Annotated in this window: 58 protein-coding genes and 1 pseudogene (2 of these 59 cut by a window edge); 5 read left to right on the top strand and 54 right to left on the bottom strand. The window is 53.3% G+C overall.

The window, feature by feature from the left end; translation table 11 throughout:
* Nucleotides 1-366, top strand: a pseudogene (locus tag JJQ72_RS02060) (recombinase family protein); its annotated part reaches 756 nt to the left of the window's first position; the annotation flags it as partial.
* A gap of 689 nt (nucleotides 367-1055) precedes the next feature.
* On the top strand, nucleotides 1056-1367 hold the full coding sequence (locus JJQ72_RS20700; protein ID WP_347880710.1) for a magnesium chelatase subunit ChlI family protein: 312 nt from the start codon (nucleotides 1056-1058) through the stop codon (nucleotides 1365-1367).
* Between the two features lie 72 nt (nucleotides 1368-1439).
* Here the strand turns inward: JJQ72_RS20700 and JJQ72_RS02050 are convergent, their stop codons facing one another.
* From JJQ72_RS02050 to JJQ72_RS01900, 31 genes are all read right to left on the bottom strand, one after another.
* Nucleotides 1440-2198: a phytanoyl-CoA dioxygenase family protein gene (locus JJQ72_RS02050; RefSeq protein ID WP_208202560.1), complete on the bottom strand. Its 759-nt coding sequence runs from the start codon at nucleotides 2196-2198 to the stop codon at nucleotides 1440-1442.
* Nucleotides 2199-2270: 72 nt separating this feature from the next.
* Nucleotides 2271-3614 carry an ANL family adenylate-forming protein gene (locus JJQ72_RS02045; RefSeq protein WP_208202559.1) on the bottom strand — a complete coding sequence of 448 codons (1344 nt, stop codon included), beginning with the start codon at nucleotides 3612-3614 and terminating at the stop codon, nucleotides 2271-2273.
* A complete protein-coding gene (locus JJQ72_RS02040; protein ID WP_208202558.1) occupies nucleotides 3604-5028 on the bottom strand; it encodes an acyl carrier protein in 1425 nt (474 codons plus the stop codon). The genes JJQ72_RS02045 and JJQ72_RS02040 overlap by 11 nt, the downstream gene beginning before the upstream one ends.
* Nucleotides 5003-6406, bottom strand: coding sequence for an alpha/beta hydrolase-fold protein (locus tag JJQ72_RS02035; protein WP_208202557.1), 1404 nt, complete (start codon nucleotides 6404-6406; stop codon nucleotides 5003-5005). The genes JJQ72_RS02040 and JJQ72_RS02035 overlap by 26 nt, the downstream gene beginning before the upstream one ends.
* A gap of 379 nt (nucleotides 6407-6785) precedes the next feature.
* Nucleotides 6786-7178 carry a YraN family protein gene (locus JJQ72_RS02030; protein ID WP_208202556.1) on the bottom strand — a complete coding sequence of 131 codons (393 nt, stop codon included), beginning with the start codon at nucleotides 7176-7178 and terminating at the stop codon, nucleotides 6786-6788.
* A complete protein-coding gene (locus tag JJQ72_RS02025; RefSeq protein ID WP_138226145.1) occupies nucleotides 7168-7476 on the bottom strand; it encodes an EscU/YscU/HrcU family type III secretion system export apparatus switch protein in 309 nt (102 codons plus the stop codon). Before JJQ72_RS02025 ends, JJQ72_RS02030 begins: the two co-directional genes overlap by 11 nt.
* A complete protein-coding gene (locus JJQ72_RS02020) occupies nucleotides 7473-9170 on the bottom strand; it encodes a M14 family metallopeptidase (protein WP_208202555.1) in 1698 nt (565 codons plus the stop codon). The genes JJQ72_RS02025 and JJQ72_RS02020 overlap by 4 nt, the downstream gene beginning before the upstream one ends.
* Nucleotides 9171-9245: 75 nt before the next feature.
* Nucleotides 9246-9896 carry a ribonuclease HII gene (locus JJQ72_RS02015; RefSeq protein WP_138226147.1) on the bottom strand — a complete coding sequence of 217 codons (651 nt, stop codon included), beginning with the start codon at nucleotides 9894-9896 and terminating at the stop codon, nucleotides 9246-9248.
* Nucleotides 9897-10091: 195 nt separating this feature from the next.
* Nucleotides 10092-10958 (bottom strand): ribosome biogenesis GTPase YlqF, encoded by an 867-nt coding sequence (gene ylqF, locus JJQ72_RS02010; RefSeq protein WP_208202554.1) that lies wholly within the window; start codon nucleotides 10956-10958, stop codon nucleotides 10092-10094.
* 47 nt (nucleotides 10959-11005) lie between these two features.
* Entirely contained in the window at nucleotides 11006-11620 is a 615-nt protein-coding gene (gene lepB, locus JJQ72_RS02005) for a signal peptidase I (RefSeq protein WP_407669163.1), read from the bottom strand.
* 96 nt (nucleotides 11621-11716) lie between these two features.
* Nucleotides 11717-12061, bottom strand: coding sequence for a 50S ribosomal protein L19 (rplS, locus tag JJQ72_RS02000; RefSeq protein WP_138226150.1), 345 nt, complete (start codon nucleotides 12059-12061; stop codon nucleotides 11717-11719).
* A gap of 252 nt (nucleotides 12062-12313) precedes the next feature.
* Nucleotides 12314-12460: a hypothetical protein gene (locus tag JJQ72_RS01995; RefSeq protein WP_175415286.1), complete on the bottom strand. Its 147-nt coding sequence runs from the start codon at nucleotides 12458-12460 to the stop codon at nucleotides 12314-12316.
* A gap of 139 nt (nucleotides 12461-12599) precedes the next feature.
* Entirely contained in the window at nucleotides 12600-13349 is a 750-nt protein-coding gene (gene trmD, locus JJQ72_RS01990) for a tRNA (guanosine(37)-N1)-methyltransferase TrmD (RefSeq protein ID WP_208202553.1), read from the bottom strand.
* Nucleotide 13350: 1 nt separating this feature from the next.
* Nucleotides 13351-13875, bottom strand: coding sequence for a ribosome maturation factor RimM (rimM, locus tag JJQ72_RS01985; RefSeq protein WP_138227788.1), 525 nt, complete (start codon nucleotides 13873-13875; stop codon nucleotides 13351-13353).
* 209 nt (nucleotides 13876-14084) lie between these two features.
* Nucleotides 14085-14315, bottom strand: a complete 231-nt coding sequence (locus JJQ72_RS01980) for a KH domain-containing protein (RefSeq protein WP_138226152.1) — start codon at nucleotides 14313-14315, stop codon at nucleotides 14085-14087.
* A 21-nt stretch (nucleotides 14316-14336) separates the two neighbouring features.
* Complete coding sequence (rpsP, locus tag JJQ72_RS01975) at nucleotides 14337-14609, bottom strand: 30S ribosomal protein S16 (RefSeq protein WP_138226153.1); 273 nt, start codon at nucleotides 14607-14609, stop codon at nucleotides 14337-14339.
* Between the two features lie 47 nt (nucleotides 14610-14656).
* Complete coding sequence (ffh, locus tag JJQ72_RS01970; RefSeq protein ID WP_208202552.1) at nucleotides 14657-16039, bottom strand: signal recognition particle protein; 1383 nt, start codon at nucleotides 16037-16039, stop codon at nucleotides 14657-14659.
* Between the two features lie 39 nt (nucleotides 16040-16078).
* Nucleotides 16079-16429 carry a YlxM family DNA-binding protein gene (ylxM, locus tag JJQ72_RS01965; RefSeq protein WP_138226155.1) on the bottom strand — a complete coding sequence of 117 codons (351 nt, stop codon included), beginning with the start codon at nucleotides 16427-16429 and terminating at the stop codon, nucleotides 16079-16081.
* Nucleotides 16430-16558: 129 nt separating this feature from the next.
* Nucleotides 16559-17206, bottom strand: a complete 648-nt coding sequence (trhA, locus tag JJQ72_RS01960) for a PAQR family membrane homeostasis protein TrhA (RefSeq protein ID WP_138227789.1) — start codon at nucleotides 17204-17206, stop codon at nucleotides 16559-16561.
* A 117-nt stretch (nucleotides 17207-17323) separates the two neighbouring features.
* A complete protein-coding gene (gene ftsY / locus JJQ72_RS01955; protein ID WP_138226156.1) occupies nucleotides 17324-18319 on the bottom strand; it encodes a signal recognition particle-docking protein FtsY in 996 nt (331 codons plus the stop codon).
* 112 nt (nucleotides 18320-18431) lie between these two features.
* Complete coding sequence (gene smc / locus JJQ72_RS01950; protein ID WP_208202551.1) at nucleotides 18432-22001, bottom strand: chromosome segregation protein SMC; 3570 nt, start codon at nucleotides 21999-22001, stop codon at nucleotides 18432-18434.
* Between the two features lie 176 nt (nucleotides 22002-22177).
* Nucleotides 22178-22876, bottom strand: a complete 699-nt coding sequence (gene rnc, locus JJQ72_RS01945) for a ribonuclease III (RefSeq protein ID WP_138226158.1) — start codon at nucleotides 22874-22876, stop codon at nucleotides 22178-22180.
* Nucleotides 22877-22888: 12 nt separating this feature from the next.
* Complete coding sequence (gene fabF / locus JJQ72_RS01940) at nucleotides 22889-24127, bottom strand: beta-ketoacyl-ACP synthase II (RefSeq protein ID WP_208202550.1); 1239 nt, start codon at nucleotides 24125-24127, stop codon at nucleotides 22889-22891.
* Nucleotides 24128-24287: 160 nt separating this feature from the next.
* Complete coding sequence (gene acpP / locus JJQ72_RS01935; RefSeq protein WP_046677908.1) at nucleotides 24288-24521, bottom strand: acyl carrier protein; 234 nt, start codon at nucleotides 24519-24521, stop codon at nucleotides 24288-24290.
* Between the two features lie 114 nt (nucleotides 24522-24635).
* Nucleotides 24636-25385, bottom strand: coding sequence for a 3-oxoacyl-[acyl-carrier-protein] reductase (fabG, locus tag JJQ72_RS01930; RefSeq protein WP_138226160.1), 750 nt, complete (start codon nucleotides 25383-25385; stop codon nucleotides 24636-24638).
* A gap of 69 nt (nucleotides 25386-25454) precedes the next feature.
* A complete protein-coding gene (fabD, locus tag JJQ72_RS01925) occupies nucleotides 25455-26387 on the bottom strand; it encodes an ACP S-malonyltransferase (protein ID WP_208202549.1) in 933 nt (310 codons plus the stop codon).
* 50 nt (nucleotides 26388-26437) lie between these two features.
* Nucleotides 26438-27430, bottom strand: a complete 993-nt coding sequence (locus JJQ72_RS01920) for a beta-ketoacyl-ACP synthase III (RefSeq protein WP_138226162.1) — start codon at nucleotides 27428-27430, stop codon at nucleotides 26438-26440.
* A gap of 8 nt (nucleotides 27431-27438) precedes the next feature.
* Nucleotides 27439-28425 (bottom strand): phosphate acyltransferase PlsX, encoded by a 987-nt coding sequence (gene plsX / locus JJQ72_RS01915; protein WP_138226163.1) that lies wholly within the window; start codon nucleotides 28423-28425, stop codon nucleotides 27439-27441.
* A 25-nt stretch (nucleotides 28426-28450) separates the two neighbouring features.
* A complete protein-coding gene (gene fapR / locus JJQ72_RS01910) occupies nucleotides 28451-29011 on the bottom strand; it encodes a transcription factor FapR (protein WP_208202548.1) in 561 nt (186 codons plus the stop codon).
* 190 nt (nucleotides 29012-29201) lie between these two features.
* Nucleotides 29202-29375, bottom strand: coding sequence for a 50S ribosomal protein L32 (gene rpmF / locus JJQ72_RS01905; RefSeq protein ID WP_006211382.1), 174 nt, complete (start codon nucleotides 29373-29375; stop codon nucleotides 29202-29204).
* A gap of 53 nt (nucleotides 29376-29428) precedes the next feature.
* Nucleotides 29429-29938, bottom strand: coding sequence for a YceD family protein (locus tag JJQ72_RS01900; protein WP_138226165.1), 510 nt, complete (start codon nucleotides 29936-29938; stop codon nucleotides 29429-29431).
* A 187-nt stretch (nucleotides 29939-30125) separates the two neighbouring features.
* Between JJQ72_RS01900 and JJQ72_RS01895 the strand changes: the two genes are divergently transcribed.
* Nucleotides 30126-31361, top strand: coding sequence for a nucleotidyltransferase (locus JJQ72_RS01895; RefSeq protein ID WP_208202547.1), 1236 nt, complete (start codon nucleotides 30126-30128; stop codon nucleotides 31359-31361).
* Here the strand turns inward: JJQ72_RS01895 and JJQ72_RS01890 are convergent.
* Nucleotides 31339-32391: a SepM family pheromone-processing serine protease gene (locus JJQ72_RS01890; RefSeq protein WP_208202546.1), complete on the bottom strand. Its 1053-nt coding sequence runs from the start codon at nucleotides 32389-32391 to the stop codon at nucleotides 31339-31341. The genes JJQ72_RS01895 and JJQ72_RS01890 overlap by 23 nt on opposite strands.
* 124 nt (nucleotides 32392-32515) lie before the next feature.
* Here JJQ72_RS01890 and JJQ72_RS01885 point away from each other — a divergent pair, with 124 nt between their 5' ends.
* Nucleotides 32516-33715, top strand: coding sequence for a nucleoside recognition domain-containing protein (locus JJQ72_RS01885; RefSeq protein ID WP_208202545.1), 1200 nt, complete (start codon nucleotides 32516-32518; stop codon nucleotides 33713-33715).
* Here the strand turns inward: JJQ72_RS01885 and coaD are convergent.
* From coaD to JJQ72_RS01790, 20 genes are all read right to left on the bottom strand, one after another.
* Nucleotides 33696-34208 (bottom strand): pantetheine-phosphate adenylyltransferase, encoded by a 513-nt coding sequence (gene coaD / locus JJQ72_RS01880; RefSeq protein WP_138226169.1) that lies wholly within the window; start codon nucleotides 34206-34208, stop codon nucleotides 33696-33698. The two genes, JJQ72_RS01885 and coaD, sit on opposite strands and share 20 nt — an antisense overlap.
* A 2-nt stretch (nucleotides 34209-34210) precedes the next feature.
* Nucleotides 34211-34804 carry a 16S rRNA (guanine(966)-N(2))-methyltransferase RsmD gene (rsmD, locus tag JJQ72_RS01875; RefSeq protein WP_208202544.1) on the bottom strand — a complete coding sequence of 198 codons (594 nt, stop codon included), beginning with the start codon at nucleotides 34802-34804 and terminating at the stop codon, nucleotides 34211-34213.
* A gap of 470 nt (nucleotides 34805-35274) precedes the next feature.
* Complete coding sequence (locus JJQ72_RS20395) at nucleotides 35275-35382, bottom strand: sporulation protein YjcZ (RefSeq protein ID WP_138226218.1); 108 nt, start codon at nucleotides 35380-35382, stop codon at nucleotides 35275-35277.
* Between the two features lie 148 nt (nucleotides 35383-35530).
* On the bottom strand, nucleotides 35531-35761 hold the full coding sequence (locus JJQ72_RS01870) for a helix-turn-helix domain-containing protein (protein ID WP_208202543.1): 231 nt from the start codon (nucleotides 35759-35761) through the stop codon (nucleotides 35531-35533).
* Between the two features lie 43 nt (nucleotides 35762-35804).
* Entirely contained in the window at nucleotides 35805-36425 is a 621-nt protein-coding gene (locus JJQ72_RS01865) for a GDSL-type esterase/lipase family protein (protein ID WP_208202542.1), read from the bottom strand.
* An 86-nt stretch (nucleotides 36426-36511) separates the two neighbouring features.
* On the bottom strand, nucleotides 36512-39673 hold the full coding sequence (locus tag JJQ72_RS01860) for an MMPL family transporter (protein ID WP_208202541.1): 3162 nt from the start codon (nucleotides 39671-39673) through the stop codon (nucleotides 36512-36514).
* 16 nt (nucleotides 39674-39689) lie between these two features.
* Nucleotides 39690-40208, bottom strand: coding sequence for a MarR family winged helix-turn-helix transcriptional regulator (locus JJQ72_RS01855; RefSeq protein ID WP_208202540.1), 519 nt, complete (start codon nucleotides 40206-40208; stop codon nucleotides 39690-39692).
* A 93-nt stretch (nucleotides 40209-40301) separates the two neighbouring features.
* Nucleotides 40302-40730: a GNAT family N-acetyltransferase gene (locus tag JJQ72_RS01850; protein ID WP_208202539.1), complete on the bottom strand. Its 429-nt coding sequence runs from the start codon at nucleotides 40728-40730 to the stop codon at nucleotides 40302-40304.
* A 79-nt stretch (nucleotides 40731-40809) separates the two neighbouring features.
* Nucleotides 40810-41265 (bottom strand): MarR family winged helix-turn-helix transcriptional regulator, encoded by a 456-nt coding sequence (locus JJQ72_RS01845; protein ID WP_208202538.1) that lies wholly within the window; start codon nucleotides 41263-41265, stop codon nucleotides 40810-40812.
* A gap of 32 nt (nucleotides 41266-41297) precedes the next feature.
* Complete coding sequence (locus JJQ72_RS01840; protein WP_208202537.1) at nucleotides 41298-41852, bottom strand: macro domain-containing protein; 555 nt, start codon at nucleotides 41850-41852, stop codon at nucleotides 41298-41300.
* An 80-nt stretch (nucleotides 41853-41932) separates the two neighbouring features.
* The gene (locus JJQ72_RS01835) at nucleotides 41933-42352 is read right to left on the bottom strand and encodes a hypothetical protein (protein WP_138226226.1); all 420 of its coding nucleotides are present in this window, start codon (nucleotides 42350-42352) and stop codon (nucleotides 41933-41935) included.
* A gap of 72 nt (nucleotides 42353-42424) precedes the next feature.
* On the bottom strand, nucleotides 42425-43048 hold the full coding sequence (locus JJQ72_RS01830; protein WP_347880709.1) for a TraX family protein: 624 nt from the start codon (nucleotides 43046-43048) through the stop codon (nucleotides 42425-42427).
* Nucleotides 43049-43289: 241 nt separating this feature from the next.
* Nucleotides 43290-44267: a diaminopimelate dehydrogenase gene (locus tag JJQ72_RS01825; RefSeq protein WP_138226227.1), complete on the bottom strand. Its 978-nt coding sequence runs from the start codon at nucleotides 44265-44267 to the stop codon at nucleotides 43290-43292.
* Between the two features lie 125 nt (nucleotides 44268-44392).
* Nucleotides 44393-45604 carry an SLC45 family MFS transporter gene (locus JJQ72_RS01820; protein WP_208202536.1) on the bottom strand — a complete coding sequence of 404 codons (1212 nt, stop codon included), beginning with the start codon at nucleotides 45602-45604 and terminating at the stop codon, nucleotides 44393-44395.
* Nucleotides 45605-45608: 4 nt separating this feature from the next.
* Nucleotides 45609-46346 (bottom strand): glycerophosphodiester phosphodiesterase, encoded by a 738-nt coding sequence (locus JJQ72_RS01815; RefSeq protein ID WP_208202535.1) that lies wholly within the window; start codon nucleotides 46344-46346, stop codon nucleotides 45609-45611.
* Between the two features lie 100 nt (nucleotides 46347-46446).
* Nucleotides 46447-47724: a bacillibactin exporter BcbE gene (bcbE, locus tag JJQ72_RS01810; protein ID WP_208202534.1), complete on the bottom strand. Its 1278-nt coding sequence runs from the start codon at nucleotides 47722-47724 to the stop codon at nucleotides 46447-46449.
* 94 nt (nucleotides 47725-47818) lie between these two features.
* A complete protein-coding gene (locus JJQ72_RS01805; RefSeq protein WP_208202533.1) occupies nucleotides 47819-49522 on the bottom strand; it encodes a methyl-accepting chemotaxis protein in 1704 nt (567 codons plus the stop codon).
* Nucleotides 49523-49684: 162 nt separating this feature from the next.
* A complete protein-coding gene (gene helD / locus JJQ72_RS01800; RefSeq protein WP_208202532.1) occupies nucleotides 49685-52009 on the bottom strand; it encodes an RNA polymerase recycling motor HelD in 2325 nt (774 codons plus the stop codon).
* 27 nt (nucleotides 52010-52036) lie between these two features.
* Entirely contained in the window at nucleotides 52037-53095 is a 1059-nt protein-coding gene (locus tag JJQ72_RS01795) for an FUSC family protein (RefSeq protein WP_138227795.1), read from the bottom strand.
* Nucleotides 53096-53209: 114 nt separating this feature from the next.
* Nucleotides 53210-53863, bottom strand: coding sequence for a phosphatase PAP2 family protein (locus JJQ72_RS01790; RefSeq protein WP_208202531.1), 654 nt, complete (start codon nucleotides 53861-53863; stop codon nucleotides 53210-53212).
* Nucleotides 53864-53966: 103 nt separating this feature from the next.
* Here JJQ72_RS01790 and JJQ72_RS01785 point away from each other — a divergent pair, with 103 nt between their 5' ends.
* Nucleotides 53967-56255: a glycosyl hydrolase gene (locus JJQ72_RS01785; RefSeq protein WP_208202530.1), complete on the top strand. Its 2289-nt coding sequence runs from the start codon at nucleotides 53967-53969 to the stop codon at nucleotides 56253-56255.
* Nucleotides 56256-56319: 64 nt separating this feature from the next.
* Here the strand turns inward: JJQ72_RS01785 and mnmH are convergent, their stop codons facing one another.
* Both mnmH and selD read right to left on the bottom strand, forming a co-directional pair.
* Nucleotides 56320-57369, bottom strand: coding sequence for a tRNA 2-selenouridine(34) synthase MnmH (gene mnmH, locus JJQ72_RS01780; RefSeq protein WP_208202529.1), 1050 nt, complete (start codon nucleotides 57367-57369; stop codon nucleotides 56320-56322).
* A gap of 39 nt (nucleotides 57370-57408) precedes the next feature.
* On the bottom strand, nucleotides 57409-57671 hold the 3' end of the coding sequence (selD, locus tag JJQ72_RS01775) for a selenide, water dikinase SelD (protein ID WP_208202528.1). The gene runs 787 nt beyond the window's last position; only the last 263 of its 1050 coding nucleotides appear in the window; its start codon lies off the right edge, out of view — the gene reads right to left on this strand; it ends in the stop codon at nucleotides 57409-57411.

Raw genomic sequence — 57671 nt, 5'->3', positions numbered from 1 at the left:
AGAAATATGATCGTGAACACGACATATAAAGGGCTTCACGTATACGGTAAACGATCTAAGAAGGATCGGGAGCTCATAGAAAGAGAAGTCCCATCGATTGTCTCAACTGAACTATGGGAAAAGACACAACAATCCCTGAGCGATAATCAAATAGAAGCTTTCAAAAATCAAAACCGAAACAATCTATTACGAAGCATTATCAAATGTGGATCCTGTGGATTGACATATCATGGTGCTGCATTTGCTGGACGGGGGCGTAAACCTCAGGCTTATTATATTTGTGGGGGTAAGACTGCTTACCGAGGGCCTGCTCAAGGTAAGTGTCGATCCAAGAACATTCCCGCTGATTGGATAGAAAAACAGGTATGGGATGAGTGTATTCAATTTATTAAGAATCCAGAAGAAGCCCTTGATCTTTTAGGTGCCGGCATGCAGGTAAGAAAGTCAAAAATCGGAGAATACCTTACGGAAAAAGAAATTGTACAGAAAGGCATCGCTGATAAGCAAAACGATCGTCAAGGTATCCTAACCCTATATCGCCAGAAAATGATAACAGCTTTGGACGTTGAAAAACAGCTACAAGAAATAATGACCGAGACCGCTTTACTTGAACAACGACTACGAGAGATCGATCTATTAATTAATTCCGAGAATGATGCGAGTGTTGAATTCAGCTCTGCCGAAAATTTGCTCAGGACCCTCAGAATGAAAATTGAAAACGATCCATCATTCGAAACCCGGCGTCAGGTTGTTAAAGCACTCGTTGATGAAATTATTATTGAAACCATTCCATCTCCAATTGGTGGAAGACCAAAGGCAGAAATAATTGTTCGGTATTTATTTAAAAATTCCAAAGCACCAATCCACACGGGTGTCCGTGCGGCTACTTCGGAGCTGAGCCGACAGGCCTTCATCGGTGTACCTGCAGTCTGCCTAAAGTTTCAGCCTACCGTGCCAAAATATCCGGACCGCTGCTGGACCGCATCGATCTTCAAGTGGACGTACCAAGACCTAAAGAGCGCCCAAGTGAAAGCCAAGCCTTATCCTCTGCGGATATGAAGCAGCTTGTCCTGTCCGCCCGGGATATTCAGCTGAGCAGATACCGCCACACCCGCTTTTCATGGAACAGTGAGCTGCAGGGCAGCGCACTGCGTACCTTCGCCAAGCTGGAGCGAGAGGCTTCCGATCTGCTGGATACCACACTGGAAGCGCTGGGCCTGAGTATGAGAGCCTATGATCGTATCCTAAAAATATCAAGAACGATTGCCGATTTAGAGCATTCTGACATCATTCGCTTTACACATGTGGCAGAGGCTGTACAGTATCGCCAGCTGGATCTGTCACCCGTCAACCAGGAGGAGGTCTAAAGCATGTAAAAGCGCCGGCGGCGTCACAATGACGGCTGGCCGGCGCTAATTATATAGGGCTCGATATCAGGTTTAGAAAATTTGTGAATTATGGCCAAGTAATCGTCTGCGGCGGGGATTGGCGCGCGCAATGACATCTTCCGGCGCTTTATAAAACACATTGTTGTCGTGACTCAAATGGGGGACGATAAATTTTTTGCGATATATCACCTGCTGAACATACCTGGGCGAATGGCTCATGTGAGGAGCACCGCGATGCCATATCTGGCTGTTAAACACCAGGCAGTCTCCTGCTTTAGCCAGAATGGATACCGGTCCCTGACCGTTATAGCTCTCAATATGCTCGGTAAATCCCAGATCCTTGCCGGCCCGGTGAGAACCCGGCACAACCTGGGTCGGTCCAAGCTCCTCAGTCACATCCTCCAAATAATAGAGGGCATTCATGAGATATACCGGTAATTGAATCCGTGCATCCAGCTCCACACCTTCAGGGAGCGGGAAAAATAACGCTTCGTCCACATGCCACTTGCTCACCGCATTATGATGCTGGGTTCTCATCCCGTTCATGCTGCTAAGCTGGCAGTCTTGACCCAACACCTCTTCAATAAATTCACTGATGACGGGATGATCCACAAGCTCCTCAAACACTTCCCCGTGCTCAAACATCGGACCCTGCAGCATAACACGTTCATCCTTGCCCTCAAAAGCAGCCATAATCCCTTGCTTGATCTGAGCGGTTTCTTCAGCGTTTAATACCCCTTCAAACAAAACATATCCGTCTCTGTGAAGCTGCTCCAGCTCTCTTGTAAATCGATCCGCTGTAATTTTCATCTTTTCATGATCCACCTTTCTAAATTGGCATTGATTTGTTGTATTTGTTGTATTTGTTACATGGATTAAGGATTATAGGTTACGGAGCTTCTTCATCCGGCTTCCGGTCAGTGAATGCTCGGCGATCACAATTTTTTGCGGTATTTTGTAAGCAGGAAGCCGATCTCTGCAATGCTCCCATACCCGCTGGCGCAGCTCGGCAAGCTTCATCTCTTCCCGGAGCGAGAGCGTGGCCTTGATCAGCTGTCCCGTAATTCCACTGGCCTCTCCGCTGACTACGGCAGCTTCTACAAAGGGAAGCTGCTGAAGCACATCCTCCACCTCCGCCGGGTACACCTTTTCGCCCCCGACATTGATCATTTCTGAACGCCGGCCCAGAATTCGGATAAACCCCTCTTCCTCTAAAGCTTCATCCCCCGTCTTCAACCAGCCGTCAGTCGTAAAGGGATCCGGTGCATTTAAATATCCCATCATGGTCCAGGGGGATTTGACTTCCAATAATCCATCCACAATCCGGTACTTCACCTGCTCGCTTTGTATGGAAAAAGCTAATCCTTTTGAGCCGGCAGAGCGAGTCGGCAGTACTCCCAGCTCAGACATGCCATAGGCCTGATTCGTCTTGACCCCGGGAAAGGCCTGATGCCAGGCTTTTAGTGTTGAGGGCGGCATCACCTCGGATCCGTAGGATACCACCTCTAGACTCGACAGATCATACGCCTCGTACGTTTTACTCATGAGAAGGAGATTCATGAAGGTGGGAGAGACCGGCAGCGCCTGAATGCGGTGCTGTTCAATGGTTCGGCACACTTCTGATGGAGAGCGGTCCTTCAAAATATACAAGGTGCCACCGCTGCTTAGCGTTCGGAGCATCGTATTCATCCCGCCGATATGATCCAAAAGCATGAAGGGAATCGTTTTGAGTGCTCTTCCCTCCCGCTCATACTTGGATAACAGGGCCGATGTCCGGTGCACTGCAGCTTTGCTCGCGCCGGAAGAGCCGGATGAAAAAATAATCAAGCCCCCGCTTTCTTCTCTTTGCAGCTGAAGGAGCAGCGGATGGGTCACCGTGAATCCCGGAGCCTCCAGGGCAAGAAGCCCTTCCCGCCCGGCGCTGCAGCGAAATGCAGCCTGTGTTAGAACCGCATATTCGATCCGCTTGGCTTCCGGGAGCTGTGCATCCATTACCGCAGTAATGCAGTTCATCTTCCAGAGTGCAAGGAGAGCGGCGACAGCCTCGGGGGAATATGGCTCTTCCAGCGTTACTATGGAGCCTGCCATCCCCTTCATTTGAACCTGCTGGCCGATGAAATGTATGTTCTGAAGCAGCCAGCCGTACGTGTATATTTCATCATTGCAAACTAAAGCCGGTCGTTCCTTCCAGCGGGCGAACCGCTGCAGCAGCTCCTCACACTCCATGATGGCTTTCCTCCCTCTGCAAAGACAGCTGCCGGCTGACATAGCCTGCCAAGGAGGCCACGGATTGAAATGGATTCTCATTCTGCGAAGCAGCGGCCAGCTCCGATAACGACAGACTGACCTCAAATTCTTCTTCAATACTTTGCTCCACAGCCACTAGCAAGGTAACCAGGCCTAAGGAATCCAGCTTGCCATCCCGGCCATAGAGCGGTGTTTGAAGCCCGCACTCTACGGGGATGCCTGTATTCTGATAGCGGTTCATTTCTGCACAGCTGTCCAGAATAATTCGGGTTAACGCCGGCTTGTCCAAATCTTTCGCCTCTGCATCCGTACTCCATTGCTGAAAATGACCTCGGTGCTTCAAAACACTTCCCATTTCCTCAAACCAGCGCAGCTCATCCTCCGCCAGCTGCTGGATGGTCTGCCGCGCGGGCTGCAGCCATCCGGGACGGCGCAGACTGTGCTTGAGCTGCAGCAGCTTGTGTGCCTGCTCCCAGCTGGAAAGCAGATGTTCATACCGTGAGGTCAGTTCTGTAAAAGGCGACCCTGCAACAGAAGCAGTCTCCAGCATTAAATCGCGAAAAAAATACCGGCTCCATCTCATATCAAAGGTAAATGCCGCTGCAAGCCTCAACCCATTCTCATCATTCTCGCTTAAGCTGTGCAGCTGATTCAGCAGCTCGCGGGTGACACGCTGGCCAAAGAAATACGTGCGCCCCCCCTGATGGACCTCGCGGCCGGCCATAAATTCCTGCACAGTGGTTGCAGCGGTTTGCAGTAAAATGTCCAGATATCCTTGGGCATGCAGCCCTTCATCCGCTTCAATATCCAGGGTGGAATAGGTGTAGAGCTCTTCTTTCTTTTTGGCAGCTGCAAGCTCAGGGATGCATTTGTTGCCTCTCCAGAACGCCTGAAAGTTCTCCATAGAAATACTGCCCTGATATTTTGCCGGGACAGGATCATATACGAGCAGCTCGTCTTCTTTGATTCCGTAAACAGCCAGCCAATGATCGACCAGATACAGCCGGGACTGCGGCTGGACCAGCTTTTCAATGTAATTGGGATTCATATAATCGTCGCAGTAAGGCAGATAATAGCTGCTGCCAGTCGCCAGAAACAGCTCCCCGCGGTCGATACAGCGCTTAATCTCGCCAAGGCCCTCTTGAAAACCGGGCAGCTCTCTGCGCGATTTCATCCTCCATACCGGCTCACCATAATTCAGCTTGTGATGATAGGTTTTGACCAGACCCTCACTAGAGCAGGAGGGCAGGCCGTACAGCCGCGAATTTGCCAGCAGACTGAGGCTGCTGTGACATCCCTGTCGCTGCAGTACCTCATGAATCAGTGGAAAATGGCAAGGATAGTAATAAGGGATCTCCATGACCGGATTAAAAGATGGTATTTGACGGTTCATGCTCTGCCCCCTTTTCGTTGGATGCTCTATTCATGGAGCTGTCCCATCCCGAAATTGTATAATGCAGCTTCAGATCCTGATCCGCGCGAAGTCTTCGATTGGTCATGACTTGTCCCTGCTTCCCCGTTTCAAAGCGACGGAAGCCTCGTGTAAACCGAAAATGGAAGCCTGCATTCCGTGGAACCTTGAAGCTCCCCTCATATCGGCCTTCACCGGTATAATCCAGCTTCATTCCCATCCCGCCGTAAATGCTCGCCGCAGGCTGCGCTTCAACAGGCGCCTGGGCGCTGATATGGATGGTGACAAAGTTTGGAAGCTGAGGGATGACGGTGATCATTTTTGTGGCGGTCAGTCCCCGAGTACTCAGCGTGATCTCAGATGTCCCCGGTTTCTGTGGCTTCAGCTCACCATAAGATCCGACCTGCAGCACTTGGGGATCTGATGAGGTATATTGCCCGTCCAGGACGCTGACGGCAAAGCCGCTGTCGTAACGAAGCACGCCGTTCATCACCGAGCCTGTCCCGTCCAAACCGATCTGGTCCCGACCATGCAGCAGTAGACTTGACGGATTACCTATTCTGCCGAACATGTAAAGGAGCGGAATATGTACCCGATCTCCCCAATCTTTCTCCTGATGGGCGGCTTCCGGCTCTTCCAGATAAGCAATATCCTCCATGTACCGGCTGCCACGCTCCATACAACGGGTCACAATGCTGCGCACCTGAGAGGGAAGAAACAGACCCTCTGCATCCCCGATATCCATCCACATGGAGACGTCCGGCTTGCTGTCTTTTTCGAGAACCAGTACCTCCTCCTCAAGAAATGGTTCCGGATCTGTATGCAGGGTCGGTTTGACAAAATACGGGGACATCATGATCAGCTTGCCGAACACGTCCGGCCGCCGCATGCCGATATGATAAGTCGATAGCCCTCCCGCCGAAGCTCCAATTAACCCTGTGTTAGATGAATCCCTTAACGTTCGATAATGGCTGTCAATATAAGGCTTGAGATCGTTAATAATAAAATCCTCATATTGAAGTCCGGAGCACCCTATATGCCCTGCTTCGCTCTCCGGCGCTTTATAGTGATAGAACTCGTTATGCGTGAGCGGGCGCAGGTGAGCAATACCAACAATAATCAAGCCGTCTATATACCCTTGCTCCATGAGCCGGTCCGCCGCCGCATGAATATACCATGCCTCGGTGCCAGGTGAAGCGGGCTCGAACGCTCGCTGACCAGCATGCATATACAGCACCGGATAGCGTCTGCTTCGATCATAATGATAGCCTGGCGGCAAATACACAAAAATACGCCTTTCATTGTTCAAAAGCTTCGCCTTAAAGCCGTCCAGCCTCTCAATGACTGATGATGTCGTCAATGGTCACTCTCCTTTTCTCGTTGAGGAATCTCCATTAGTTCAAACGTTTGCGCAAAATGGAAGCCGTGTCTGTGATGATTGTGGTCCGGCGCCTCCTTTCATGTCAGGCTACTTACTGACTGCTTACTCTAAGCAAGCGAATTCGGCTCACGTTCTTGGATTCACTCCTCCTTGGGGCTTCAGGAAGAGAAATTAAAACAACCCCGCCTCTGTGAAAGAGACGGGGTTGTACCAGGCACCTGATGTGCTATGGTAAACATGGCCCTCAGATTGTTGCTTGCTTAAGGTCTATTCTAAATCCTGGAAAAGGTTTTTGTAAACCATTTTTATACGAAGGATGAAAAAAAAAATCTATCCTACATCTGACGACAGACTGGAATTAAAAAGCATCCTGGATATGCTCCAGCGACTCTGTGCTCAAATCAGGCAGAAGCGATACAGCAATAACATCAAAGCGTGTCTGTGACGGATTGACGCCTTTATAGTGCAGGTAATAGCCGGCAATGGCGCGAACCTGCTGCATTTTTCGAATATTGACAGATTCTGCTGGGGTGCCGAAGATCCCTTTGCTGCTGCGGCTTCGAACCTCCACAAACACCAGGGTATCTCCTTTCGGGGAGGATACGATAAGATCCAGTTCCCCATAACGGCAGCGCCAGTTTCGCTCGCGGATTGTATAGCCGAGTGTGTGTAAATACCATGCTGCGGCCTGCTCTGCGGCTGCTCCTTTTTGCTGCCTGGTGGCTTTGACAGGCTCTCCATTAGGATTCATGGATTCGCCCCTCCCTGGCTTTAGTCTCCGCCCGGTACACATAGGTCAGCACCTCGGCAACCAGCTGGTACAGCTCTGGAGGAATTTGCTGATCCAGATCCAGCTTGGAGAGTACCTCTACCAAGGCTGCGTCCTCCTGCACCGGGACGCCATGCTCTCTGGCCCGTTCAAGAATTGTATCGGCCAGCTTTCCCTGTCCTTTGGCAGTGACGACTGGCGCTTCACTGTCACCTGGACTGTATTTTAAAGCTACGGCTTTTTTGAGCGATGCGGGAGCTTCTGAGGAGAGGTCCTTCATATTTTCAGATCCACTCCTTTGTAAATATCCGGTGTATATTCATCTGCAACACGGCTCTGAGATTTGTCTGAAGCCGGAGTAATTTCCGGAAATGGAGTCGTTTTCATGCTCAGCAGCTGATATCCGATGTCTTCAACCGACTGTGCCAGCTCCTGACGCCCGGATTGGAACAGCTCCTCCGCCCAAGGCTCATTATTTTTCATCTGGATGCTCACGATATTGTCTACGACCTGCACGTCAATCACAGTGTGTCCCAGTGTGTTCATGTTCAGATCAAACCATAGCCGGCAGTTATGATGATCCAGCTCACCCTTGCGGCCCCGCCTCGACTGCACATGGACGGCTGCAGTCTGCTCACCGTCCGGACCATGAAGAGGAATGAACATTGTGATCTGGGCAAAAGGCGCCGTGCGATCTGTATTCAGCAATAGCTGCTGGCCGGTCAAATGCTGCAATAACTGCTGTGCTGCCTCCTTGAATGCCGGCGGCAAATCCGCTGCCGAGAGCTGCAGCAGCAGCCCCTTTACCGTCTCCTGGATTTCGCTTCCAGGCTGTGTACCGGCTCCGGTGAGGACGGGAGGCATGAGCGGCGGACTGAGCGCAGCGCCTGTTGCGGCGCTTGGCGCGGCACTCGCGGCGGCGCTTGGCGCGGCGCCCGCTGCGGCGCTTGGCGCCGCTTGCGCGGGCGCGCTGCCGCCGCGCAGCACTTGCTGCTCGTGCTCTGCACCGAGCAGCTTTAAGAGCCGCCCCACCCACGGCTCTGCCGTGAGGGTGGAGGGCGCTGGGCCCGGCGCGGCAGTGCCGCCGGCCGTAGGTCCCTGCTGCGCATGCTCGCTGCGCAGCTCCTGAAGCAGGCCCTGCAGCTTTGCCAGCAGGGCCGCTGCCGCATTCCCACCAGCCACCGCTCCCGCTGGCGCACTGCCGCCAGTCACCGCTCCCGCTGGCGCATTCCCGCCAGCCACCGCTCCCGTCAGCGCATTCCCCCCAGCCATCGCTCCCGCCGTCGCACTACCGCCAGCCACCTGTCCCGTCAGCGCACTACCGCCAGCCACCGCTCCTGTCTTCGCACTGCCACCAGCCGCCCCTGCCTGCTGCTGAAGCTGATTTACAGCCGTCCTCAGCTGCTGCTCCACGTCCTGAAGCAGCTGGTGCAGCGGAGGGCCGAACACAGCCTGATGCAGGCTTGTTACACTTTCACGGGTTACGGGTAAGCCGCGCTGTAGAGCGATCGCAGCCGACTCAGCCCATTCTGCGGCCGGAAGCTGTATCGGCTTGAGCGCCAAGGCTTCCTTCAGTACCGTAACATTCTCCTTATTCAAGGTTACTCCCGCATGCTGAATGCTGCGCAGAATTTCACGCACCTCTGGCGTATCCGGCAGACCCGCCTGCCGCAGTAAATCTGCTATGGAGGCTGTGGTCAGGGCTGCTCCTTGACCTGTAAACGGCTTCAGCACAATGGCACCGTCTGCGCCTGGCTGCTGTACCTGCAGCATCGCTGATTCTCCCGGACGCAAATTAGCCTCCAGACGGGCTTTGACATGCACCCCTTGAATTTGCACGACCGCTTCCTGGCTATCCTCTGAAACATGAACAATCAAGCCTCTGACAACCTGGCCGGGCTTCATCTCCAAGGCTTTGGCATCTCCCGGCTTTTGCTCTCCGAGCAGTCCGCGAATTAAAGATCCGATGTTCACGCCCCAAACCTCCAAACATTTCGTTTACCTATATATCGGCAGCAGCCTCCCTTTTGGAAAGGGCTGCTGCCGTCTTCAGAATAAGGCCAGCTGCTCCGCTTCTATGTTTTTCAAAAAGCTTCGCCGATGCATTGCCGTCGGTCCGTGCAGCAAGATTTGCTCCCGGTGCTGCTTCGTGGCATAGCCTTTGTGAACAGCAATGCCATATTCCGGATAAGCCTGCTCCCATTCCTGCTCACAGAGCCGGTCCCGGATTACCTTCGCTACAATGGAAGCTGCCGCTATAGACTGGCTGCGGGCGTCGCCTTTGACGATCGCCAGCTGCGGGATACGGCTGTCAACATGCTCTGCATCTACGAGCAGAAATTGAGGCTGCACCTGCAGTGCATCCAGAGCCAGCTTCATCGCTTCTCTTGCCGCCTGCTTGATATTGATCTCATCAATCCTCGCCGCATCCACGCGTCCCACACCGACTGCCAGAGCCTCCTCCATAATTTGCTCGTAAAGCACCTCTCTTTTTTTGGCAGTCAGCTTCTTCGAATCGTTGATCCCTTCCATGAGCAGTCCTTGTGGAAGAATCACCGCCGCCGCAACGACGTCTCCGAATAAGCAGCCGCGCCCTACCTCATCAATGCCTGCTATATGTACATAACGATCTCCGTATTCTTTTTCATAGGCCAGCAGATCAACTGCTTCACCTTTGCTGTTTTCCGCTCTTTTTTTCATTCTTGAACGCCTACTCTCTCAAGCTTTTCTAATCTAGCGCCTTCATGCGGGCTACTTACTAGCTTAACACAGGTTTGCATCTATTTTAACGGAAAGGTTCTACTACCTTCTGACAATGAGACGAGAGCATAAGGGTGCACAACAAAACAGCCGCCACCTCGCGAAGCAAGGCAGCGGCCATATTTCAGCATTCTATTAATAAGGGGCTTCCATCGAGAAGCGTCCCATCTTGCCTGCCCGCAGCTCTCTCAAAAAGAGGCTGGAGGCTTTCTCCAGATCCACTCGGCCGCCGCTGACAATGCAGCCCCGTTTGCGTCCGATATCTTCCATTACGGTCACGATTTGATCGCCATCCTCGAAATCCTCCGGACGGCGCTTCAGATCAAAACGTTCACTCATCGGTTCCCAGTAATATCTGGAGAAGTATTTCACCGCAAAAAACGCGATATCTTCCACATTTAATATTTCTTCCTTAATCGCTCCGGTCACGGCCAGCCGATATCCAACGTTCTGATCCTCAAACTTGGGCCACAGAATACCCGGGGTATCCAGCAGCTCCATTTCTCCGCCGGTCACCTTGATCCATTGCTGTCCTTTTGTCACACCTGGACGGTCACCCGTCAAGGCGATACTGCGCCCTGCAAGACGATTAATCAGTGTAGACTTGCCTACGTTCGGAATGCCTACAATAAGCACCCGCATGGCCCGGGGATTCATACCCTTGGCAATCTGCCGGTCAATCTTCTCTTTCAAGAGAAGCTTCACCTGACCCGGGATGTCCTTGACCCCGGTTCCGGTAGCTGCATCAATCGGGAATGCCGGAGTTCCGGCTTCCTTGAAATACTGAATCCACTGCCGGGTCACTTCCGGATCCGCCAGATCGGCTTTATTCATTAGAATCAGCCGCGGCTTTCCTTGTAAAATATCATCGATCATCGGGTTTCGACTGGACAAGGGCAATCTAGCGTCGATCAATTCAACAACACAATCAATCAGCTTGAGCTTCTCCTCGATTTGGCGCCGTGCCTTGGTCATATGTCCCGGAAACCATTGAATCGCCATGCTGTGACCACCTCACAATCCTGCTGCTTTAGGAGTACTATACCCCTCTATTGGCTAATAAATCCGATGTCCTTCAGCGGCCAGAAAATAACATCAGCTCGTCCGACGATATCCCCCAGCGGTACAAAGCCGATCATACGGCTGTCCGTGCTGTTCGAGCGGTTATCGCCAAGAACAAAAACGTGCCCTTCCGGCACTGTATCTTCAGAAACATATTCATTCGGGAAATTCGTCACTGGATTGTACAGCCGTCCTTCAGCATTTGCTGCATCGACCGCTTCCTGGATGTAGCTTTCCTCCACAGGCTTTCCGTTTACAAGCACTTGGTCGCCTTCCACCTTCACCGTATCTCCCGCCACCGCAATCACTCGCTTGATAAAGTCTCTGCCCTCGGATGGAACATGAAAGACAATGACCTCACCACGCTCCGGCTTGCGTATATCGTACAAAATCTCGTTGACTATCAGCTTTTGATTGGAGACAAAGGTGGGCTCCATGGACGGCCCCTGCACCACAAAGGGTTTAAAAAGCAGCCAGCGAATGAGAACCACCAGAATCAACGCAATGAGAAGGGCCTTGATCCATTCCAGCAGCTCATTCTTGGCCTTCGGCTTGCCAGCTTGATGGGAGCTGACAGCATCCTGATTGGATTCCTGCATAATTCACCGTCCTCCTGCCATGATGTTTCACGGACACCTATGTATCTGAAATATACAAAAAGGGCTTGTATAACAAGCCCTTTTCTGATCGTCTGATGATTAACGACGAATTTCTTTAATTCTCGCTGCTTTACCGCGCAGTTCACGAAGATAATAAAGCTTCGCACGACGCACTTTACCACGGCGAGCCACTTCGATTTTCTCGATTTTAGGCGAGTTGATGGGGAAAGTTCTTTCCACACCTACACCGTAAGACACTTTACGTACTGTAAAAGTCTCACTGATTCCGCCACCGCGACGCTTAATCACAACACCTTCGAACAGCTGGATACGCTCCCGAGATCCCTCGATAACCTTAACGTGCACTTTTAAAGTGTCGCCAGGACGAAAGCTCGGAATATCACTGCGAAGTTGCTCTTGAGTAATCGCTTGAACGATATTCATCTAGGACTCCCTCCTCTCACACAGGCGTTCTTGCCTCTTCCGGAAAACCGTTTGTCTTCCATCATCATTTGCAGCGGACCACCGTATTCACAACAAAAGAATTTTACCACATCTATATTGCGAAATCAACTATTAATGTATTAAAACATATAAAAAGTGCCAAAGAGACGAGAGCATCTCTTACGGCACTGTTCATTTGTAATATCCGTCCATCTTCAATACGGACTCTGACGCGTTGATCGTGAATGATCCCTAGCGGGAGCTTTTATCAGGCACGCTATAGTCTCTTCCGTGAAGATCGCCATAATAGGCTAAAATATCATCTACCGACTGAAAAGACGTGTCTTCCTTCGGCTTCGCGGATGTATAGGCTTCGTTCATGGATTGATTCTCGTTCATCTTATTTTCCTCCTAGTGTGGTGAAGCATCTGCAAAAGTATATTACCCACCTGCTGATTACTTGCACCATACGAGGAAGCTGAATCATATTTTGCTAAAACAATGATACTTCTCCAGCAGCCCGGAACCCGGCCCTTTTCTATTCATTCCGCTGATTCTGCTCTTCCGCCTTCAAGGCATCCAGAAACTTCAAATCCTTTGGGGACAGCTCCAGCTTCTCCAAAAGCTCCGGACGACGCTCCCAGGTGCGTCTCAATGCCTGCTCCCTGCGCCAGGTCTCAATATGAGCGTGATGGCCGCTAAGCAGCACATCCGGCACCTTCCAGCCCCGGAACTCTGCGGGACGCGTATAATGCGGATACTCCAGCAGCCCTGTACTGAAGGAGTCTGTGATCGCCGAGGATTCATTGCCCAGCACGCCGGGAAGCAGACGGACGACTGAATCAATCATCACCATCGCCGGCAGCTCTCCCCCGGTAAGCACGTAATCCCCAATGGACAGCTCGTCAGTCACCAGATGCTTACGAATGCGCTCATCATAGCCTTCATAGTGTCCGCATATAAACACCAAATGATCCTCCTTGGACAGCTCCTCTGCCTTAGACTGCGTAAAGGGCTGCCCTTGAGGACAGAGCAGAATAATCCGCGCCGGGGAAGAAGACTGCTGCAAAGCCTCTACCGCTGCGAAAATTGCGTCTGGCTTCAGCACCATCCCCCCGCCGCCGCCGTAAGGCGTGTCATCCACCTGGCCGTGCTTATTGCCGGCATAGTCGCGGAAATTAATAGCCTGGAGAGATACGATTCCCTTTTCGACCGCTTTTCCCAGGATGCTTGTCCCGAATACTCCGGTAAACATCTCCGGGAACAATGTCAGTACATCTACCTTCATCCTATAACAGCCCTTCCATCAGGTGCACCCGTACCTGCTTGCTGGTCTTGTCTACCTCCAGCACGACATCAGGAATAGATGGAAGCAGAAGCTCCTTCCCGTTCGGGGTCTTCACCACCCACACATCATTGGCCCCCGGGGTAAGAATTTCCGTAATTACGCCCAGCTCCTGAGGGGGATCTTCATCTGTAATGACCTTGCAGCCAATAATCTCGTGGAAATAATATTCGTTGTCCGGCAGCTCTTCCTGCAGGGCTTCGTCAATTTTCAGCAGGCTCTCTTTGTATTTCTCCGCTTCATTAATCCCATCAATTTCCTTAAATTTCACCATGTACATATTCTTATGCACCCGTGAGGTATCCACGGTGACCGGTAGCGGAGCACCGCCCCGGGGAGATACGATATATAGCTGGCTGTTCTTGGCAAACCGCTGCTCTGCAAAATCACTGTGAGAAACCACCTTCAGCTCACCCTTGATGCCGTGGGTATTTACAATTTTGCCTACAGTAAACAACTTTGGTGCCATCATAATCCTCCTGCCTGGTAAAAATAATCATTCTGATATTATTATGATTTCTTCAGCATGTACGAAAAGGGGCTAGGACATGCATCCTAACCCCCTTTCGTATATTTTTAAGAAAATGCCCATGTATCTCTTGTAGAAAGAACGCTTAGACCGCAAAAACCACTTGACTGCCGAGATGATATTCTTAGAAGCCTGACTGTGACCGGCAATCAAGAGATAATGTCCACGGTAACCCGCTTGTCTATTTTCACGGCTGCCGATGCAACCACCGTTCGGAGGGACTTGGCGATCCGGCCTTGCTTGCCGATGACCTTCCCGACATCGTCAGGATGCACACTCAGCTCATAAACGACCAGATTGCCTTTGTCCACCGCCGTGACGGCTACATCTTCCGGATGATCCACCAAAGCCTTAGCAATAACGCGAACTAATTCTTCCATAGATAACCCTCACGATCCAACTTATTTCTGGTTCTTGGATTCATGGAATGCTTTCATTACGCCTGCTTTGCTGAGCAGGTTGCGAACGGTATCCGATGCTTGCGCACCGTTTTGAAGCCATTTCAGCGCTTTTTCCTCATCAATCTTTACTTCAGCCGGTTGAGCAACCGGATTGTAGTAGCCGATTTCCTCGATAAAGCGGCCGTCACGCGGGGAACGGGAATCCGATACCACCACGCGGTAGAAAGGGGCCTTGTGAGCACCCATACGTTTCAGACGAATACGTACTGCCATTTTGAACATTCACCTCCTTCAAAAAATATCCTCCTGTCACGCCAGAATCAACGGAACGGGAACTTCATGCCTTTACCACCTGTCAAGCTCTTCAATTGCTTCATCGCCTTGTTCTTGCCGCCCTTAGGGCCCATCATATCCGAAAACTGCTTCATCACACGGCGCATTTCATCGAACTGCTTGATCAAGCGGTTGACCTCCGCCAGCGAAGTGCCGCTGCCGGCCGCGATCCGCTTGCGGCGATTGTGGTTAATAATGTCCGGCTGCTGCTTTTCTTCTGTGGTCATGGAGTGCACGATCGCCTCAATGCGGCCCATCTGCTTCTCATCCACCTTCAAATCCTTAGTCTGCTTCATCTTGCCCATGCCCGGAATCATGTCCATCAGCTGATCCAGTGGACCGAGCTTCTTCACCTGATCCATCTGCTCCAGGAAATCCTCAAAGGTAAATTCCGCATTGCGCATCTTACGTTCCATTTCCTTGGCCTTCTCGGTATCAATGTTCGACTGTGCCTTCTCAATGAGAGACAGCATATCGCCCATACCCAGAATCCGCGAAGCCATCCGCTCCGGATGGAACGGCTCCAAGGCATCGATCTTCTCGCCCAATGCGGCGAATTTGATCGGACATCCGGTCACAGCCTTGACAGACAACGCCGCGCCGCCGCGGGTATCTCCGTCCAGCTTCGTCAGAACGACACCAGTCAAGGTCAGCTGAGCGTTAAAGCTCTCAGCCACGTTAACCGCGTCCTGACCTGTCATGGCATCCACAACGAGAAGCACCTCATCCGGCTTCACTTCACTGTGAATCTGCTTCAGCTCTTCCATCAGATCTGCGTCAATATGCAGTCGGCCTGCAGTATCGATAATGACATAATCATGATGATTATCCTTGGCGTGCTGCAGACCCTGTCTGGCAATCTCTACCGGACTGGTCTGGTCTCCGAGCGAGAACACCGGCGCTTTAATCTGCTCCCCCAGAACCTGGAGCTGTTTAATGGCGGCCGGACGATAAATATCTGCTGCTACCAGCAGCGGCCGGCTGTTCTGCTTCTGAAGGAGCTTGGCCAGCTTCCCGGTTGTCGTCGTCTTCCCCGCGCCCTGCAAACCAGCCATCATAATGACGGTCGGCGGCTTGCTGCTCTTCGCGAGCTTGGACTGAGTTCCGCCCATCAGCTCCGTGAGCTCCTTGTTCACGATGTCGATAATAACCATGCCCGGGGTGAAGCTGTCCATCACCTCTTTGCCGACAGCCTTCTCCTTCACCTTCGCCACAAACTCCTTGACGACCTTGAAGTTTACGTCTGCCTCCAGAAGAGCCAGGCGCACCTCACGCATAGCCTCGGTCACATCCTCCTCCGAAACCTTGCCTTTGCCGCGCAGCTTGCTGAACACATTCTGCAGCCGGCTGCTCAAGCCTTCAAATGCCATAATTCCACCTCCATCCTTTCTTGATGGGATACGCTGCTATTATATCATCAATTCGTTCATCCATTCTCTGGCAGCCTGCTTGTCGCTGTCATTGAGGGAACTCTGTTCTAAGGTTCGCTTTAACTGATCCATGGCTCTGGTCCGGGACTCATGCTTGCTCAGCAGTCCCAGCTTGTCTTCATAAACCTCCAGCGCCTGCTCCGCACGCTTGATATGCTCATACACAGCCTGTCGGCTGATCTGAAATTCAGCGGCGATTTCGCCAAGGGAAAAGTCTTCATGAAAGTAATGCTTCAGAAACATCTGCTGCTTCTCTGTGAGCAGTGGCTCATAGAAATCAAAGAGCAAATTAATCCGGTTCGTCTTCTCGAGCCGAGTCGGCTGACTCATGTAAAAGCACCCCCTCGTCAAGGGTAAATACTTTACAGTTCACTTGACGAACCTTATCATACAAAAAACCAAGAAGGATGTCAAGCAAAGTTCCTTGTCATCCTCTTGGTTTTTTTTCAGGCATCGGCATTAGGAAATCGGCAGCAGATAAAGCAGTACGGCAAAGAAATGCAGCACGCTCCCGGCCAGGACAAACAAATGCCAGATCGCGTGGTGAAACGGAAAGCCTCTCCATACATAAAAGATTGTCCCCAGCGTATACAGCACGCCGCCGCCCACGAGCAGGTTCATGCCCTGCTGCGCCACAACCGCATTCAGCGGAGCCCAGGCTATAACAATAAGCCAGCCCATTGCGACGTAAAATACAGTGGACATGAACAGAAACTTTTTGACGAAAAAGGCTTTGAAAATGCAGCCGAACAGCGCAATTCCCCAAATAATGCCGAACAGGCTCCAGCCCAGCGGTCCACGGATGGCAACCAGCAGGAAGGGCGTGTAGGTTCCGGCAATAAACAAATAGATGGAGGAATGATCCAGAAACTCGAAGATATCCTTCGCCTTTCCTTCCTTGAAGCTGTGCACCAGCGTTGAATTCATGTACAGCAGCAGCATCGTAGTGCCGTAAATCGTGAAGCTGACGACATGCCAGGCATTTCCCTTCAGGCTGGAAAACACAATCAGCAGCACCAGGGCAGCTACACTGAGCGCGGCCCCGATCCCGTGAGTAATCGCGTTCGCAATTTCTTCACGGCGGGGATAAGTATGCGTATTCGCCATATCTACAGTCCTTTCATCAAAGCTCGATGGTTTCATTATAAGGGGTTCCCCGGTCACTTTCCAGCAAGCTGCCCGGCGGACGATCCTCTGATGACTGCAGCTTCTTGCAGGAATACGCTAGATTGGCTCATCCTGTGCTTCTTCCTTGATCAAGCCTGCAAACAGGGCATGTACGAATTGCTCCGAGTCAAAGGTCTGGAGATCATCGGCCTTCTCACCGAGACCGACCAGCTTCACCGGCAGGTTCAGCTCCTGGCGGATTGCGACGACAATACCGCCCTTCGCTGTCCCGTCCAGCTTCGTCAGCACGAGTCCGGTCACACCGCTCTTCTCTCCGAACAGCTTCGCTTGACTCAGCGCGTTCTGGCCCGTAGTAGCGTCCAGCACCATCAGCACTTCATGAGGAGCACTCGGAATTTCACGCTGAATGACCCGGAAGATTTTGTTCAGCTCATCCATCAGATTGCTCTTGTTCTGCAGCCGGCCGGCAGTGTCGCAGAGCAGCACGTCCGCTTTGCGCTGCTTGGCAGCCTGCACGGCATCATACATGACCGCCGCGGGATCAGACCCCGCCTGCTGCTTGATCACCTCAACGCCGACACGCTGGCCCCACACCTCCAGCTGCTCAATGGCACCTGCGCGGAAGGTATCCCCTGCGGCGAGTACGACCCTCTTGCCCTCCTGCTTGAAGCGGTGGGCCAGCTTGCCGATGGTTGTCGTCTTGCCGACACCGTTGACGCCGACGAACAGGATGACCGTAATTCCATCCGGATTCATCCGCAGCTCGTTATTGTCGTCGCCGCGCAGCAGCCCCATTAATTTCTCGGACAGCACCGGCTGCAGATCAGCAGCGTCCTCAATGCGGCGTTTCTTCACCTCGGCCCGCAGTTCATCCATCAGCTCCATGACAGTTGAGACGCCAACGTCAGCACCAATGAGGATTTCTTCCAGCTCCTCGTAAAATTCCTCATCTATTTTTTTGCGGCGAATGACGAGGTCAGATACCTTCTCGACCAGTCCTTTACGGGTTTTCTCCAGGCCGTCGCGGAACTGCTTCGTGACGCTTTCCGTTTTGCTGGAGATGCTTTCTTTCAGTTTTTTGAAAAAGCTCATGGTTTCCCTCCGTGTCTGTAAGTTACGTGAAAGCCGCTGACCGCCCTGAACACATCAAAGACAGACAGTTCCAGCTCCTTCAACCTAAAATTTGTACTTTTGTTTGTCCAGGTCAAGCAATCACTGCTTCTTCATTTTCCAGCTTGACGGAGACGAGCTTCGAAACGCCGCCCTCCTCCATCGTGACACCGTACAGCACGTCCGCCTCCTCCATCGTTCCCTTGCGGTGCGTAACTACGATAAATTGAGTTTGCTCCGAGAATTCACGGAGATAACGCGCAAAGCGGACCACATTCGCCTCATCCAGCGCTGCTTCCACCTCATCCAGTACGCAAAATGGCACCGGCTTGACCTGGAGGATCGAGAACAGAAGCGCCATGGCTGTCAAAGCCCGCTCACCGCCGGAGAGCAGCTGAAGGTTCTGCAGCTTCTTGCCGGGTGGCTGGGCCACAATGTCGATGCCGGTTTCCAGCATCCGCTCCGGGTCCATCAGAATGAGATCAGCTCGCCCGCCGCCGAACAGCTTCGCGAAGACCGTGACGAATTCCTTGCGAATCGCATCGAATGTCGTTTTGAAGCGCCGGGACATCTCATCATCCATTTCCTTGATGACCTGATAGAGCGTAGTCTTGGCCTCAATGAGATCCTCCTTCTGTTCATGCAGGAACTGATAACGTTCATTCACCCGCTGGTATTCCTCGATCGCACCGAGATTGACTTCGCCCAGCGAGGAAATGTCCCGCTTCAGCTCCCGTACCTCCAGCTGAACAGCGGGAACATCCTCCGGCACCGCATAACGCTGCTTCGCCAGCTCATAGCTGAGCTCATAATCATCACTCAGCTTTTTCAAAATGTTCTCCAGCTCCACATCCAGCCGGTTTACACCGATTTCCGTCTGTCTCAGCTGGTCCTCTACAAACTTCAGCTGATTGCGCTGCTCCCGGGTCTCATTCTCGGCCAGCTCCAGCTTCTGGCTCAGCTGCGCCCTTGAAGCCCGCTTAAACTCCAGCTGCTCTGCCGCTTCTTCCTTCTTCAAGCGGTAGTGGTTCAGATTCTCGGTTTGCTTCACACTTTCTAGCGCATTTTGCTCCAGCTCAGCGGTTACAGAGGTTAGCATTTCCCGGTTTTGGCGATGCTCCCGGCCATGGTTGCTGACATCGGACCTCAGGCGCTTGAAGCTCTCCTCCAGTGAGAAGATTTCCTGGTCGAGCTTGCCCTCGCGAACCTTCATAGAAGTCAGACTGCCCTGCAGCTCCTCCTTGGCGGATTCATTCGCTTTGCGGGCGAACGCCGCTGCCTGGATCGCCTGGTGCGTCTGTTTTTCTTTCTCCTCCAGCTCAGCCAGCAGCTTGACTGCCCGCTCCCGGCCGTCTCCGATCTCCTTCGCTTCCTGCTCCTGGCCGCTCTTCTCCTGGCCCGCGAGCTCAGCCTGCTCCAGAACATGGCGCAGCTCATGCTCCAGCTGCTTTCGGTCACTTGCAGCCTGCTGCTCTTCCAGACGCCGCTCATCTCCGTCACGACGCAGCTGGTCGAGTTTCTCCTGAGCCTCAGTCATCTGCCGCCGCACCTTGTCAATGCCTTGGCGAAGCTTGGACAGCTGAGCCTCTGACTCCTGGATTTCCTGGTCCAGACTATCCAGCTGGCGTTTACGACCCAGCAAATTATTGCTTTTCTTGTGGTGACTGCCCCCGGTCATGGAGCCCCCGGCATTGACCACATCTCCCTCCAGGGTAACCACCCGGTATCTGTAATGAAACCTGGCGGCAATCTTGTTCGCCTGCTCCAGCGTTTCAGCAATGACCACATTGCCCAGCAGGCTGCCAACAATGCTGCTATATGCGGGGTCAAACTTTACAAGCTCTGAGCCAAAGCCTACGAAGCCCTGCTCACCTTCAGCCAGCGACCGGTCCTGAGAGGATACCTGCCTTGGACGGATGACGTCCAAAGGAAGGAAGGTGGCCCGCCCCAGCTGACGCTGCTTTAGAAACTGGATCGCCTGGCGCGACACGGCTTCATTTTCCATGACGATATGCTGTACGGAAGCTCCCAGTGCTGTTTCCATGGCAAGCTCCAGCTTCTCCGGTACTGTGATCAGCTCCGCAACTGCCCCATGAACACCCAATAGTGCCGACTTGCGCGCGGCCTTGAGAACCTCCTTGACGCCGAGCATAAACCCGTCAAAGTCATCCTGCATCTCCTGCATAGTATCGCGTCTTGCGATTTGGGCCTCCCGCTTCTGCTCCCATTTACGGAGCGCCTGCTGACTTTCGTCCAGCAGCTTCTGCAGCGAGTGGTATCTCTCGCTCTCCGATATGTAGCCGCCCCGAAGCTCCGCAATCTCCTTCGCACAGCGCTCGATGCTGCGCTCAATGTGTTCTTTGCGCTGAAGCAGCTGTTCCTTCTGCTCATCCCATTTTCCGGATTCCTCCTGCGCCCGGCTCATTCGCTTCTCCAGCGCTTCCATTCGCTGATCTGCGTACCGGATTTCATTGCGAGCCTGTGCCATTTGGTTCATCAGCTCCAGCAGGCTGCCCTTCAGGCTCTCCTCCTGCTGCTGACTGATACCTCCGTTAACCCCCACGAGCTTGGCTTCCTCGGCAGAGAGGCTGTCCCGAAGCTGGGAAAGCTCCTGGTGCAGCGACTTCAGCTTCTCCTCCATGCACACCAGCTCGGCCTGACGCTCACTGAGGCGGGAGTCTCCTTGATCCACACTGCTAGTGAGCTGCTCCTTAGTACGCTCGAGATTCCTGCGCCGTTCCTTCAGCACCTCTGCATAGCCTTCGCTCTTCTCATAGGATTGACTGAACTGGAGCAGCTGGGATTGAATGCCTTCGACCTCCTCCTCCAGCTGCTTTAAGGCCAGACGGTCGCTCTCCAGCTTCGCATCATGGGCCGAGACAACCGTTGACAGAGACAGCTGCTCCTGCTTCAGCTGCTCCAGCTTCTCTCCTGCCTCGCTCCAGGCGGTATGAATCTGTTCGATCTGGTACACATACAGAGAAATCTCTTTATATTTGAGCTGTTCCTTCAGCTCTTTGTATCGCATAGCCTTCGCGGACTGTTCCTTCAGCGGACCAATCTGATCCTCCAGCTCGGTCACGAGGTCATGAATTCGAAGCAGGTTCTGCTCGGTTTCATCCAGCTTGCGCACCGATTCCTTCTTGCGTGATTTATATTTGACAATGCCCGAGGCTTCTTCAAAAATCCCTCTGCGATCCTCCGAGCGGGTGCTTAAAATCTCTTCAATCCGGCCCTGACCAATGATGGAATACGCTTCCTTGCCAATTCCCGTATCCATAAACAGCTCGGTAATATCCTTCAGCCGGCAGGGCTGGCGATTAATCAGATATTCACTATCGCCGCTGCGGTGGACCCGCCGGGTCACTGTCACCTCGCTGAAGTCGAGCGGAAGCACATGGTCAGCATTATCCAGGGTTAAAGATACCTCCCCATAATTGACCGCTTTACGAGCATCACTTCCGGCAAAAATGATGTCCTCCATCTTTCCGCCCCGAAGCGATTTCGCACTCTGTTCTCCGAGAACCCAGCGAATCCCGTCGGATATATTGCTTTTACCGCTGCCGTTCGGTCCAACGACCGCGGTAATGCCCCGGACAAAATCCATCTCCGTCTTATCGGCAAACGATTTAAAGCCCGCTAACTCGATTCTTTTCAAGAACATATCTTCCCTATCACCTCAAACGTTATTGTACCATACCCCGATCTTTCTTCACCTGCGATCCCCTGTCTTTGCTTGTTCCCAGACAACGAAAAAGAGCAAAAAACAGTCGTCGCCTCTCTCTTACCAATGATTCGCGCGACTGCTCTTTGCTCTTTGTTTGTCCGCAAGGACCGCTGCTAGGCCTCAGTGGCTCGGATGCGCTTTAACGCGACCGCTGCAGCCTGCTGCTCTGCTTCCTTCTTGGAGCGTCCGCTGCCTCGTCCAAGACATTCGCTTCCCATGTGTACCTCAGAGACAAACTCCCGCTCATGCGCAGGTCCCCGCTCCTCTACAATCCGGTATTCCAGTGTTCCCATGCCGTGATGCTGTGTCAATTCCTGCAGCTCGGTCTTGTAATCGCTCATCTGCGGGCGTCCGTTTAGCGTTATGGAAGGAAATACATGATCATTCAAAAAAACACTGACGGCTTCCAGGCCCTGATCCAGATAGAGCGCTCCCACAAAGGATTCAAACACATCCGCGAGCAGAGCCGGGCGGGTTCTGCCGCCCGTCATTTCCTCGCCTTTGCCCAGCAGTACGTAACGGCCGAAATCCAGCTTCTCGGCAAATTTGACCAGCGAAGGCTCACATACAATAGCCGCCCTCAGCTTGGTTAATTCGCCCTCCGGCCGATCCGGATACTGATTGTACAAAAATTCACTGACCGTGAGCTCAAGCACGGCATCACCCAGAAATTCAAGCCGTTCATTGTCCTGATTCTGGGTGAACCGGTGTTCATTGACATACGAGGCGTGGGTAAAGGCTTGCTTCAGCAGCGTGCCGTTACGAAACCGGATCTGGAGTTTATGCTGTAACTGCTTCAGATCTCCACTCAACGCACTGTCCCCTTACTTACTGAATTTTTTAAGAATAATGGTGGCGTTATGGCCCCCGAATCCAAAGGAGTTGGACATGACTACGTCCAGGTCGCTTGGTCTTGGATGGTTTGGAACATAATCCAGATCACATTCCAGATCCTGATCCTCCAGATTGATCGTCGGCGCAATGGTCTGATGAGTCAGGCTCAGTGCACAAATGACCGCTTCCACGCCGCCGGCTGCGCCCAGCAGATGCCCGGTCATGGACTTCGTAGAGCTGACCGCCAGCTTGTACGCATGATCACCGAACGCCTTCTTAACCGCCAGCGTTTCCGAGCGGTCACCGACCGGCGTAGACGTTCCGTGTGCATTGATGTAATCCACCTGCTCTGGCGCAATGCCTGCGTCACGGATCGCCATGTTCATACAGCGTGCCGCACCTTCCGGATTAGGCTCCGTGATATGGTGAGCATCAGCGCTCAAGCCATAGCCAATCACTTCTGCATAAATCTTGGCGCCGCGCTTCTCCGCATGCTCCAGCGATTCCAGAATCAGCACACCGGCTCCTTCGCCCATAACAAAGCCGTCACGGCCCGTATCAAACGGTCGGCTGGCTTTCTCCGGCTCCTCATTGCGTGTCGACATCGCTCTCATGGAGCAGAAGCCTGCCATGCCGGTAGGACGGATCGTCGCTTCAGCACCGCCGCACACCATGACATCTGCGTCTCCCCGCTGGATCATACGCATAGAGTCCCCGATCGAGTGCGTGCCTGTAGCGCAGGCCGTGACCTGCGTCGTATTCGGCCCCTTGGCACCCAGGTTGATTGACATCTGGCCGGACGCCATATTAGCGATCATCATCGGGATAAAGAACGGGCTAACCCGCTTCGGACCCTTCTCCAGCAGGACATTATGCTGATCCTCCCAGGTGCCCAGGCCGCCAATGCCGGAGCCGATCGACACGCCTACGCGCTCCGCTTCTGCATTCTCGCCGATCACAATGCCGCTGTCCTCCAGCGCCTTGGAGCCGGCAGCTACCGCAAACTGCACGAACCGGTCCATCTTCCGCGCTTCCTTCCGGTCCATATAATCCTCAGGGTTGAAATCCTTCACCGACGCCGCAATCTGCGTTGGATAGTCGCTGACATCAAAAGCCTCTACCACCGAAATACCGGATTTCCCTTCCATCAGGCTGTTCCAGAAGGTATCCAGGTCCTGACCCAATGAGGTCATAACGCCCATACCTGTAATTACTACTCTCTGTTTCAAAACAGATCACCTCTATATAGACTGCACTTCCGCAATCGGAAGGGCTGCAGTAATAATCTTTCATGTGCTGTATGCATCAAGCATGAGTGGAGTTTTAAAAAGTCTGAGAATGAGGAGAAGTCCCGCCTTTCATCCAAAAGAACGGGACCCAATTGATTCCTTAGGTATGAGATTGTATGTACTTCACAACTTCACCTACGGTTGTAATTTTCTCCGCATCTTCATCAGAGATCTCCATATCAAACTCATCTTCCAATTCCATAACCAATTCTACTACGTCGAGAGAATCAGCTCCAAGGTCATCTTTGAAAGATGCTTCTAGTGTAACGTCGGCTTCGTCAGCACCCAGGCGGTCGACAACGATGCGTTTCACGCGTTCTAATACATCGGACATCCGGCTCACCTCCTCTTTGGACATTATACGAGATATGACTTCAAATTACCATAGAAGCCCTGTGAATTCATGGGCTGTCCAAGCCCCCGCTATTCATCATAGCTGACAGGGTCATTACATATACATTCCGCCGTCCACATGAAGGGTCTGTCCCGTCATGTAGGAAGCACCGGCAGAAGCCAGGAACACCACGATCGAAGCGATCTCTTCCGGCTGTCCCAAGCGAGCCAGCGGAATATCGTTCAACAGCTTCTGGCGCATCTCCTCCGGCAGCTCCCGCGTCATATCGGTATCGATAAAGCCGGGGGCTACCGCATTGACCGTAATACCGCGGGAAGCCAATTCCCTAGCCGCAGACTTGGTCAGACCGATCACACCGGCCTTGGCTGCAACATAGTTCGACTGCCCCGGATTCCCTAAGGCACCTACTACAGAGGAGATGTTGATAATTCTTCCGGAGCGCTGCTTCATCATAGGACGAGTGACAGCCTTCAGACAATTGAATACCCCCTTCAGGTTCGTTTCAATGACCTGATCAAACTCCTCTTCCTTCATACGCATGATGAGGTTGTCTCTCGTGATGCCTGCATTGTTGACGAGGATATCTATCCTCCCCCAGGCAGACAGCACCTGCTTCACAAGCTCTTCCGCTTCGCCGCTGACGCCGACATTGCCCTTCAGCACGAGCGCCTCCACGCCTTTGGCGCGAATTTCCTCGGCGACCTGCTCCGCTGCAGCCTGGTTACCGGAATAGTTTACCGCTACATTCACGCCCTGTTCGGCGAGCGCAAGTGCAATACTGCGGCCGATTCCACGGGAACCGCCGGTGACCAGTGACGTTTGCCCTTCTAACATTCGTTTCATCCTAACACCTCCTTTTCTCAAATACAGAACCACTAGAGCCTGTCTAAAGCTACAAGCCAACCGACATCCCTAAACCTTCGCTTCAAGCTCCTGCAGGCTAGCCAAGCTGTTAATATTTATCAGCTTGACATTCTTGTCAATCTTCTTAATCAGACCGCTCAGCACATTGCCCGGACCGATCTCGATAAATGTATCCACACCCTGCGAGATCATCCACTCCACGCTGTCATGCCAGAGCACAGGAGAGTATACCTGCTCAACCAGCAGACTGCGGATTTGAGAGGCGCTGTCCGCCGGCCGCGCTGTAACATTGGCCACGACAGGGATTTCCGGCTCCGCTAGCGTGATGTCTGCCAGCTTGCCAGCCAGACGCTCTGACGCCTCCTTCATCATAGAGGAGTGAAACGGTCCGCTGACCTCCAGCGGGATGGCGCGCTTGGCTCCAGCTTCCTTGATTCGGGCAGATGCAGCGGCTACGCCCTCGGCGGTACCAGAGATGACGATCTGTCCCGGGCAGTTCACGTTGGCCAGTTCTACAGAAAAGCCTTCCGCCGTAATGCTGCTGCACAGAGAGGAGAGACCTTCTCGCTCTGCACCCAGCACGGCAGCCATAGCTCCCTGTCCCCCAGGTACAGCCGCTTCCATATATTCTCCCCGGGCTCTTACCACCTTGACGGCATCCTGCAGGGTCAAAACCCCGGCCGCAACGAGGGCACTGTATTCGCCCAGGCTGTGCCCAGCCACATAATGAGGCACAATGCCATGCTCGCGCAGTCCCTCCAGATAAGCAATGCTTGCTGTAAGAAGTGCCGGCTGTGTGTTCGCGGTTTGCTTCAGCTGTTCCTCCGGACCGTTAAACATGAGTGAGCTGAGGCTCCATCCCAGCTCCTGGTCCGCACTGTCCACAATCGCTTTTGAAGCCGGAATGGCATCATAAACATCCTTCGCCATTCCGACGGATTGGGCTCCCTGCCCGGGAAATACAAATGCAATCTTATTCAAGTGATAAGCTCCTCTCCTTGATATGTGGTGTAACTGCCCCCGACAGGGGATCACCATTTCAGGACAGCTGCTCCCCAGGTCAGGCCGCCACCGAAGCCGACCATAAGCACAGTATCGCCTTCCTGGATCCGTCCCTCCTCCAGCGCTTCAACAAGCGCGAGCGGAACAGAAGCGGCAGAGGTATTCGCATATTTGTCCACGTTGATCACTACTTTTTCCGGTGGTAATGACAAACGCTCCATCGCTGACTGAATAATCCGGATGTTTGCCTGATGCGGGATAAAGAGATCCACGTCCTCTTTGGACGCGCCGGCTTTCTCCAGCACCTTCTCCGTTGCTGTGCCCATCACACGGACAGCAAACTTGAACACTTCCCGGCCATTCATGAAGATGGAATGCTTCTTGGCCTCAATGCTTTCCAATGAAGCCGGCACGCGTGAGCCGCCGCCTTCAAGGTACAGGTGAGATCCCCCGGCACCTTCCGCTCCAAGATCAAAGGCCTTGAAGCCTCGTCCCTCCGGTACCTCGCCAAGGACAACGGCACCCGCGCCGTCGCCGAACAGGACGCAGGTGTTCCGGTCGGTATAATCTGTGATCCGCGACAGGCAGTCTGCGCCAATAACGAGGGCGTTCTTATACATGCCGGTCTGCAAAAAGTTTACTGCTGTCGCCAGGCCATAGACAAAGCCCGAACAGGCTGCCGACAGATCAAAAGCCGCAGCTTTCTTCGCGCCAAGACGCTCCTGCAGCAGACAAGCTGTAGAAGGGAAGAACATATCCGGCGTTATGGTCGCCACAATGATCAGGTCCAGCTCCTCACCGGACATGCCCGCAGCCTCCAGCGCTTTGACCGCAGCATGGTAAGACAGATCTGACGTAGCCTCCTCCGGAGCAGCGATATGGCGTTCGCGGATTCCGGTACGGGACACAATCCACTCATCCGACGTATCGACCATCTTCTCCAGATCCTGATTGGTCAGGACTTTCTCCGGTACGTATTTACCGGCCCCGATAATGCCAACCGGACGTAATTGGTTATTCATACTCTCACTCACTTCCTGCTGATTTCACTTGAGATACTCTGAACGAGATGATTCTGAACGGCAAACCTGGCCTGCCGGACAGCATTCTTGATAGCATTGGCATCAGAAGATCCATGGGCCTTCACGACAAGCCCCTTCAAACCGAGCAGCGGTGCGCCTCCATGCTCCTTGTAATCCATCATAGATTTCAGATTCCGCAATTGCGGCATCATCAGAGCAGCGGCCAGCTTAGTCTTCAGCGACTGCCCAAACTGCTCCTTCAGCAGCGAGAACAGCGTGCCTGCTGTGCCTTCGATGGATTTCAGCATAATATTGCCAGCGAAGCCATCGCACACAATGACATCACAGACGCCATTCATAATATCCCGTGATTCCACATTGCCTACAAAATGAATCGAAAGCGACTCCAGCAGCGGATACGCATGCTTGGTCAGCTCATTGCCTTTTCCCGCCTCGGTGCCGATGTTCAGCAGTCCGACCCGCGGCCGGGACAATCCGTGTACCTTTTCCCGATACAGGCTTCCCATCAAGGCATATTGCTGCAAATGCTCCGGCTTGGCATCCATATTGGCTCCCAGATCCAGAGCAAGCACTCCCTTGCCGTCCACGGTCGGGATCATCGGTGCGAGCGCAGGGCGCTCGATGCCCTCCATCCGGCCGACAACCAGCAGGCCGGTTGTCATCAAGGCTCCTGTATTGCCGGCAGAAATCATCGCATCCGCTTGTCCCTCATGGACCATCCGCCCTGCAACGACCATCGAGGCATCCTTCTTGCGGCGGACGGCGCGAACCGGCTCATCCTCCGCCTCAATCACCTCGCTGGCAGGCTGGACAAGCAAATTTGAAGGGCGGTCTTTCAGCAGCGGCGTCAAGGCCGCCTCATTACCGACCAGAACAATTTCAGTATCCTTCCATTCCCGGGCAGCAGCCAGCGCTCCTTCTACATTACTGTGCGGGGCGTGGTCTCCTCCCATGGCATCAATTGCAATTCTCACTTGCGGTTTCCTCCTTCGAAAAGTGTCACTCGGCTGCCGAACGGTAGACGACAAAATTCCCTTGAAAAACCATTTCGTCACCGACGTAGGTGAACACCTCAACCTTCGCCTTTTGAGCAGCATGGGTTCGTACGTATGCCTTGGCAATACATTTCTCCCCCAGACGCACCTGTCTCAGAAACCGGATATCCGCAGAGGACGTCAGGGCAATCTCATCATTAATCACAGCCACCGCCAGCGAGTTCGCCTGAGCGAATACATTGTGTCCCCGGGCAATCTTCGTTCTGCTGAATACGTGCTCCTCCCGAATCTCAAAAATCGAAATCCCGCTCTTGTCCAGCTGCAAATCGACAATGTCTCCGATGACCTCCTCCAGCGACAGGGACTTGACCTGGTCGTAGGAGTGCTCGGCCATCTGCTTCATCCGTTCACGCAGCTCCGGAATCCCCAGCTCCATCCGATCAAGCCGTATCGTCTGAATGCTCACCTTCAGCTGCCGTGTCAGCTCCCGATCGGTGACAAAAGGGTTCTCCTCGATCATTCTCATCAGCGACTGGTGGCGATCCTTCTTCGGAAGACGTTCCATGGTGCTTCGGCCTCCTTCTGCCGCAATAGCGCCGTCCATATAGTATATTTCAGCGGATGCTGCATGCATTCCGCTATATTTAGAACCTGGTACTAAGATTAAGTATAAAGGATGTCCCCCTAAAAAGAAAGAGAACACCGGACAAAAAAAATAGCACCTCACCATAGATGAAGTACTACTTGTAATAAAACTATTGTTTGATAATCTCTCTAGCTTTGTACGTTCCACACACTTTGCATACGCGGTGAGCCAATTTCAATTCTCCGCACTGCTCGCATTTCACCATGCCTGGCACAGCCAGCTTAAAGTGAGTACGACGCTTGTCACGACGTGTTTTGGACGTTCTACGTTGAGGTACTGCCATGTTCCCACCTCCTTATCCGTTCAGCCCGCCAAGACGGGATGTTAAATCCATCATCATTTAAAAAAGTCCTTCAGCCCGGCCAGCCTCGGGTCGATCACTTCCGTGTCGCAGCCGCAGGAGCCTTCATTCAAATCTCTGCCGCATTTCGGGCAAAGACCGCTGCAGTCCTTCCTGCACACCGGGGCCAGCGGTAAATAGAGCAGCAATGCTTCCTTCACATAGTCGGCAAGATCCACACTCTCACCTTCTACATACGTGATATCATCATTTTCATCCTGGAGGTTGTCCAGGCTGTCTACCGGCTGGAATACTTCATGAAAAGGGATGTCTACATGTTCGTTCACCGGATCCAGGCATCTGGAGCAGTGCATAACCAAATCGCCTTGCAGGCGCCCGGTTACAACTATCGAGCCGTCAACGGAGGATCTTGCAGCCAAATCCGCTTGAAGCGGCTTCACCTCAATAATATCCTTCCGGCCCTTCACCGTCTGACTGACATCCACGGTTTGATGGAATTGTAACGGTTGATCGCTGGTTGTCAATTTACGAAATTGAATAAGCATATCCATCACTCCAAACAAACAAAATTTATTATACCGATTCTTTGCGCCTTTTGTCAACAGGGTATGCATGAAGATCAGGGCAATTTCCGTTTGAAAATGAGTATAGCACGGCGCTTCAGGTCATTTCTATGATTATCGAGAAAAGCGGAATGTGTTTATGATATATTTTGTTCAAGGAGCTGATCTCGTGAAAACCGTTGGAATCATCGTGGAATACAACCCGCTTCATAATGGACATGTCCTGCACTATAAGAAATCCAAGGCCATCGCCCAGGCAGAGCGTACGGTCGCTGTCATGAGCGGGAATTTCCTGCAGCGCGGAGAGCCTGCTCTGGCCGGCAAACGGGCGCGGACCGAAATGGCGCTGTCCATGGGAGCTGACCTTGTCATCGAGCTTCCTGTTGCCTATGCGGTACAGCCTGCCGAATGGTTCGCTTACGGCGCTGTTTCGCTGCTGCACGCTACCGGTGTTGTAGACAGCCTCTGCTTCGGCTCAGAGAGCGGCACACTGAGGGAGCTGACCCCTCTTGCGGCGCTGCTGTCTGCCGAGGACAGCCCGTTCAAGGAAGAGCTGCACCGCCAGATGAGCCTCGGGCACAGCTATCCTGCAGCCTATGCGGCCGCTGCCGGAGCGGCCCAAGGCTCATCTCCGGCTGAAGCCGCCGAGATCACCTCGCTGCTGGGCAAGCCGAACAACACATTAGGACTGCACTATTTGATGGCATTGCGGAGACTGAACAGTCCCATTCAGGCATATACAATTCCCCGGGAAGCCGCACAGTACCATGATCTGCTGCCAGCCGGGCCGACGATCGCCAGCGCCACCTCGATCCGGCGCATCATTCGGGAGCAGGGCCTGGAAGCGGCAGCACCGTATATGCCCCGCTATACCCTGGATATTTTGAGAAGAGAGACCGCGCTAGGGCGGGGTCCTGTGGATTGGGAGGCTTTCAAACAGCCGCTCTTTCTGCTGCTCCAAACCTTAAGCACTCGTGGACTTAGCCGTATGCTGGAGGTCAGCGAGGGCCTGGAGCACCGGATCAAGAGACTGCTGCCGCTCCTCCCCCAGCCGTCCGTTGAAGAGCTGATTAGCGCCCTGAAAACGAAACGCTATACGCGAACCAAGCTTCAGCGGATGCTGCTGCATATTTTGCTTCAGCACAGCAAGGAGGAGCTGAGCCGGGAGCGTCTTGCCTATGGACCCGGCTATATCAGGGTGCTCGGCTTCAGCTCTCGCGGTCAGGAGCTGCTGAAGGCCATGAAGAAAAGTGCTGCCCTTCCGGTCATTATGCAGGCCTCGGACCTGGAGCATCCTCAGCTGGAGCTCGATGTACAAGCTTCCGCAGCTTATGCCGGAGCCTACCCTGATCCGCACACGTCCTGGATGTACGAGGACTACCTTATGCCCCCGCTGCGGCTTTAAGCGGGAGGCTTTCCATATAATCCAGCGCATCCTGCAATTTCTCTACCGGCACCAGCTTCATGCCCGTGCCGATCTGGTCTGCACGGGCCCTGGCGTCCTCGAAATTTTGGCGCGGCACGAAGAAAATCTCTGCCCCTTCACGATCGGCAGCCACAATCTTGTGCACAATTCCGCCAATGGGGCCCACCGTCCCCTCCTTCGTTATCGTCCCCGTACCGGCTGCAACATATCCTTTGGTCAAATCTCCGGGAGTCAGCTGATTGTAAATTTCCATCGTAAACATTAATCCCGCGGAGGGCCCTCCAATATTCGTAGCCGAGAAGGCTACCTTATGGTCCGGATGATCCGGCTGGATCGTCTGCATGGTTGCAATGAGTACGCCGAGGCCCGGCCTTTTTTCCCCGGTTGCGCTGTCTGTAATTTCGACCAGCGGGAGAGTCACTTCAAGCGGCTTGCCACTGCGCTCCAGCTGTACCTGAATGCGGTCACCGGCCTGCAGTGTACGAATGATTTCGGTCAAAGCCTCATGATCGTACACAGCCGTCCCGTTCACCTTCATCAGCTTGTCACCTGGACGGAAATAAGCCTCGCTGCCATACGTGTCCGGGACGGAACGGATAAACATATAATCTGGCACAATGTTGTAAGGAATCCCTGCAGCGGTATATGCCGCCTCCACGGCGAGTGACTGTGAGGTATTCATGTAATAGATCTGAGTCGCGCTGTATTCCTCTTTACTCTGGTCACCCAGCTTCTGCTCCTTCTGTACGACCTCGCTGTTAGGATTGACCGCCGACCAGGCGAGAAGCGCAATGTTGGCATAGCTCGCCGACACCGTTGTCAGCATAAATGCCCCCTGCTCCTCGGAATCTCCGCCATTCACCGAAATCATCGGCTTGATTTCCTCCGCGCTGCCCGGCTGATAGATCATGTAGGGAGTCGGCATGTAGACGATAACGTACACCATGACAGCGACCAGCAGCAGATAAGCGGCGACTCTCATTCCACTTGAATTTCTTGTTCTGTTCATTTGATGTCTCCTTCCCCCCGGATGCAGCTGTAGTCCAGCTGAAGTCCTTGTACACAAGGTCTAAAGGGCTGTCATCCCTGCATAAAATGGTACTAGCCATGTTTACGCAGGAAGGAGACCCCTTATGAATAAAGACCCTGCCGGCGGTCTGAAGGCCGGCCTTTGGATCACGGTCTTGCTGGGAACGGCGGCATTCTTGCTCGTTGCAGCCATTGTCAGCGGACCGGAAACTGCTTTTGAGGCTTCGCTTCATGCGTTGCAGCTGTGGTGGCATATCGTCTTCCCGGCGCTGCTGCCCTTCCTCGTGCTGACCGAAATCATGCTGGCAAGCGGCGCTTCCCACGGCGCAGGTGTACTGCTGGAGCCGTTGATGCGCCGCGTGCTGAAGCTGCCGGGACAAGCAGGCTGGGTGCTCGTTACCGGCATGACTGCCGGCTTTCCGGCCGGAGCGCAGGCGGCGCAGACGCTGGCCCAGCAGGACCGATTGAGTCCTCAGCTGACCGGCAGACTTGCGTCGTTGTCACATTTTTGCAGCCCGATGGCCATTCTGATCGTCGTCGGAGCCGGCATGCTGCAGGACCCTGCCGCTGGCTACGTGCTGCTAATAACGCATTGGTCAGGAGGACTGCTAGCGGCGTGGACACGCTCACGCAAGCATCAGAGCAGCGATGACATCCCGTCCGTGCCACACCACCAGCATACAAGTCCTCTGCTGCTAAGGGCTGCGCAGGCAGCCGGGCAGGCCAGGGCCCGAGACGGACGCAGCCTGGGCAGGCTGCTCGGCGATTCGGTCAGCCGCTCCGTTCAGACGCTGATGATAACCGGCGGGTACATTATTATTTTTGCTGTGCTGATCTCTCTGCTGCAGCATTACTTCCCTATTGTACCCGGAAGCTTGACCTCCGGGACTCTGGAGCTGTACACCGGCGCGCAGGCATTAAGCCATGCGTTCACCGGGACGACCCCCACTCAGTTAGCACTGCTCTCTGCCCTGTTAGCCTGGGGAGGTCTCAGCGGCCAGCTCCAGAGCTTGTCTATCGTTAAGGAGCGCGCGATTTCCTGGCGGGCCTACGCGGGGCATCGACTGCTGCATGCGCTCTACGCCGCCGGAATCACGCTGTTGATATGGAAGCCGCTTCAAGGACTGCTGCCCCCGGCAGCACCGGCGTTCGGCAGCATTCCTGCGGAGTATGCCCATAACGGGCTCAGCTTCAGCGGCTGGGATTCTTTTGTGGACCTTTTTCTTTGGCAGGTCGTACTTGGGCTTGTCCTGGTCCTTGCCTTCAGCCTCACGTCCCGTTTCTTTATTCAGCGGAAGGATTAAGCTTACGGCGGAGTGCAGCATCCACCTCAGGTGACACCAGATCTGTAGTATCTCCATGAAAGTGGGCAATTTCCTTCACCAGACTGGAGCTGAGATAAGAATACTTCGGATTCGTCATCATAAAGATCGTTTCTGCATCCGGGTTAAGCTTGTGGTTCGTGGAAGCCAGCTGCAGCTCGTATTCAAAATCCGTCACCGACCGGATTCCGCGCACAATAACATTGGCGTTCTTTTGCCGGACATAGTTGGCTAACAGATCTCTAAAGCTGTCAATCTGCACATTGGGCAGATGAGCCGTGACCTGGGCGAGCAGATCCTTTCGTTCATCCACCGTAAACAGCGGATTCTTGCTCATGTTGTTCAGGACAGCCACGATGAGCAGGTCAAATTGCCGGGACGCTCTCGTAATAATATCCATATGTCCCATCGTAACGGGATCAAACGTGCCGGGGTAAACGGCAATGCGGTATGATTTCTGCGGTTCTGTGGTCATTGTCAAGCTTCCTCCTCGCCGGATGGCTCCGGCATGCTGCTGGATCCCGTAAATCTGTAGATGGAAACCGCGGTTTCACCGTATCGTGCACTGCGGAGATGCCGGAAGCCCTCCAGCGTCTCTGGATACGTGTAGGACGATTCATACTCAAGCACAATCAGAGCGTCATCATAGAGCAATCCCTTATCGCTCAGTTCGGTCATCAGCGCATCGCCGTTCTTCATCCGGTAGGGCGGATCCAGAAACACGAGGTCGAATTTGTAGCCTCTGCGCTCCAGTACCTTCAATGCACGCGCGGCATCATTGCGGAATACCTCCGCCTGGGACGTAAAGCCGGTTGCGGCAAGATTGGCTTTGATCGTGTCCAGGCTCTTGCTGTCTGCGTCAATAAATACAGCCTTGTCCATTCCGCGGCTAATGCTTTCAATGCCCAGTCCGCCAGTGCCCGCAAACAGGTCCAGCGCGGCACCTCCGTCGAAATAAGGCCCGATCATACTAAATAATGCTTCCTTTACTTTATCCGTCGTGGGACGGGTGCCCGTACCCGGAACGCTTTTCAGCGGCCGGCCTTTGGCACGACCCGATATTACTCTCACTAGTATTTCACCCGTTTCCTGTCCTAATGTCGTTTCTTGTATGAAAATGATGGCATTGAATGAGAATATCGTAACATAATCTGTGGTCGATGAAAAAGAGATCCCCCTGAAAATGAAATTTGCCAATGGGGTATATTCCTGGCAAGATCCGGGCATTCTAACATTATCGACATCAAAAGTGTCGTAGACAACCGCGAAAGAAGACTTACGTTTCCCCATAAGCTCTTCGTCCGGTTTCTCCTCTCCCATGAGGGCGCTCTGCAAAGGGCGCCCGATTTTTTTTGTCGTTATCTACGGAATCGAGAATCCGAGACCATAAAACAGGCCGCCCGCCAAGATCCAGGATCTTGACGGGCGGCTCAAGTAAAACGAGGACACTTCAGCGGATCACCGAGGTGACCACCTTTCTCTCTGCATGCTGCCGGGATTGCTGCAGGAAAGTAAGGAGTTTGCGGCTAAGAATGCTCCAATTAGATGAACGCGCTAGTGATGATTACCAGCAAAATGAAAAGCACCAGAATTGCGCCGACAGAGTTACCTGCTCCATATGCTCCATATGCTCCAGCTGTTCCGCTCACAAGAATCCCTCCCTTTTGTGAAACATACCACAGTATATGAGGGAGGACTGCAAACGACAGGGCATTCGCCCGGCTGCTGCAAAATAGGTGCATTTGCCTCATGACTCATTTCCGTTCTGGACTGTCGGTACCGGGCAGTCTACTGTGCTTAAAGGGAATCGTCCTCCTCGGATGGAGTGCTTCTCAGGGTCCTGCGGTCAATCAATCCCTCTTCCCCCAGCTCCCTGTATTTACGCATCCAGATTTTCAGCCGTCCAATATCGGATATTTGCAGCTCTTGAGCGACCTCTTTCTTGGTCATGCCGTCCAAGCGCATGGCGATTGCTCTTTTCTTCATATCTAGACTGTAGGATTGGAATGTTTGGCCTTTTTTCGCCATCAATATCACCTCTACCTACTATATCGGAATGAAGCGGCTTTTTTTATAATGGCCTGTACCCCAGACGGTTTAGCTGCTCTGCAATCAGGCGGTACCCCTTGGCATTGGGATGAAGGCCATCGGAAGACAGCAGCTCCTGCTCTCTGCCCGCAAACAAGGAGTAAACCTGCGCCGTCGGAAGCAATCCGGATAGAAATCCATTCAGCCGGTGCACATACGCTGCCGCTTCAATCCGCGAAGGGTAGGGGTTATATAGACCCACCGCCCGGATCAGGTAGGGTGAGGCAGGTCCTCCCTTTTTCAATTTGCAGATTTCGTTCACCATACCCTGCCAGCAGGCCTTGCAGCGGGACAGCGCCTGCTCCAGCAGCTCCGGTCTGAAGTCAGTCTCAGAGTCTTGCGCCGCCCGGATCAGATCATTTCCGCCAGCCGAAATCGTAATAATCGCGGCACCCTTCAGGCTGCTGCGAAACTGCGGATCGCGTCGAATCCGTTCGTACAGCTCACAAGAGGTCAGTCCCGGTATGCCCAGCTGATCATAAGCTACAAATTCCTTAACATATTCCTCCGCCATCCGCCGGTATAGCGGAACAAATCCGCTTCCCGGCAGCGCCCCCAAGCCATACGTCAGGGAATCGCCGACGGCGGTGTAACAATATACCATGAACTCCACCCCCACCAGACTCACTGCAATATGATATGCCGCAGCCGGAGGGGGTGGAAACGGTAATTTGCCTTCAAGCTTTGAAATCAGGCAGCCATCTGGCTGGAGTCTCGCTCCTTATCGCTTCCGGCTTTAAAAGGCCACCAATTGCCCCGGCCGAACAGCTTCACCATCACGGGAACGAAAAATGGAAGAAATACTAGAGCGTATAGCACCAGGCCGGTTAGTACCACGGTGGCAATCTGCATCATAGACAGCACGCCGGACGGGTACATCGCAGCAAAGGTGCCGCCAAGAATGAGAACCGCAGACAAAATGACCGTGCCCATATTTTTCATCGCGTACAAGATGCCGCTCTGAACGTCCAGCTCCTTGTTCTCGTTAAAGCGATCCATGAGGAAGATGCTGTAGTCCACCCCTAGCGCAGTGAGCATCACAAATCCAAAGAATGGCGTTGCCCAGCTGATGCCGGTATAACCTAGCAGGTCCACGAACACAAACTCGGTTACGCCCATGGAGACGTAATAGGTGACGACCAGGGCCACCATCAAGTAAATAGGCATGACCACCGATCTCAAGAGCAGCACCAGCACGAGGAAAATCCCGCCCAGCATCAGAGTAACTGTACGATTGTAATCCTCATCAGAAATTTGCTTCAAATCCGCATAGGTGCTCGTCACGCCGCTCACCGCGGTTTCCGCCTGCTCCAGCTTGGTCCCTTTGACCGCCGTCGCCACTGCATTCTCAATGTCGCCGATACGGGTTAATGTCTCAGCTGCATAAGGATTGCCTGCAAAAACAACGTCCAGCGTCATGAGCTTACGGTCGGGAGACATGTAAGTATCATAGACCCGCGTCATCTCGGGATCAGACAAGGCCTCCTCTGGAACGAGGAACCCGCTGGTTTCCGGATCACCTGCATTCTCGATTTGCGCCAGATAGGTCTGGGCTGTTGTCAATCCATCCTGAATCTGAGAAATCCCTTTGACACTCTCATCTAATCCTCCGGTGAGCTCACCCAGCTGCCCAGACAGCTCCTTAAAACCATTCTCAATTTGCTGCTGTCCTTCCTCAATCTGGGTCAGACCTGACTGAATATCCGGCAGCTGCTGAATCACTGCACCCTGTCCCTCTGCTGCCTGCTCCAGACCGTCTTCCAACGCTTGAATGCCTTGAAGAATCTGGCTGAGCCCTGAAGTCAGCGCCTCTTGTCCGGATACTGCCGCGGCATAGCCTTGATTCGCCTGCTTTAAGCCCTCCGCCGCCTGCAGGGTGTTCTTTTCCATGTCACGAACGCCTGAAGACAGCTGAGACAGACCTGCTGAGGTCTGGGTTACCGTTTCCCGGATATTCATATAATCCGAATTCTGCTGCAGCTGCGGCTCCGCGGCCTCCAGTGCAGTAAAGGAGGGCTGCAGACCTGCCAGCATTTGCTCAACGCCCTGCAGGCTACCGAGCACCTCTCCCATAGATTTGCCTAGAACGGAAATCCCATCCCCGGCCGCCTGGTAACCCGCAAGCAGCTCCTGGTGCGCATTGGCCAGCTGCTGTGCGCTAGCCTTTGCCTGCTGCAATCCTGTACCCAGCTCCCCGGCGCCGGCAGCGCCGCTTGTCATGCCGCCTTGAATTTGCGCCAATGCTGCGCTCAGCTCACCGATGCCCTGATTCAGCTCCGCTGTGCCTTCCGTCAGCTTGCTGCTGCTGACAGCGGCTTCAGCAAGCTGAGGCTCATTTTGACTCAGCTGGCGGCTCGCCTCCGACAGGCCGGAGCCAATCTGGGACAGCCCGTCTGTCGATTGGCCGATCCCTTCTCCCAGCGCAGCCGCCTGGGCTGTAATCCGGAAATCCTCAATTTCGTCACCCGCCGGACGGGAGGCGCTGCGAACCTCTTCTACCCCCTCGACCTTCAGGATGCTGCGGGTTATGGCTTCAGTCAAAGCAAGATACTCTCCCGTATCCAGACGGTCGTCGTTCTTGATCACGACGGTAGCCGGCATGGACTGTCCAGCGCCAAAGGCCGACTCAATCAGGTTAAATCCTTTCACAGACTCATAATCCTCGCTAATTTCCTCCATATTATTGAAGGACAGCTGGCCGCTGTACGTTACCAGAAACGGAACGCAGATGACAGCAACCACGATCAGCGCCGCCAGCGGGCGCTTTAGCGAAAAGGCGCCTGCCATCCCCCATAGCCGGCTCTCCTTATGCTCCAGCGAGCCTTTGGACGGCCAGAACAGCTTGCTCCCCAGCACGGCCATGAAGAACGGCACGATCGTGAACAAGGCTGCAAGCATGACCGCGATACCAACAGCTACCGCTACTGCCGAGCGGTACAGAATAAACTGCGACATTCCGATGGATACAAATCCGATCAAGACCGCAAGCCCGGAGAAAAAAACGGTTCGGCCTGCCGTCCTGTAGGTTTCCACAATCGCAGAAGAAATGTCCTCCTGCCGGCTCATTTCCTCCTTAAAGCGGCTGATCAGCAGGATGCAGTAATCTGTTCCGATCCCGAACATAACGGCCACCATGAAAATCTGTGTAAAGGTTGACAGTGGAAAGTTAACACTGTCCACCAGAAAGGCTACAATCGACTGCGACACCAGATAGCTCAGACCCACAGTCAGCAGCGGCACAAAGGGGGCAACCAATGAACGGAACACGGCAAATAAAATGACCAGAATGAAAATGATCGTTATGTATTCCGTTTTCTTCAGCCCGTCCTGTGACCCCTGAATGGTATCTTCATTGACGAGCTCGCTGCCGGTCATGTAGTAATCGACTCCGATGTCTCCCAGCGCTTCATGAATCAGGCTGCGTGTTTCTCCGGGCTCCATCACTTTAGCATCTGAGGAAATCGCAATCATTACCGCCTTGCCGTCCTCGGACACCATCTTGTCCTCCAGCTGCGGCTCATCAAAGGGATTCATCACCGACGTGACGCCCAGAGCTTCCCCTTGAGTCTTTAGGCTCTCTACCGCTGCTTGGACACGCTCTTTGTCATCCTGACCCAGCCCTTGCTCTTTATAAAAAATCATTGCCGACTGAATCTGCTGCTCCTGCTCCCCTCCGGCATTCATTTCACGCAGCAGCTCCGCCGCCTTGGACGAGGCATAACCATCCGGTACAGACAGCTGACCCTTCTCGCGGACGAGCTCGCTCATTGGCGGTGCAGCCATCATTAAGGCAACAGCCATAACGAGCCAGATGACCAGCAACGCCCACTTGGACTTCAATATCAATCTCATGCTCCTACTCCCCTTCTTACTCTTGCATTAGCTTCGCGAGCTTCTCAAACAGCGTAATAAACTGCTCGACTTCCTGCGGCTCAAAATGAGTCATATACGATGCGACAACAGACTGCAGCAGCTGCTCCGAGCTTTGCAGAACGTTCTCCCCCTCTGCTGTCAACGACAAATAAACGACTCGTCGGTCCTCATCGTCACGATGCCGCTCAATCCAGCCGCGCTCTTCCATGCGGTTCACATTGGAGCTGATTGAGCTCTTCCCGACGCACAGAAGCTCTGACAAGAGCTTGGAGGTGCATTGCTCGTGACTGCGGATCATCCGCAGCGTCTGAAACTGCTCCCGGGTCAGGTCAATGCCCATCTTGTCTCTGGTATCGGCAATAATCCTGCGACTGACTGCGAGATCCGCTTCAATATAGCGTTCGATGCAATTCTTGGTGTCGTTAATGACGGCTCCTCCTTTACTTCGAAAACTAGTTTTATATTCAAACCGTTTTACTGTCAAACTATATCTCAGGACGAGATTGGATGTCAATGCCTCCCTGGTACCTTTTACATTCCACAAAAAAAGACTGCTCAACCACGTCTTGAATGGTTAAGCAGTCCTTGCTTATATTCATACCTGCTGCTATTCTTCGTCTTCCTCTACCTCATAAATACAGCGAAAGCGTTCCGCTCCGGGGTAGCCTCCGCCCAGGCTGTAAATTTGAAAGCCGATGGAGCGGTAAAAGCCCACCGTATCCTCGTCCGCTTCCGCAATTACGCGCTCGGGAGATTTTTGAAGCATGAGCTCCATCAGCATTCCCCGTCCGTAATCCTTGCCCCGATTTTCTGGAAGAACAGCGATATGCTTGATCACCATTTCACTTCCGTTCATCTCTACACCCAGAATTCCCAGAAGCACCCCTTCCTCCTCATACCCGTAAAGCTCCATTCCATGTCCCTTCCGGTATGAGTCCACGACCTCATCCAGAAGCTCCGGGTCCGGAAACACAGAGTAGGCCAGCAGCTCTTTAACCTCCAGGTCCTCCAAGCGTGAAATTATATCATGTATCAATTCATCCTCGTCCTTTCTTCAACGGCTGCGACCTGCACTTGCATAGAACCGACGTAACTTTCTTTCCTTCCAACTGGAATTACCGGCGGAAGCTCTCCTCGGCGGTCGTACCCAGCTTGCGCAGCAGCGCCACAGCCTGCAGCTTCTCTTCTTCCGTCAGACCAGAGACGGCGTGCTCGATTTTTTGCTTATGTCCCGGAAAAATATCCTCGAACAGAGCCTGCCCTTCCTCCGTAAGCTCAGCATAAATGACACGCCTATCTTCCAGGGATGCGCGGCGAATCAGAAGCTTCTTCTTCTGAAGCTTGTCCACGACGTATGTAATATTGCCGCTGGAGATCAGCACCTTTTCTCCGATTTTTTGCAGCGGCTGGGGGCCCTTATGGTATAGCACATCCAGAACACCAAATTCTGTTGAATTAAGGCCGTGGGCTTGAATGCTTCGAGTCGAATGGGCGAAGACTGAATTGTACGCCCTTGCGAGCACCACCAGCAGGTGCAGAGACAGCTCTTCATGTTCCGATAAATCCGCCATTGACAACCAACCTCCGCGTTCCACGCCTGAGTTTATGCAAATTGCTCCAGACGCTGTACATAGAGCTCCTCGTTTTCCGGATCAAAACAGATCAGATCGATCTCCTCCAGCCGGTTCTCCGGACGCTCTTCCTTTAAATAGTTCGTAATGCTCTTTAAAGCCACATCGCATGCAAATGGCTTCGGATATTCGTAAATGCCCGTGCTAATATTTGGAAAAGCAATCGTTCGGGCTCCGACTTCATTAGCCAGCTGAAGGGAGCTTCTATAGCATTCTGCGAGCGTATGATCCTCTCCTCTGCCGCCTCCCTCCCAGATCGGGCCGACGGTATGAATCACATGCTTCGCCTTCAAGAGACCGGCACAGGTCAGCACAGCATGCCCGGGAGGACATCCGCCCTGAAGCTGACGGATCTTCTTGCATTCCTCCATAATCTCGGGGCCTCCAACCGCGTGAATGACTCCATCCACACCCTTGCCTCCCAGCAGTCCGGAATTTGCCGCATTCACTATAATATCACCCGACCAGGCTGTAATATCACCTGTCCGCACAGAAACTGCCGTCCTGCCGATCTGTATCGTCTTCATGCGAAAAACTCCTTTTCAGCCTTTTTTCTTTACATTACCCTGCTGATAGGGAGTTTGACCCGAACCCACAGGATGAATATTCAGACCCTGGCTGCCGCCTGGCTTAAGCGCTTCGCCATGTTCCGCTCTTGTTCATCTTGCAGCCGGTCCTCGAATGTGCGGTGACTTATGTATGTGCCCCCTGTCCTTGCAGTCTTCACATGCGCTGACAGCATTTGCTCTGCCTGCTCCAGCTTTAAATCTCCCGCAGTATCTCCGGCTACCCGGCACAGACCGGCCTTATAGACACCATCTGCAGTCTCATATTCCATCGCCCATAGGGGAATAGCATCCTCTTCTGCTTCCGGCAGCTCACTCCCCATGCATACCGTATACCATGCAGGGAGAGCATATTTTTGTCCCGACTCCTGCTGCATGGATATCAGCCTAGAGTTTCGATAAGCCAAATAGCCGGCGGCAGCAAACAACAGTACGCCTACGGCGATGGCAATGTTCATCATTCCAGGTTCCTCCCCTTATTCATGTCCAGCTGTGATTCCCTCATACCTGCAGCAGGCCATCCTGCCCTGCCGTTATAACCTCTGCACAATGGCAAGAATGATCATATGTACGGGATAAAAGGACCGCCATACCCAGGAAGGAACCCGAACCTTCTCGATTTCTTTCCAGACGGCAGGACCATAGACAATGAGAAACGTCGGCAGAACACTCCACATCTGAATTTCCCAGCCGTACAAATACCAGAACACCACGTTCAGCAGTAGATGCCACGCTGCAAGCATCTGACCCTCAGCATAGCGGAAGATCAAGATCAGCAGCAGACCGTAGGACCCATAATCGAAATTCAGCGCTTCCATCAGCACCGCAGCGATCACGGCAATGAGGATGGATGCCGCCGGATCCACCTTCTCCATCACATACAGCACAAGCCCTCCTGCAAGCAGTGTCACAACCACATTCAGCCCTTCGGGATTGAGAGAGAGCTGATAAGGAATTTGGGACACCAACGCAATCACGCCTAATCTTATAAAATAACGCCGTTTCGATGAGGTCCGGCCATAGCCCAGCACCAGGGCGTACACGTACAGCGGAAACGCAATTCTGCCGATCATCCTCCATATTTCCTCACCGGGATAAAAAACAAGCCCGACATGGTCCACCAGCATCGTCAGCATGGCTAGCCATTGCATCATCATTCCCTCCGTCCCGCGCAGCTTCCAGGCATTATTCCTGATCTCTACATTATGAAGGGGAAACCATCCTGCCGCAAGATAGGTCAAGAGCGGGTTGCTGACCAAGCCCTTTAAACGCCAAAAAAAGCACCCGTTCCCGGAAGAACGGATGCCTGGATAGCCTCAGTCACAGAAGGTCTTGTGCAGCCCTGTGCTTCAATACGCCGTACAATTCAAGCCCGATTCTTGAGGCAGGCTGCTGAAATTACAGCAGCTCTTTCCGAAGCTGCGCGGCAGATTTAGGCGACAGCAGGCCGTATGGAATATCAAACACTGTCTTTGCACCCTGGTCACCGGCTTGAGCCAGACGATATGCAGCACGTGCATAAGCGACCAGCACGCTCGCTGTAAATTCAGGATTGCTGTCCAGCGTCAGACCAAATTCAATGATCTGCTTGCTGTTCTCTCCGGTCAGGCCGCTGCGAAGCACGGTGCCGCCATGAGGCATAGCGGAGTGGTTCGCCTTCAGCTCTTCCTCGGAAATAAAATTCACAACCGTATCGTAGTCGGCAAAATAGTTCGGCATTTCCTTGATTTCCTTCTCGATGGCCGCTTGATCTGCACCCTCCTGCGCAACAATGTAGCATTCACGCAGATGCTTCTCCCGGGTACTGAGCTCTGGATTTTCTCCACTGCGGACACGGTTCAGCGCCTCTTCCTTCGGAATGGTGTACTGAACACCATTCTTGACGCCCTCTACACGGCGAATGGCATCGGAGTGGCCCTGGCTGACGCCCTTGCCCCAGAACGTGTATTCATTGCCTTCTGGCAGAATCGATTCAGCGATCAGACGGCTTAAGGAGAACAGCCCTGGATCCCAGCCCGTGGAAATGACGCTGACCTTGCCGCCCTCGCGCGCAGCCGCATCCACACTGTCGAAATATTCAGGAATCTTAGCGTGCGTGTCAAAGCTGTCTACGGTATGAAATCTTCCGGCCAGCTCAGGTCCCTGCTCCGGCAGATCTGTCGCTGAGCCGCCGCAAAGGATCAAGACATCAATCTCATCTTTATACTGATCCACCTCGGAAATATGTACTGCCTTCGCTTCGGAAGCTACTCCGTTCGGATCTCTTCTGGAGAACACGGCGGTTAGCTCCATGTCCGGATTCTGCTTGATCGCTTTCTCTACACCGCGGCCCAGGTTACCGTAGCCGACGATACCAATTTTAATGGCTTGTGTCATCGTATCCCTCCTGCGTTATCTTTAAAATGAATCGAACAAAAACAACAAAAAAACCAGGCCTTGTCCAAAATGCCTGGTTTTAATATTACATTTTGTGTTAGATTTATGCAATGGTTTTTGTAATTCTATTTCACAGAGGGAGCAGCCGGGTTGCCTAAGCCGGCAGAAGGCTTTTTTCCCCGCTCCTGTATCGCCGCCATGCACAGCAATGCAGCCAGCATGCTGATCGATGCCGTAATAAACAGAACCGGGTATCCCAGCCAATCGATCATCTGACCGAGCAGCGGAGGCGATGCAATGGCAGCCATCGAAGAGACAAGGTAATATAATCCGGTTCGGGTTCCAATGCTCTCTTCGCTTCCGGTAGAAATGATAAAGGGATAGGAATTGATGTTAATGCAGGCCCAAAATATACCTCCTGCAGCGAGAAGCAGGCGCAGCAGAAGCAATGAATGGATGAAGGGCATGACCGCAAACACAGTCATCAAGCCAAGGACACCAGTCAGGATCATCCTCTTCTTCCCGAAGCGCTTGCCCAGCCAGCCGCTGGGAATCGCAAACAATACGAAGAACAGCGAGAAGAACAGAAGGGAGAAGGAAGCCTCCCCCTCGGTCAGGCCTACATGATTTTTGCCATATAGGGTAAAGAGCGTTTCAACCCCCTGATACGCCACGAACCAGAAAAAGATCGCGCATAACAGCAGCACCGTGGTCCGGTCAAGCTGCCCTTTGAACGATACCCGTCTTAGGGACTTGTCCGGTGTTGAAATACTTGGCACGTCTCGGTTCTCTTGAATTCGGGTAGACAGAATCAGCAAGGAAATTAGCGTGATGGCGGCAGCCGCGATAAAGGGATAGATCTCGTTCGCCTCATACAGCACGGAGCCGGCACCGAACGCCAGGATCGCCCCCACACCGCCCATGAAGTTAATGACGCCATTGGCCTTGGTCCGCTCCCGCTCCGGCATTACATCCGGCATCAGCGCCACCGTCGGTGAACGGTACAGGCTCATGGCCAGATTCATCAGCATCATGAACAGAATTAGAGTCAGGAGCCCGGTATGAAACGGGATCAGAGCCGTGAATACTGCCGCAAGCGGCATGCCGAGAAGCAGAAAGGGCATTCTCCGCCCGAACCGGGTACGGGTTGCATCGCTCAGGTTACCGACCCAGGGCTGGAGGAACAGCGCGAAGTAATTATCCAGCGTCATAAAAAAAGCAATCAGTGCAACAGAGGAAAGATAGTCCTCCAAAAAATAGGGAACAAAGGCGTTATACAGCGCCCAGGTCATGCTGATACTGAAAAATCCAAAGCCGAGCAGCCATGATTTTTTCAAGCAGCTACACCTCTTCCTGCTGCAGCAACGCGTGGAGAACATCCGGATAATCGGTAATGATGCCGCTCACCCCAGCCTTTAACAGCCGCTTCATTTCGTCGGGAGCATTCACGGTGAAGGGATGATACGCAAGTCCTCTGTCCCGAGCCTCTGCCACAAGCTCCGGAAGGACAGCATACTTGAAGGCATGCAGGGCGTCAGCCCCGACAGTCTGCGCATAGTCACATACCTGGTACAGACCCTCCATATACAGAATGGCCGTCACAATGTCCGGCGCAAGTTTCTTACAATGCACAAGAGAATAATGATTGAAGCTGGAGATGATGACTCGCTCCTCCATACCATACTCCCGGACGGCAGCAATCACTTCCTCCTCCAGCCCGGGATAAGGGATGATACCATTTTTCAGCTCAATGTTAATGAACGTCCCGCGGGCTTTGCCCAGAGCGAGCAATTGCTTCAGCTCAGGCACCTGCTCTCCCTTGAACGCTTCGCTGAACCATGATCCGGCGTCCAGCTGCTGCAGCTCAGAGAGCGTGTAATCCTTTATGTATCCTTGTCCGTTGGTCGTCCGGTTCACCGCTTCATCATGCATTAGAACGAGCTTGTGGTCCGAGGTCATCTGTACGTCGGTTTCAATACCGTTCGCGCCTTGCTCCAACGCTTTGTGAAAGGCTGCCATTGTATTCTCCGGCGCTGCTCCTGAAGCTCCCCGGTGAGCAAAATTAATAAATGCTGCCATGAATCATACCTACCTCCTCTAAGAACCAATTGATACGCTTATTATAAAGGAATATAATCAGAGCGGTGTTAAATATATCTGCAGCCAAAAAAACCTTGCCCTATTTGCGGACAAGGTTTTTCGCAGCACCGGCAGGCGGCTTGAACTGGACACGCTTGACTTCTCCGGTCCCGCCTTCGCCCTCGCTTTCCTCCGGCTTCACCGCGAGCAGCGTCAACAGGGCCCCGGTGGCAGCAACGGCAGCCAAGGTCAGGAACAGCACCCAATGATTGGCGCCAAGCAGCAAGGACACAACGGGCGGACCCAGCGATACTCCGATAAAGCGCATGCTGCTATACAAGGAGGTGATCGTTCCTCGCTGTTCCTCCTCTACACCCTCGGTGAGTAGCGTATCCATGCTGGGCAGCACCAAACCGATTCCGATGCTGCCCGCCGTCATAAATCCAATGACAAAATAAATTTGCTCGCTAAAGCCGATGATGACCAGAGAGCCTGTGAGCAGCGCCATGCCGGCGAAGCCCGTCCACTTCATGAGCCCCTTCTTATGCCCTGTGAATTTCCCGGTCAGATATGAAGCCAGACACAAGGCTGCCAGTGGAATCGCCAGCACCAGTCCCTTGACAATGCCGGTTAAGCCATAAGCACTCTCCAGAGTTTCCGATAGATAAAATTGCACGCCAAAAATGCCGAACATGGCAATACCGCCAATCGCAAAAATCGCATACAGCCAGCGACCTTTTTCTTGAAGCACATCCTTGGTCGTACCGAGGAACTCCCGGATCGACTGCTGGGTCTTCTCATGCTCTGGAGATTTCACCAGGAATATGACGAGCAGCAGGGATACCGCGCAGAGAACCGGGATGGCCAGGAATGGCAGAAACCAGATGAAGCTGCCCAGAAACGCTCCCAGAATCGGGCTGAGCACCTTGCCAAAGGTGTTCGACGTTTCAATGACGCCCAGACTTTTACTAACCTTCTCATCCTCGCTAAACATATCTCCAACGAGTGGAATAACGATCGGAAATGCACCGGCTGCGCCAATTCCCTGCAGCAGCCTTCCGGCAAGAATGACGATGTACGCGGCGCTGCCTCCCAGCAGCCACGCTGCACCGGCCGAGATGCCGCTGCCGAGCACCGTAATGATCAGGCTCGGGATAATGACCTTCTTGCGGCCGAACCGGTCAGATAAATACCCGGCGATTGGAATCATCAGAATAGCTGTTACGGCATACACCGTAATCAGCATACTGCCCATCAAGGAGCTGATGCCGAGCGCTTTAGCAATTTGCGGCAGTATGGGAATAAGCATCGAGTTTCCCAAGGTCATGATGAGGGGAACCGAGGCCAGTGCAGCGAGATCCCATTTCTTATTGTCCATGAGAAGACCACCTTTAACATCAGTTGACCTCTCTATAATGCGGGTTTACCGCCCGCAATATACATGTTAAAAATGGTTGCCGCATTGGCAGGTCCTACACTTTGAACCCTGACATCTCCCGCTCCAGTGACACGGACATCTCATTTAAAGATTCCACTGATTGTGCCATTTCCTCAATGGAAGCCAGCTGCTGAGCGGCAGCGGCACTCACGCTCTGCGTCCCTGCAGCCGCATGTCGATTGCTCTCCAGCATGCTCTCGATGCCATGCATCATTGCGTCCGCCTGCCGTGAAAGCTGGGCACAGGACTGCTGAATATCCTGGATCTGATTGTTTAGCCGGACAATGGACTGGTCAATGCTCTGAAAGGCCTCTGCAGCTCCCTGTGCTGCCTGGATGCCCCTGGTTACAGTGAGAACCTCCTCCTCCATGGCATGCTCCAGCGTATGTATGTCCTTGGTGATTTCTTCAACGAAACGGTTGATCTCTGCGGAGCTGGCATTGGACTGCTCCGCCAGCTTCCTGACCTGGGAAGCCACAACGGCAAATCCTGCTCCCTGCTCGCCTGCCCGGGCTGCTTCAATAGAGGCGTTCAGAGCCAGCAGTCCGGTCTGTGACGAAAGCGAATTGATCGTCTCCCCCATCAAGCCGATGAGCTCCGCTTTGCTTCCCAGTTCCTTGACCGCTTCCGCCGAAAGGTTCGTTCGTCCCCGAATTTCCTCCATTTGCTGCAGAGTCCGTTTTACCGCTTCTTCACCTTCTGAGGACAGTACCTGCGCATCACTCGACACCTCGGAGGTGTGTGCTGCTGCATGATGAATAACGCCGATTCCGGCAGCCATATCGGTCAGCGAGCCCATCGACGCTTCACTGACTTCAAGCTGATGGCTCGTGCCGTCTGCAAGCCGTTCCATGATCGAGGAGGTATGGCGCGATGCATCTCTGATCTCTGAGGAGCCGGCGAACAGCTGATCGCTGGTAGCAGCGATTTGGATGGCAGAGTCCTTGATGTTCAGCACCATTGAGCGAAAAGAATCCAGCAGCGCATTGTACGCACGAGCTACCTCGCCAATCTCATCGCGGCTGCGCACTTCAAGGCGGGATACCAGGTCTCCGCCCCCGCGGCTTATGTCCTCCAGCTCGCTCTTCATGCGGATTAAGGGCTTGATCGAAGCTATAAGCACACGGCTTTGAATCATATAATAGATGATAGCAATCAACCCAGCTACAAGCATCGCTTCATTCCGCAGCAGATTGGCTGAGGAAATATCCGCCATGTGCTGCTCCATTTCTGCCTCTTTTCTTTCCTTGAACTGATCCACCAGTGACGTAAAGGCTTTGCGAATCTCTCGTTCGCCCTCGAACGCCGTTTCATACTGAGCAAATGTCGGCGGAGCGGCACCCGGACTCGATAGTCCACTCTTTTCCAGCACCTCCAGAATTGCAGCCTGATAGCGTTGAAAGCCCTGGTCAATCTCGTCGATCACGTTCATATCCTCTGGCAACCTTGTGCGCAGCCTCGTATCTGCAGATAATTCCAAAAAGTGTTGCTGCTTCAGCTTCATTGCTTGAACAAAGCTCTCATCTCCGGTTAACAAAAATCCGCGTTCATCATTCGCGATCCCGGCCAGCAGCAACTGCATTTGCGATAGATTGTACATCACCGTATGACCCTCGTGGATAAGAGCCTTATATCGTTCCTCTGTGGATTTTGCATTCCAGAATGCAAACAGGATCATGGCCACCGTTACAGCACCCACAATGGAGGACGACAGCAGCAATTTCGTCTTGATTTTCATAGACCGACTTCCTTTTCATTCGTTTTTCACAGATTCCCTGTAATGAGACATATTTCGACTTTTTTCTACAAAAAATGAAGGGCTAGTGCCATGTATTTTCTGGAAAACAAAAAAAGCCTGCCTCCAAGGATTGCAGGTCCTTGAAAACAGGCCAAGCCGTCTCTATGAAGGAAGGAAGCGACTCCTCGCTCCGAGATGATAAATGTGCAGCTCATGCATGGCGCGGGTACAAGCGGTATAAAAAAGCTTGCGCTCTCTCTCGCGGGAGTAGAGCTCATCCGAGCCGTTATAGATCAGCACAGCATCAAATTCAACGCCCTTCGCTAAATAAGCAGGCACAACGAGAATGCCCTGCTCAAATGCCGGTGTTGATTTGGTAATCAATCGAATCGGCATTCGTGGTGATAGGCGGCGGTGCACCCCGCGGCTCTCCTCCTCGGTCTTGCAGATCATCGCCACATAGTGATAGCCCTGGGCTTGCAGCTCCTGCAAATCCTGTGCCACCAGCTCCTCTAGCTGCTTCTCCGACTCCGCCGGGATGACCTTTGGCGGGAGACCTGGGCGATGAAAGGGAGTAATATGCTCTCCTCCTGGAATCATTTGGCGAGTAAATTCCACAATTTCACGAGTAGAGCGATAGCTCTTCGTTAACGAAATGACCTCGGTTTCCGCCTCGCCGTACAGGCTAACCAGGCTCTGAAGCTCTCCCAGTGCTTCTCCATGGGCATAAATGGCCTGGTTCAAGTCGCCCAGCACGGTCATCTTGGCCCGGGGGAACAGCCGCTTTAGAAATTCAAGCTGAAACACGGAATAGTCCTGAACCTCGTCCACAATCACGTGACGGATCGAGGTGTTCGTCCGAAATCCCTGAAGCAGCTCTCTTAAATACAAGTAGGGCGTGACATCCTCGTAATAAAGCTCCTTGCTGTTCATTTTGGCCAGGGTCTGGCGGCTAATCTCGTCCCACTCCCGGGGCAGCGAGGTTTCTGAATCCAGCAGCTCTGCAGTCATAGAAGCATCCTGGAACAATCGCCGGTACAGCCCCACCACATCAACAAAACGGTAGTTCTTGATCCACTGCCGAAGCGGCTTCAGCCGGGTACTGACCACCATCCGGGCCAGTGCTTCCTTCTCGGCATCAAAATCATCGAAGCTCAGCTCTCCCTTGCGCTGCTTCCTGCGCATGATCTGAAACGCACGCTGATAATCATCCTGGTCCAGCAGCTGGATCTGATCCTCCACCCAATCCGCCTTCCGCTCCTCGGCTGCAAAGGATGATAACGCCTTTAGCAGCCTGTCACGCATGAGATCCAGCCGGTTCGCAAGCTTGATGGCGGGATCAAAGCTGTAAAATTGCCGCACCATCTCTTCTCTGGACACAATAATCCGACCCTGGAATACAATAGGACGAAAGAGCATGTCCCGGGCTTCGAGGTGCTCCTTGTAAGTCTGAATCAAGCGCAGATAGCCCATGCCGGATTTGAAGGCAATGCCTTCTCTTCTCGCCTCAAGCCCTGGATCATCATGCTCAGCCAGCAGCTGTTCTGTCTGGGTAAATACATCCTCCAGCTCAAATTCCCGGCCCAAACGATGCTCCAGATAGGCTTGGAATGTGGTCTGCTGCATATTGTCCTCGCCAAGCTCCGGGAGCACCGTCGAAATATAGCTGTTAAACAGCGGGTTCGGCGAGAACAGAATCATCTGGTCGGCCTGCAGCGTATCCCGGTACTTATAGAGCAGATACGCCACCCGCTGCAGCGCTGCCGAGGTCTTGCCGCTGCCCGCGGCGCCCTGGACGATGAGCATTCGCGTTTTGTCGTTACGGATAACCGCATTCTGCTCCTTCTGGATGGTGGCGACGATATTTTTCATCTTGTCGTCAGCACTGTGGCTGAGCACCTGCTGCAGCAGCTCATCACCGATCGTTACGCCGGTATCGAACAGCACCTGGATTTGACGGTCCCGGATGACGAATTGCCGCTTGAGGCTCATCTCGCCCTTCACCATGCCGGAAGGCGTCTCATATTGAGCTTCACCCGGTGCTCCGTCATAATAAAGACTTGAAATGGGCGCCCGCCAGTCGTAGACCAGGAAGTTCTCCAGCTCTTCATCCATGACCGACCCGATCCCCAAATAAATGGGCTCCGCTGCGCTCTCTCCCGATTCTCTGAAGTCGATGCGGCCAAAATACGGCGAGTCCACAAGCTTCCGATATTTTTTCAGAGCCTTGCTCGCCTGTAAATGGGTCCGTTCCCGCTCTGAGAGCACCTGGGATTGCTGGCGGAGATTGGTGGATGTTTCTCCAACATCATCGGCTTCGCTGAAATTGATGGTGACCTCGTCCCAGAAGTCCTTTCTCATCTCGATGACGTCACCGCGAACGCCGCCGACCTGCTTCATTAACCGTTGAATATAGTGATCAATGATATCGGTAATCTCGGTAACCCGCTGCTGTTCTTCCTGCCAATCCTGATCCTGGATGGTCAAGTGACTCCCCCCTCGTTGTTTAGCTCTTTATTTTTTCAGCCACGCCAAAATACTGCGGCCATCCTTCTTCCGGTCAACAAAGCGGGAGATATGATCCGCTACCTGATTCAGCCTTTCCAGCATATGACCGTAATCATACATCGCCGCCGCAACCACCGCGATTCGAAAGCTGGAGGAGGACGCCGGTACAATTGTGGACATATCATCCATAAACCGCTGATTCTCAAAGGCCATATGCTCTGCCTCCTCCGCGTTCGGCTTCAGCTTATCTTCAAATTTCCATAAAATATGCTCGTGGAATTTAATCAGCCGTTCCAGATTCTCGTCCAGCCGCTGATCCAGCTCCGGCGATCGCTGGGCCTGAAAATAATGATTATGCACAGCAGTCAGAATATCATAGCCCTTCTGGAGGGATTCCAGCAAATGCTTGTATACGACCAGCTGACGCGACTGACTGTACTTGGGGCGCTTCAGCTTCTTCTGTTCTTCTTCGAACAGAGCATACTTGTCGCTCAAAGATTTAATGGCTCCGCCCAGCTGCTTCAGCTCTTCCCGGTATACAGAGTCCTTCATTTCATGCGAAATGGCGGAACGAAGCAGCAGCGACATCTTGACAAATACATTCTGGATTTGCTTGAAATACTGCTCCTTCGGCTTGGGTGGAAAGACAAAGACATTTACGAAAAAAGCTGAAAAAATACCAACCAGCGTCATGATGAACCGGTTGAGCGCAAAATCCCACTGCCCGGAGGCCTCCATCACGGAAATGACGGTGACCAGCGTCAGGCCGATCGTTTCGCCCATATTCAGCCGGATACAAATCATAATAACCAGTGTACATACCAGCCCGACGGAGATTGGCTGATTAGATAAGAACGTTCCCCAGAGCACCGCGATGACCGCACCCAGCGTGCTGGTTTGAAGCTGATCGAGAAAATATCTCCAGGACCGGTAAATCGACGGCTGCATGGCAAAAATTGCAGCAATTGCGGCAACAACCGGCGATTGAAGCCCCAGGAGCATCGTTATGTACAGGGCCAGCGTGACCGCTAGGCCTGTTTTTGCCATTCTTGCGCCAAAGGCCATCATTAGCCCCCCTTTTTACGATATGCATGCTTCATTGTATACCAGGTTACATGCAAATTGCGATGCACCTCTGATCCGGCTGGACAGAATGAGGGTTTCTCTTCAGCAGGAGGATCAGGATGCTCTTGCCGGCGATCGCTCCAGCCATTTATATTCATAGAACCCGATACAGAAGAGCAGCCAGGACAAGCTTGCAGCATAAGCTCCTGCGACATCACTAGGATAGTGTACGCCCAGGTAGACGCGGCTCATTCCGATTCCCAAGATCATCAGGCTGCTGGCAGCAAGCAGAACCAGCCGCCCCTTCCACCCGCTCCAGCGGCTCCACAGCAAATAACACAGTACTCCATATAAGGAAAAAGCCGCCATGGAATGCCCGCTGGGATAGCTGTAGCCGGTAATTTCGATGAGGCGGTTCACATCGGGCCGGACCCGGTGAAACAAAAGCTTCAGCACCACATTCCAAGCCTCTGATCCCAGCAGCACCAGAAGAAACAGCTTGATCTCGCCGTTTCTGCCTGCGGCGGCATAAAGATACCAGACCACCCACAATGCAATCACAATGATGGGACCCTTGGAGCCGATGAAGGTAAGCAGCCGGGCCCCTAATGTCCACATCGGGGCCTGAAATTCCTGTAACCACGGGTTAATCTGCAGCTCCCCCCCGGCAATGACCCAGGACGACAGCAGAACAAAAAGAAGTGCGCTGCACAAAGAGATGGTCCAAAGAGCTGCAATTCGGGTAGATATATATGGGCTTGGTTGCATGATGTAAGTCTCCCTCCTCTGCAGCCGTTTCATGAAGCCGTGCCGGTCTGACGTTCAGTATTTCTTAAACGAATATGATTTGATTGATTCAGGAGGTTTATGAATGAGAAACAAGTTCTGGTACAAGACCGCCCTTTCAAGTGTGCTGGCTATGGCCGCCGCTGCTTTTTCGGCTGCTCCTTCCAGTGTCCATGCCGCCGGCATCATGTCCGGGTCCGGCTCTTATTCTGCAGGCACGCCTGCCGAAGCCATGCCGCTGCAAGCCGAGCAATACATAACCGAGGATCTGCTGAACAAGCCGGTCCCTACGAATCAATGGTGGAGCAGCCTTCTCTGGGATTCCTTCTCCGAAGCACAGTATCCGCATCCGCTGGCTGTCCGGCATGAACCGCAAGGGCTGCGGATCTATCATCCCGGACCCCATCTTCTTCAAGAGCCCACGGTCATTGACGGTACAATGGCGGTTGACGGAGATTTTATTGCCGGACATACCGGCGAGAGCCAGTTTCCCGAGGCCCGGGTGGCCGGCTACAGTGACTGGTTCGTGGACGCCCAATATGAGTCAGGCCAGCATGAGATGAAGGTCAGCTACGGGCACGGATCTCCGTTCACGTATTTCACATATGCCGGAGGAAATCCCAAGCTGATCTTTCAAGAGACACCCGAGCTTTGGTACGGCGGCCGCAGCAGCTCCGTGCTCGGCATCACGGTCAACGGGTCCCACTATGGCCTGTTCGGACCGACAGGCAGCTCCTGGATCGGTCTAGACCGCCAGGAATGGGTCAACCAATTGAACGGCAAGAATTACTTCTCGATTGCCGTGCTGCCGGACAACCGGCCCGCTACACTGGAGAAATTCCGGCAATATGCCTACTCCCATATCACAGATACCAAGGTGTCCTGGACATACGATGAAGAGCAGAGTGAGGTTACCTCAACCTACCGCTTCACAACCGAGCCGAAAGAAGGCCTTCGGTCCGGCACCTTGTTCACGATGTATCCTCATCAGTGGAAGTCCACAGATACAGATCCCCTTCCCTACCGTTATGCTTCTGTGCGCGGGGATCTGGCCACCGGGGAGGGAGACCGCTTCACGACAGTTATGAAGTATCATGGTATTTTGCCCGCCCTTCCGGCGGTCGGTGAGGATCAGCTCTCCTTAATGAAAGCTTTGCTGGAGGAAGCCCGGAATGAGCCGGAGACCGGCGCCGCCGACTCATATTCGGCAGCCAAGGAGCTTGGCCGACTGACAGCCCTTCTCCCGCTGGCCAAGGACTCCGGGGAGAGTGAAGCCGCCGTTTTTTTTGAGCAGAAGCTTCAGGGTATGCTTGAGGACTGGCTCACATATACCGATGAAGACCGGGATCAGCTGTTCTATCCCTCCAGCTATTTCTATTACGATTTCGCATGGAGCACACTCATTGGCTATCCGGCGAGTCTGGGCAGCGACAGTGAGCTGAATGATCATCACATTGTGAATGGATATTTCATCAAAGCAGCCGCAGAGCTGGCCCGCCATAATCCGGAATGGGCGTCAGACAGCAGCTACGGCGGCATGGTAGACCTGCTCATCCGCGATATGGCAAGCCCTGACCGGCAGGATGCCCTGTTTCCTTTTCTCCGGGTATTTGATCCCTATGCCGGCCATTCCTGGTCATCCGGAGCTGCTCGTTATGGCAGCGGGAACTACAATGCAGCCTCCGGTGAAGTCATGAATGCCTGGTCTTCGCTGATCCTTTGGGGTGAGGCTACCCGGGATCCAGCGATTCGGAATCTCGGTATTTATTTGTACACGACCGAAATGCAAGCTATTCTTCAATACTGGCTTGATGCCGATCAGACGCATTTTCACGATGACTTTACGCCGGCGGGAGCCGCGGCGATCTGGGGCGGCAAAACCGAGGGTGACTCCACGTTATGGTCCACACGTCCGGCAGAGGTCCAGGCTGCGAACTGGCTGCCCTTTAGCGGCTCTTCCTTGTATTTGACCGCTTCCCCTTCACTCGCGGAGCGCCATTTCACAAAACTGCGTCAAGATGAGCAGGACACAGGAGACGAAGAAGGCTTGCGAGACCTTGTATATATGTATCAGGCGATTTCTCAGCCCGAGGAAGCCCTGAAGGCTTTTGAAAATACGGCTCCGTTATTTGCAGCCCAGGCCGGCAGCTCCAAAGCTCATGCCTATGCCTGGATCTCCATGCTGAACGAGCGGGGCACGCAGGATAAGGACATCACAGCCGACACCCCTTTATACGCCGTATACAAGCATCCGGAGCATGGCAGCACCTACGTTGTATATAACATGTCCTCTTCTCCAGTGAATGTAACCTTTTCGGATGGGACGACAATGACTGCTTCACCGTCAGGCTTCACGGAGAAAACCTTACCTTAATATTAGATAATAAAAGCCCGGGGCGCCTTGAGGTTCATTTGAACCATGAGGCGCCCCCGGGCCTTTATGAGGTATGCTGCTGGAATCGTGCAGCCAGAATTTCTTTAAGCCGGGCAGCCGCGTCTTCTGCACTGTCTGCTTGAAGCTCCAGCTTACTCCCTTCCCCATACATCTGGGAGGTATGATCATAGCGGGGGTCATAGTAATGAAGCAGCAGCAGACGGACAGCGTCTGCAAACCGGTCTTCTTCCAGAGACTTATGAATTTCCGCTGCAATCGGGGTGTGAATCCGGTCCTTAATCCGCAAAAAAGCCTGAATGCACTGCTCCTTATACTCCTCCGGCCGGTAATCCTTCATGATCTGTGCCACGCGCTGCTCCAGCGGCAGCTGCAGCACAATCGCTGATCCTGCGGCCTTTTTATTCATGAGGAAATCCGGCAGGATGACTTTGCCGATTCGCTTGCTCTCTGCTTCCATAATTATATATGGGCTTGCAGACAGCTCCTGTAAACGCTCAAACAGCTGGGCGTCAAACATCTTCTGATTGTATGACGGGAGCCCGATATGGCCAAAGATCGAGCCCCGGTGCCCCGAGAGCCCTTCAAGATCCAGTACGGGATAGCCTTCGGCTTGCAGCTGCTGCAGCACCTCTGTCTTGCCAGTGCCGGTAAAGCCGTGCAGTACGATGGCCTCTGTATCTAACGAGATGCTTCCCAGTGTGTCTACAACCAGCTTCCGATAGGCCTTGATCCCGCCCTGGATTCGCTTGACGTGAACATCCATTAACGACAGCACCGTAGCTGCCGTACGGCTGCGCATGCCGCCTCTCCAGCAGAATACGGCCTTATCGCCCTCCAGCTCTCTAAATTGACGGATAAAGGAAGGCAGCTTGGCGGACATAATCTCAAGTCCCCGGTCTTTGGCTGCCTCCACACTGACCTGCTTGTACAGGGTGCCGATCTCTGCCCGCTCTTCATCGTCAAACACCGGGATGTTCACACTGCCGGGAATGGTGTATTCCCGGAATTCGGACGGTGACCGCACATCGATCAAGGTCATGCTCTTATGATGCTTCTGCTGGAGCCACTCTTCAACGGTTATGTCTTGAAACATGTCTATGCTCCTTTGCCTGATCCAAGAAAATAAGTAGTCTTATTCAACGGTGATTCTTCCTGGGTGCTCCTCCCCGACACGGCCAATGACAGCGGCCTCCAGGCCTCTCTCTTTCAGCTGCTGCAGCAATTGGTCCGCTTCATCGCCCTGTACAGAGATTAGCAATCCGCCAGAGGTTACGGCATCACACAGAATCCAGCGGTCAATCTGATCCATCTCGTCCGGGAAATCGACATCGCCCTTCACATGCTCATGGTTATTCTTCGTTCCTCCCGGAATGACGCCGGCCTCAGCCAGCTCCC

Origin of the sequence: Paenibacillus sp. F411 (genome assembly GCF_017582705.1) — a bacterium.
Lineage (GTDB): Bacteria > Bacillota > Bacilli > Paenibacillales > Paenibacillaceae > Paenibacillus_AQ > Paenibacillus_AQ algicola.
Note: the sequence above shows the minus strand (reverse complement) of the source record. Positions and strands in the feature narration are given on the sequence as shown.

Bases quoted from the DNA above. Each gene is read 5' to 3' on its own strand.
- JJQ72_RS20700 (WP_347880710.1), top strand. From the start codon at position 1,056: ATGAAGCAGCTTGTCCTGTCCGCCCGGGATATTCAGCTGAGCAGATAC.
- JJQ72_RS02050 (WP_208202560.1), bottom strand. From the start codon at position 2,198: ATGAAAATTACAGCGGATCGATTTACAAGAGAGCTGGAGCAGCTTCAC.
- JJQ72_RS02045 (WP_208202559.1), bottom strand. From the start codon at position 3,614: ATGGAGTGTGAGGAGCTGCTGCAGCGGTTCGCCCGCTGGAAGGAACGA.
- JJQ72_RS02040 (WP_208202558.1), bottom strand. From the start codon at position 5,028: ATGAACCGTCAAATACCATCTTTTAATCCGGTCATGGAGATCCCTTAT.
- JJQ72_RS02030 (WP_208202556.1), bottom strand. From the start codon at position 7,178: ATGAATCCTAATGGAGAGCCTGTCAAAGCCACCAGGCAGCAAAAAGGA.
- JJQ72_RS02025 (WP_138226145.1), bottom strand. From the start codon at position 7,476: ATGAAGGACCTCTCCTCAGAAGCTCCCGCATCGCTCAAAAAAGCCGTA.
- JJQ72_RS02015 (WP_138226147.1), bottom strand. From the start codon at position 9,896: ATGAAAAAAAGAGCGGAAAACAGCAAAGGTGAAGCAGTTGATCTGCTG.
- ylqF (WP_208202554.1), bottom strand. From the start codon at position 10,958: ATGGCGATTCAATGGTTTCCGGGACATATGACCAAGGCACGGCGCCAA.
- rplS (WP_138226150.1), bottom strand. From the start codon at position 12,061: ATGAATATCGTTCAAGCGATTACTCAAGAGCAACTTCGCAGTGATATT.
- JJQ72_RS01995 (WP_175415286.1), bottom strand. From the start codon at position 12,460: ATGAACGAGAATCAATCCATGAACGAAGCCTATACATCCGCGAAGCCG.
- trmD (WP_208202553.1), bottom strand. From the start codon at position 13,349: ATGAAGGTAGATGTACTGACATTGTTCCCGGAGATGTTTACCGGAGTA.
- rimM (WP_138227788.1), bottom strand. From the start codon at position 13,875: ATGGCACCAAAGTTGTTTACTGTAGGCAAAATTGTAAATACCCACGGC.
- JJQ72_RS01980 (WP_138226152.1), bottom strand. From the start codon at position 14,315: ATGGAAGAATTAGTTCGCGTTATTGCTAAGGCTTTGGTGGATCATCCG.
- rpsP (WP_138226153.1), bottom strand. From the start codon at position 14,609: ATGGCAGTACGTATTCGTCTGAAACGTATGGGTGCTCACAAGGCCCCT.
- ffh (WP_208202552.1), bottom strand. From the start codon at position 16,039: ATGGCATTTGAAGGCTTGAGCAGCCGGCTGCAGAATGTGTTCAGCAAG.
- ylxM (WP_138226155.1), bottom strand. From the start codon at position 16,429: ATGAGTCAGCCGACTCGGCTCGAGAAGACGAACCGGATTAATTTGCTC.
- trhA (WP_138227789.1), bottom strand. From the start codon at position 17,206: ATGGCGAATACGCATACTTATCCCCGCCGTGAAGAAATTGCGAACGCG.
- ftsY (WP_138226156.1), bottom strand. From the start codon at position 18,319: ATGAGCTTTTTCAAAAAACTGAAAGAAAGCATCTCCAGCAAAACGGAA.
- smc (WP_208202551.1), bottom strand. From the start codon at position 22,001: ATGTTCTTGAAAAGAATCGAGTTAGCGGGCTTTAAATCGTTTGCCGAT.
- acpP (WP_046677908.1), bottom strand. From the start codon at position 24,521: ATGTCCGATGTATTAGAACGCGTGAAACGCATCGTTGTCGACCGCCTG.
- fabG (WP_138226160.1), bottom strand. From the start codon at position 25,385: ATGAAACGAATGTTAGAAGGGCAAACGTCACTGGTCACCGGCGGTTCC.
- JJQ72_RS01920 (WP_138226162.1), bottom strand. From the start codon at position 27,430: ATGAATAACCAATTACGTCCGGTTGGCATTATCGGGGCCGGTAAATAC.
- fapR (WP_208202548.1), bottom strand. From the start codon at position 29,011: ATGGAACGTCTTCCGAAGAAGGATCGCCACCAGTCGCTGATGAGAATG.
- rpmF (WP_006211382.1), bottom strand. From the start codon at position 29,375: ATGGCAGTACCTCAACGTAGAACGTCCAAAACACGTCGTGACAAGCGT.
- JJQ72_RS01900 (WP_138226165.1), bottom strand. From the start codon at position 29,938: ATGCTTATTCAATTTCGTAAATTGACAACCAGCGATCAACCGTTACAA.
- JJQ72_RS01890 (WP_208202546.1), bottom strand. From the start codon at position 32,391: ATGAACAGAACAAGAAATTCAAGTGGAATGAGAGTCGCCGCTTATCTG.
- JJQ72_RS01885 (WP_208202545.1), top strand. From the start codon at position 32,516: ATGAATAAAGACCCTGCCGGCGGTCTGAAGGCCGGCCTTTGGATCACG.
- coaD (WP_138226169.1), bottom strand. From the start codon at position 34,208: ATGACCACAGAACCGCAGAAATCATACCGCATTGCCGTTTACCCCGGC.
- JJQ72_RS01870 (WP_208202543.1), bottom strand. From the start codon at position 35,761: ATGGCGAAAAAAGGCCAAACATTCCAATCCTACAGTCTAGATATGAAG.
- JJQ72_RS01865 (WP_208202542.1), bottom strand. From the start codon at position 36,425: ATGGTATATTGTTACACCGCCGTCGGCGATTCCCTGACGTATGGCTTG.
- JJQ72_RS01860 (WP_208202541.1), bottom strand. From the start codon at position 39,673: ATGAGATTGATATTGAAGTCCAAGTGGGCGTTGCTGGTCATCTGGCTC.
- JJQ72_RS01845 (WP_208202538.1), bottom strand. From the start codon at position 41,265: ATGGCGGATTTATCGGAACATGAAGAGCTGTCTCTGCACCTGCTGGTG.
- JJQ72_RS01840 (WP_208202537.1), bottom strand. From the start codon at position 41,852: ATGAAGACGATACAGATCGGCAGGACGGCAGTTTCTGTGCGGACAGGT.
- JJQ72_RS01835 (WP_138226226.1), bottom strand. From the start codon at position 42,352: ATGATGAACATTGCCATCGCCGTAGGCGTACTGTTGTTTGCTGCCGCC.
- JJQ72_RS01830 (WP_347880709.1), bottom strand. From the start codon at position 43,048: ATGATGATGCAATGGCTAGCCATGCTGACGATGCTGGTGGACCATGTC.
- JJQ72_RS01825 (WP_138226227.1), bottom strand. From the start codon at position 44,267: ATGACACAAGCCATTAAAATTGGTATCGTCGGCTACGGTAACCTGGGC.
- JJQ72_RS01815 (WP_208202535.1), bottom strand. From the start codon at position 46,346: ATGGCAGCATTTATTAATTTTGCTCACCGGGGAGCTTCAGGAGCAGCG.
- bcbE (WP_208202534.1), bottom strand. From the start codon at position 47,724: ATGGACAATAAGAAATGGGATCTCGCTGCACTGGCCTCGGTTCCCCTC.
- JJQ72_RS01805 (WP_208202533.1), bottom strand. From the start codon at position 49,522: ATGAAAATCAAGACGAAATTGCTGCTGTCGTCCTCCATTGTGGGTGCT.
- JJQ72_RS01795 (WP_138227795.1), bottom strand. From the start codon at position 53,095: ATGGCCTTTGGCGCAAGAATGGCAAAAACAGGCCTAGCGGTCACGCTG.
- JJQ72_RS01790 (WP_208202531.1), bottom strand. From the start codon at position 53,863: ATGCAACCAAGCCCATATATATCTACCCGAATTGCAGCTCTTTGGACC.
- JJQ72_RS01785 (WP_208202530.1), top strand. From the start codon at position 53,967: ATGAGAAACAAGTTCTGGTACAAGACCGCCCTTTCAAGTGTGCTGGCT.
- mnmH (WP_208202529.1), bottom strand. From the start codon at position 57,369: ATGTTTCAAGACATAACCGTTGAAGAGTGGCTCCAGCAGAAGCATCAT.